Here is a 57,671-nt window from a genome sequence, read left to right as displayed (position 1 = left end):
TAATATACTAATAATCAATATGTAACGTTTTTAATGTAAATTTAACGTTACGTAAATGTTGTGTAAATGTGAATTAAAATATATTTTTACACTAACAACATCACTTAAGTATCCCATGTTATGAAGAAGATTGTTTTAGTATTAGCTGTACTATTTGTTTCTGCAGCTGCTTTTGCACAAGCGAAGCCAGAGATGAAGTTGAATAAAGAAACCAATTTAATTGAAGCAACTTATTTCCATGTCAATGGAGAGGTAAGTCAAAAAGGGACATTCAATTTGGAAAAGAAGCTACATGGTGAATGGATGAGCTTTAATGAAAAGGGCGAAACCATTGCAGTAGGTTCCTATAAGAACGGAGTTAAAACTGGAAAATGGTTGTTCTGGGCCAATGATATTTTAAAAGAAGTGGAATATAGTAACAATGCCATCGCGGCCGTAGTCCAAACGAAAAATACAGAAGGTATTGTGAGTCGAAATTAAAAGTCACCTCAATATAAAAAAGACCCCCTGCTAACTTAGCAGGGGGTCTTTCTTTTTGATAAAGTTTAAAATTATCTTTTTGAGCTTTCCTCCGTATCTGAAGGAATTCTACTTTCTTCTTTCGAAACAGTATCCATGCCAACCACATTATCAAAACTTATTTGAATAGGAGATAAGTCGGTTTCAATTTTGGAAACATTATTTTCTTGAACAACTACTGCCAACTCTTCGGTGTCATAGCCTGGGTAGCTAATGACCAAAGTGTGTTCGCCAGGTTTGACGTTTGAAATTTCAAAATTCCCGTGGAAATTGGTCTGATAGCTGGTGTTAGAACCTTTCAATTGCACGTTAGCAAACAACATTGGTTCGTTGCTCAAGGCTTGGTCGGTTACCGTACCATGAATACTACCTAGATTTTGTGAAAACAGCATTGCTGAGAACAAAAATGTAAAGACGAAAAGTATATTTTTCATTTACCAAACTTTCTTTGTTGCAAAATTAAGTTGCCAGTGTAAACTTATGGTTAATTGTAGCTTAATTGTGGGTAACAAAAAGGTTAAGTTATTGGATGCTACTTCGTTAAATACTAAAAGAAAACCCTACATATAGCAGGGTTTTCAGTGGTATTTAATTGAGGCTTAGTTTCCTGTTGCCCAATCAAATATAGTAAGTTAATTGCGTGTCCAACCTGTATTCCAACTACCGTAATCAGCGCCAGTTCCGTTTCCCATACCGGAGAAGAATGTTGATTCATCAAAAGTAGCTTCCGTATCGTTTTTAAGATTCACGGTCGTATCTTCAAAAGTAATGTCGGTGACAGCTGTCTCGCCATCAAGCACTCCTTGACCTGTTGGGCTATCAACACCATCACTATCTAAATCAAATCCTTCTGCGAAACCTGAAATAAGAACGTTGTTGAAAAGGCCCCTAGTACCGGCTCTAAGTCTTACCGCTTCATTCTCATTTGAAGAACCATTACCGTTGATTGTTAAATTATTGATGGTTGGAGCAGACCAAAACAAAGGGTCTGAATTGTTGCCTATATCCGTGTTGAAACCATCAGCTTCAATGCCTTTATCATGTGCTTGTCTATGTTCAACATAAACATTGGTTAGAGTACCAGTGTATCCTTCAGTCCAATCAATGGAATCATCTTGGGCACCTATTACCGATACGAAGGATGCGTTTACCGTTCCTCCGAAGAACTCGACGCCATCATCTTTTCCTTCAAATGCTTGTATGTATTCGATTGTTGTTCCACTACCAACTCCATAGAATGAAAAACCATTATTTTCAGAAGATGCGTCTGCTGCTCCACCCGAATATTCGATTCGTAAATACTTTAATATTCCTGAATTGTCATCTGTAGCGCTTCCTCCGTAAGCTAAGCCTCCAATTTCTGATGTAGAAGTAGCATCTCCTCCAGAAACAGAATTAATAGGCGCCTTTCCTAGAACAATAAGCCCTCCCCAATCACCGGCATTTGGTGTCGCCGAATCAGAGGTAAAAACGATAGGGTTCGTCGATGTTCCTTCCGCCATGATTTTTCCGCCTTGCATGATCGCCACATACACATCGGCACCTGTTGTTGCACGAATGATCACACCAGGTTCAATAGTAAGTACAAAGCCATCAGGCACGATTAAGGCTGAGGTCATTTTATATTCACTTCCTGTTTCAAGAGTCAAATCTTCACTAAGCGTTCCACCAATGACCAAATCATCTGGATTGGTTGGATTTGTAGGACCACCGTTGGGATTTTCAATGATCACATTTGCCGTGTCGTCAGAAGCACAACCTACCAAAAAGATAGCCAGTGCGAGGAAACCTAAGAGAAACTTGTTTGTTTTCATGAATAAAAATTTAATTGTTCGTTATTATTTGATTAGAATTTATATTTGAATTGAAAGCCTATATTAACTCCTCGCGTAAAGCTGGAAAGCACAACATCAGCACCTTCTACCTCTCGTACGCGCTCTACCTTGGGATTTAAAAGATTCTTAAAACTTGCATTGAGTTCTATATTTTCACTGATTTCATTTTTCAATATAAAATCAAGTGTTGGCACTCCTTTTTCGATAATATTTCCAAGCTGACCCGACCCCAAAGCGTCAATGCGATCAGAGAAATATGAGAAGACCAAATTGGCCACCGGCTTGTAATTTCCAAAAGTGGGGCGATAGCTTAAATCTGCATTGAGCAATAAGGGAGATGCTCCTTGTAATTGATCGGTATCCCTATCAAAAGTGGTCGAATAAATACCAGAACTGGCCTTTAAATCTTGTTTGGTGTAAGTATACGTGGCATTAATGCCAGTAGATAAAACGCTTTGCTCATCTTCGTCAGTTATCAGTGCTTTGCGCACTTCAAATTCCAAACCGAAGACTTGGGCTTGGTCACCTGTTCTGAAAAAACGTTGGGTTCCCGTAGCGTCGTTTGCGACAACCAAGTTTACAGGGTCATTTATAGCCTTGGCAAACGCTGCTATCGACAATAGCTCACTAGGCTTCATAAACCATTCGTATTTGAAATCTAGATTGAAAATCCGTGAAAAAGCCGGATCATTCAATAGATCAGGGTTACCTCCAATTCGTTGTGTAACGTCTTCATATACAAAAGGAGCAACCTCTTTAAATTCAGGGTTAGAAACAGTACTGCTGAATGATAGACGTAGGTTTTGATCTTCGTTCAAAGCATACTTCATATTCAAACTCGGTAAAAAGAAAAATTCACTGGCTGCTCTTTCTCCTGGATCGGTTGCAGGAAGATTAATTACATCATAAACAATATCTTGATCGAATAGTTCTATTCGTAATCCGGGAATAACCGTAAACTTTTCATTGACTTTGTAGGCCGCATCGGTATAAAGGGCATGTACGTTTAGATTACCTTCATAAGTATTCTCAAATCTTCCGGGAAGATTGACATTACCCAATCCGTTTGCTGGGTCAAGGCCATTAAAAACGACGGTATTATAAACAGTCCCTAAATTTTCACTAGCAAAAACTTCATCTAAGGCTCGAACGTCACCCACTACTGTATTGGGTTCGATAAAGTCATATCCGTAGCGAATGTTTTCAAACGTACGCTGTTTACTTCTTCCGTTATACCCAAAATTGAAATCCAGGTTTTCAGAAGCTTGGTACGATAAATTAATGCGAGCATTCAATTCATCATCTTCAATATCTTGAAAATAGCGTTGGTTATCATAAGCAATATTGTTGAAGAAAGATCCATTGGTATTTGGGTCATTGTCCAATTCAAGGTCATAACGTTCAACAGAGATACGCTTACGGTCAGGTTGACGGGCAAATACCTTGTTGTAGCCTGCACCCCAATCCAATTTCAATTTTTCCCCCAAGGTACTTGTGCCAAGCAATTGATTTACAAAAATCATGTCTTGACTGAATTGTACGTTTGATTGGTAAAAACCACGGTCCGTATCAAGAATGGCATCACGGTTGGTGCCTAAACCTTTTGTTCCGAAATAGGATACTTCATCGGTAGCATCATTAATGAAAAGGGAATTCCATTTGACCTTATGTTTATCGTTGATACGATATACAATATTGGCCATGGCCGTCGTGTTTCTAGTATACTCGTATTGCTCTGTATTTGGAAAATTCTTTTTCTCAACGGTTGTGTAGTCCAGAGCAGGACCTTCGCGATATTCGAAATTGTTTCCGAAAGAAGCTGTGGTGAAAATACTCAGGCGCGATGCTTCACCTAAATTCCATGACTTACCGCTTGAAAAACTTCCGGAAACTCCGGTATTTCCCTCTGAAGGAATGGCATCCACTCCATGTGATAAGAGTACCGCATATGGGTTGTTTTGATATCGGTTGTAAAATCCGAAATACCCTGTGCCCTCACTTTTTACAAAAGAGGTTCCTAAGGCATTGGTGTTTACAGTCGTTCCTATATCGATATCAAGAAAAAAGTCCCCAGTATGTTCTTTCGAGGTGATATCAACATTACCGGCAGCAAAATCTCCGTAGAAATTGGCAGCATGTGTTTTACTTACGCCAACATTTTGAATTACATCAGATGAAAACAGATTTAAATCAATGTTCTTTCTTTCAATATTATTTGAAGGAACAGGGAGCGCATTATAGGTGGTGTTCAGATATCTATCGCCCAATCCTCTTACATATACATTACCACCACCTTCTTGTTTGGAAACGCCTGCAATCTTATTCACCGCACCTGCCGCATCACTTATTCCTTTAAATGATAATTCTTGAGCTCCAATACTCTCTTTTACAATATTGGCAGATTTCTGATCTAATAACAATGCAGCTTCAGATTCCTTTTTAGTAGTACCAGTACCTATAAATTCTTCAAGCTCAACTCCTGCGGCAGATGAAAGACCTACATCTACTTTGGTCGACTTTCCGGCTTCCACGATGATTCCGTTTTGAGTGATGGTTCCATATCCCAGGAAGCTATACACAACGGTGTAAGTACCAGGCTCTAGGTCGGTAATTTCATAAAGACCATCAAAATCTGAAGTGGTTCCTTTGGTAGTGCCTTCGATAAGAATGTTGGCAAAAGCTAACGGCTCATTGTTAAAATCTTTGTCCGTAAGTGTACCCACAATACTACCTGTTTCTTGCGCGGTAAGTTGCGCGGTGGCTAGCAAAAGCAAGCCGATTAAAATTTTTTTCATTTTTGTTTAACTATGTTTGATTTTAAATACCGCTGCAAAAGAAGCACGCCATTGTAAAAGTCGGGTTACCCGTATGTTAAAGATGTATTGTAAAAGGGTTATCTAAATGTTACCATATTAAGGGAATGTTAAGTGGTTTTTGATGCGCCTATTGTTTATGGGTAACTTGCAAAATCAGTATCTTGCGAGCTATTAAAACATGACTATGAACTGGGAACAACTTCTCTCTCTAAAACGCTTTGGCGACACCCATAAAAGACTTCGAAAAGAACAAGATGAAACCCGTTTGGGCTTTGAAGTAGACTATGACCGCATCATTTTTTCGGCTGCTTTTCGAAGCCTACAAGACAAGACCCAAGTGATACCCCTTTCTAAAACAGATTTTGTACATACGCGCCTAACACACAGTTTGGAAGTATCGGTTGTTGGAAGAAGTTTAGGGCGAATTGCTGGAAAGAAGCTACTTGAAAAGCATCCCCATTTGCAGGAGGTGCACGGGTATCGCTTCAATGATTTCGGAGCGATTGTTGCCGCAGCCGCTTTGGCCCATGATATTGGAAATCCTCCATTCGGACATAGTGGTGAAAAGGCAATCGGCGAATATTTTGCCACTGGAAATGGGCAGCAGTACAAAGAACATTTGACTGAAAAGGAATGGCAAGATATTATTGATTTTGAAGGCAATGCCAACGGATTCAAATTGCTAACCGAAACCAAAGAAGGTGTTGACGGGGGATTGCGATTGAGCTATGCGACCCTGGGAGCCTTTATGAAATATCCGAAGGAGTCGCTTCCCAAAAAACCAACGAAACATATTGCTGATAAGAAGTTTGGTTTCTTTCAATCGGAAAAGGAAAGTTTTCAGGAAGTTGCAGAAGAGCTTGGTCTGGCGCAAACTAGCCAAGGAAGTGATATTAGCTTTTCAAGACATCCTTTGACTTATTTGGTAGAAGCTGCCGATGATATTTGCTATACCATTATTGATTTTGAAGACGGTATCAATCTGGGATTGATATCCGAAGACTTTGCCTTAGAATACTTAATCAAATTGGTCAAAGATAGTATCAATACGAAGAAATACAATTCCCTCAAATATAAGGAAGACCGATTGAGCTATTTACGGGCGTTAGCTATAAACACTCTCATTCAAGACGCTATTGCAATTTTTATAAAAAATGAAGAAGCTATTCTAGATGGTTCTTTTGATGTTTCCCTGATGGATAAAAGTAAGTATAAGGCGCAAATCACAGATATCATTTCCTTAAGCGTTGAAAAGATTTACCAGTCTCAAGAAGTCATTGAAAAAGAGATTGCCGGCTATAAGATCATTTCCGATATCCTTGATGTGTATATCAAGGCTTTGGTCCGAAAAAAAGAAGGAAAAGCTTCAAACTACGATGGCTTGATGCTAAGCACACTCCCAGAGTTTTATAGGCGCACCGATATTTCAGTCTATCAGATCTTACTGAATTCTTGTTGCTATGTGGCCAGTCTTTCCGACAGTGCTGCGGTACATATTCACAATAAGATTATGGGAAAGCAGCTTTAGCATTTCGCATGCCCTTCGTTTAAAAATCATAGGCAACTCCCACTCCCAGTAATTGCTTAAATTGAATACGTTGAACCCCTTGGTCAATTACGATACCGTTCGCATCTTTTACTTCATCGAATAAAATGTCATCGTCATATATGACATGGGTGCCGATGCTAGCATTGATGTACTTATTTACAATAAGATTGAAATTGAGTTCCCAGTCGAAATCAACATTGCCAAAACTGGAAAGATAATCGGTGTACAAACTTAGTCGATGTCGCATTTCAACGTTTTTAGCCACTGTGGTTTCCCAGGTATTATTGATTAAAAAGCCCAATTCAATAAATTTCTTTTCGCCCTCTTCTAGCACGTTGCCATCGGCATCTAAAACAGCTTTTTGGACTCCGAAAGCACCCTTGTTGGCCAAGTCTTGGTCTAAAACAAAAGTTGACTTGAGCGTTACGGGCGAAATATAGAGATTGAATTTTTTTCCTTCTGGAATATAGGAAGTACCAGTACCAAAGAAGAAATACCCAGGAGCCATAAAACGTGAAATCGGATTTTCACGGTCTGGGTATTTAAATCCTTTGTAAAACTGGGTATTGAAATTTGCCTTTGCTGAATAGTACCAATTACTTATCGTATCTCTTCGATAACTAAATGCAGAACTAAACCGTATGGCATCTTCGGTTTTTCTAGGCTTTTGGTCCTCCTGTACGTTGGCACCATAGCGCAGGTCTAAACTATTGTTCCATTTGACATACCTGAACCGATAATTACGCTCGAATCTACCGTTGATGATTCCTGTAATTGCACTGTTTCCACCGGCATTCCAGTTTACAAAAGCTACTTCACTTACGTTTAGGCCTATTTTGTTGATACGTTCCCAAAACGAAGGGATTCTAAATTTTTTAAAGGGTTTATCAAGCGGCTTTGTATTCTTAAACGAAATTTTAGGGTTGACCAAATTTACGCCTCTAGGGATGTACCGCACTTTGAATATGGGAGAACGAATAACGGTCGTATCCATTTCAGTAGAATCTGCAGGTGAATTTGATGGAATAGGGTCTTGAGCAGAAACCACTTGAACCAAGAACCCCAGAAGAAAAAGAAAAACAAAGTGGCTGAACTTTCTATTTTTCATTCATTAAACTGTTTATTAATTTTTTAACTGATGTTTTATCGATTTGAGCGATTTCATGCAATTCAGGTATGGTACCGTGGGCAATATACGTATCGTCGATACCGAAAACATGAACCGGAGTTTCGAATTGCATTTGATTTGCATACTCTAAGATGGCGCCGCCAAAACCACCCGCTTTGCATCCGTCTTCGATGGTGATAATTTGTTTGTATGTGTTGAACACGGCTTCCAACTGTTTTGTGTCGAGCGGCTTGATAAATCGCATATTGATGTGTCCGATTTCCTTTGGAGCATCTAATTCTTCCAATAGTTCAGATATCATATTACCGATGTGACCGACCGATAACACCACAATTTTTGTGCCTTTTTTTAATTCTTCAGATGTGCCAATTTCGATTTTCTCAAAAGGTGTTTGCCATTCCTTCAGCACCCCGCGACCTCTCGGATAGCGAATCGCAATCGGATGCTCTAGCCCTAGCTGAGCCGTGTACATGATATTGCGCAATTCGATTTCGTTCATAGGTGCAAAAATGATAAGCTTGGGTATACACCGTAAATAAGCAATATCGTAAACCCCGTGATGGGTAGCACCGTCTTGACCCACCAAGCCAGCACGATCGAGACAGAAAACAACAGCTAAATTTTGGAGTGCCACATCATGAATTACTTGATCATAAGCGCGCTGCAAAAAGGTAGAGTAAATGTTGCAAAAGGGAATAAGACCTTCGGCAGCCATTCCCGCAGCCATGGTCACTGCATGTTGTTCGGCAATACCAACGTCAAAAGCCCTATCAGGAATTTCTTGCATCATAAACTTCAGCGAACTGCCTGTTGGCATGGCTGGAGTTATCCCCACTATGTTGTCATTGTTCTTGGCCAGCTCAACAAGGGTATGCCCAAAGACGTCCTGATATTTCGAAGCTTGCTGCAAGGCAGATTTTTGTATAAGCTCACCTGTAGTTTTATCAAACTTGCCAGGTGCGTGATAGATTACCTGGTTCTCTTCTGCTAGTCGCAGCCCTTTTCCTTTGGTGGTAATCACATGCAAAAGTTTTGGTCCTGAAACAGATTTCAATCGCTCTAATTCAGGTAACAAAGCATTTAAATCATGGCCATCTACAGGGCCGGAATAATCAAAATTTAGGCATTCAAAAATGTTTTCATCTTTGGCTGTACCCTTTTTTACGTTGGTCAAATACTTTTTAAGAGCACCTACGCTGGGGTCGATTCCTATAGCATTGTCATTGAGAATTACCAAGACGTTGGCGTCGGTAACACCCATATGATTCAAGCCTTCGAAAGCCATTCCGCTAGCGATTGATGCATCTCCAATTACGGCAATATGTTGTCTGTTGTGTTCCCCTTTCAATTTGGAGGCTATCGCCATTCCTAAAATCGCGGAAATAGAAGTAGAGCTATGACCTGTTCCGAAATCGTCATATTCACTTTCGCTCATTTTTGGGAAACCGCTGATGCCACCTAGTTGTCGGTTTGTATCAAAAATTTCCTTTCTTCCGCTTAGTATTTTATGGCCATATGCTTGGTGACCAACATCCCAAATGAGCTTGTCGTTTGGTGTGTTGAAAATATAATGTAAGGCAACAGTCAATTCAACCACGCCCAAACTTGCGCCCAAATGCCCTTCTTTAGCTGCTACGATATCGATAATGAATTCGCGAAGTTCTTGGGCGAGTTGCGGTAATGCATTCGAATTGAGTTCTCGAAGATGCTTTGGAGATTCGATTTTGTCAAGAATACGTTCAGCCACCTTTGGAAATTAAGGTAACAAAGCTACGTTTTTTCCTTGTTCGTTGTCGTGAAAGCTCTTTTTAAAATCAATATATCACATCATCTGGATCATTTGTTACTCGCTAAAAAAGGATTTTTGTACTCCCAAAATATATTTCCTACTATTGTGGTCTAAATTTTTGAAATGGTCTTACCCTACGACGACACCTATTTTATGAAAAAAGCCTTGCAAGAGGCCGAAGCTGCTTTTGAAAAGGGTGAAGTACCTATAGGGGCGGTTGTTGTTGTTCAAGACCGTATTATAGCGAGAGCCCACAATCTTACAGAACAGCTCAATGATGTAACAGCCCATGCAGAGATGCAAGCGATTACAGCAGCTGCGAATTTTTTAGGCGGAAAATACTTAAAGGATTGTACGCTGTATGTGACCTTGGAACCCTGCCAAATGTGCGCTGGTGCTTTGTATTGGAGTCAAATATCAAAAATTGTTTATGCAGCTGAAGATCCGCAAAGAGGGTGCGGTGCGATGGGTACTAAATTACATCCAAAGACCAAGGTTGTATCGGGCATTCTAGAAAATGAAGCCGCTGATTTATTAAAGAAATTTTTTATCCAAAAAAGAAACCTGAACTAAGAATCTTCTTTAGGTTTTCTAGGGGGTTTGCCTTGCATTTTTCGAACATTCTCATCAGTCAGCATATAATCTTTAAAATCTCTGTGCTTACTTTCTTTGTATAAGAATAGCGGCATTGCAATTAAGAAGAGCCCAACAGTTCCAGAACCAATATATGTATTTGCCAATGCTTCTTGAGTTTCATCTAAGGTAAAGCCGTAGATGATTGCTGCTAAAGATGCCAGCGTTACTAAAGTAATAAAGTGTCTAAGTTTCATGTTAATGATACAATTGAACTATAAAGCCTGCGACCGCCAAAAATGCACAAAGCGGAATAAAGTATTTTGAATCTGCTTTTGCAAATTTGGTTGATTTTATCTTTTTGAAGAGACCCACATATTTGAAATCACCGATAACACGTAATAGGAATATTGCAGGTAAAACCCAACCGGTATATAAGAACAGCCAACTGGCGAGCTCGACCGTAAGAAGGCCCATTCGGGTCACATAAAACAGTGCGAAAGACAAAAGTACTATCCCAACAACTATCGTTGCGATGGTGGGTGGTCTCAAAGCTTTAATACTATCCTCAGCTGTTGGAATTACCGAATCAACACCCCATCTTCCACCAAACGCCCAATAAAAATGCATTGCCGAAAGAAAGCTAAAAATGATTACTAAGGTACTGGCTAGGAGTAGAATCATTTTGTAAAATTAATCAATTCTCGGCGATAGGCCGTCAAGAGTTTAGACTTAGAAACAAAACCATAATACTTCCCATCCTTGATTACGGGCAGATTCCAAGCTCCCGAATTTTTAAATTTTTTCATTACCTGTTGCATGGAATCCTTCTCATAGAAAATATATTCTGGGGCTGAATGCATAAATGTAGAAACGGTGGTTGTTCTGTACAGGGCAGTTTCAAACATAAATTCGCGAATATCATCCAACAAAACGATGCCTACCAAAGCATCATTTTCGTCGATTACTGGAAATAGATTTCGGGTAGATTTTGAAACCGATTCATGTAACATTTCACCTAAGAACATGGTTGGCGTAACGGTCTTGAAATTCTGTTCGATAACATCATCTAACTGCATAAGTGTCAATACGTTTTCATCTTTGTCGTGGGTAAGTAATGCGCCTTGTTCGGCCAGTTCGCGCGTGTAAATCGTGTGATTGATGGCATTTTTGGTGATGAGGTAAGAGATGGCCGCGGTTATCATTAGGGGAACAAAAAGTTCGTAACCTCCAGTGATCTCGGCTATCAAGAAAATGGCGGTTAGCGGGGCGTGAAGCACTCCTGCAATAAGGCCGGCCATGCCGATGAGGGTGAAATTACTTTCTGAGACTGCAAAACCCAGACCTATGTTATTTATGACTTTGGCGACTACGTTCCCCAAAGCGCTTCCCATTACCATTGTAGGGATAAATATTCCCCCAGCCCCGCCTGCTGCAAAAGTGGTGGTCATGGCGATTGCCTTAAAAACGGTAATGCCAAAGAGCAGTGCAATCACCACCCAAATATTACTGAGGTAATTATCAAATGGAGTGGATCCAAGGGCAGATAGATGGTTGCCGTCTAATAAATTGCTGATAAAACTAAAACCCTCTCCATAAAGCGGAGGTATAAAATAGAGCATGATGCCAATGGCTAGCCCCCCCAATAGGAGTTTGTATTTCGGACTCCTCAAGGGTTCGAACAATTTCAGTATCGCGAAGTACATTTTGGTAAAATAGATAGATGCAACAGCAGTACCAACGCCCAATAAAATATAGAAAAAAGTGTCTTTTACTTCAAAGTTATCGGTAAGTCTAAAGTCAAAAAGCACTTCGTTTCCTAGAAAAAAATAGGAGGTAAGCACCCCCGAAATCGAAGCTAATAAAAGGGGAAGCATAGATAGCATTGTAAAATCAATACTAAAAATTTCCACAGCAAAAATTATAGCGGCAATAGGCGATTGAAATATGGAAGCTACTGCCCCGGCCGATGCACAAGCAATCAGCAAAGAACGTGTTTTAGCATTTACATGAAGCACACGACCTAGATTGGAGCTTATAGCAGAACCTGACGAAACTGCGGGTCCTAATAAGCCGACAGACCCTCCAAAACCAACCGTAAGTGGAGCAGTTATTAACGGGGTGTAAATTTTCTTTAAATCAATAATTCCTTTCTTTTTACTCAATGCGAATAAGATAGACGAAACGGCATGTTCCAATTTTTCTTTGTGCACAAATTTTACATAAAGAAAGACTAGGGCAAGACCGATAATAGGGAGTACGAAATACAATTGGTTGCTAGAAAAAACAATACCGCTCTCCAGTGAAGCTTCAATAAAATAGGTGAGGTTTTTTAGTGTAACCGAAGCAAGCCCTGCCAGGAGACCAACCCCAACGGCTAAAACATGGGTAAAGGTTTTGTTGGAGATATTTTTATATCGCCACTTTATGAACTTGGTAAAAAGCTTTTGTAGTCGGGTTGGCATTTAGGCTGTTTGCCTAAAAGTATTAAAAAATTTCGCCGTTAGCAGCATTGTTTTTTAAGCTAAATGTCAAGTTTAAGATTCAATTCCTTCAATTGCTCTACATCAATTGGGGCAGGCGCGTCAATCATCACATCGCGTCCACTATTATTTTTGGGGAAGGCAATAAAATCGCGAATGGTCTCTTGTCCGCCCAGAATGGCAACCAATCGGTCTAATCCGAAAGCGATTCCACCATGCGGAGGCGCTCCGTATTGAAAGGCATCCATCAAAAAGCCAAATTGGGCCTTGGCTTCTTCAGGGGTAAAGCCAAGATGTTTAAACATACTACTCTGTATTTCTTTATCGTGAATACGAATAGAACCACCACCAATTTCGTTTCCATTCAATACCAAGTCATAGGCATTCGCGCGAACGGCTCCTGGATCTGAATCTAATAATTCGAGTTGACCGGGTTTTGGAGAAGTGAAGGGGTGATGCATGGCATGGTAATGTCCGGTTTCTTCATCTAATTCCAACAAAGGAAAATCAATAACCCACAACGGAGCAAACTCCTCAGGGTTTCTTAAACCTAAGCGTTCGGCCAATTCCATTCGCAAGGCACTTAATTGCGCTCTTACTTTAGTAGCATCTCCAGAAAGTATGCAGATTAAATCTCCTGCTTTAGCCCCAGTCGCCTCGGCCCATTTCGCCAAATCTTCTTGGTCATAGAATTTATCTACCGATGATTTAAAACTCCCGTCTTCGTTACAGCGGCAATAGACCATCCCCAAGGCTCCAACCTGTGGTCGCTTAACCCAGTCGGTAAGCTTGTCGATTTCTTTTCTGGTATAGGAATTCCCTCCTGGAACGGCAAGACCAACGACCAATTCGGCCGAATTAAATACATTGAAATCTTTGTGCTGTGCTACCTCGTTCAGCTCGCCAAATTCCATGCCGAAGCGAATATCGGGTTTGTCATTTCCATAGCGTTTCATAGCTTCATCAAAAGTCATTCTAGGGAATGATTCGGTATCTACTCCTTTGATTTCCTTTAATAAGTGTTTGGTCAATCCCTCAAAAGCATTGAGTATATCTTCTTGCTCTACAAAGGCCATTTCACAGTCTATCTGGGTAAATTCAGGCTGCCTGTCTGCCCTTAAATCTTCATCACGAAAACATTTTACGATCTGAAAGTATTTATCCAAGCCACCAACCATAAGCAATTGCTTAAAGGTTTGTGGTGATTGCGGAAGGGCATAAAATTGGCCTTCGTTCATACGACTGGGTACTACAAAATCACGGGCGCCTTCGGGAGTAGATTTAATAAGATAGGGCGTTTCAACTTCAATAAAGCCTTCGTCAGATAAATATTTGCGCACTTCCATGGCAACCTTACTTCTAAAAATAAGACTGTCTTTTACCGGATTTCTACGGATGTCTAGGTACCGATATTTCATACGAATATCTTCGCCTCCATCTGTTTCATCCTCTATGGTAAAGGGAGGAGTTTTTGATTCATTTAAAACAATAACTTCTTCTACCAAAACCTCAACATTGCCGGTAGGTATATTTGGATTCTTTGATGCTCTTTCAATTACTTTACCGTTCACCTGAACCACAAATTCGCGGCCCAAACCTCTAGCTTGTTCCAATAATTCAGATGAGGTACGGTCTTCATCAAAAACAAGCTGTGTAATACCATAACGGTCGCGTAGGTCAACCCAAGCTACAAAACCTTTGTCTCTGGTTTTATGTACCCAGCCTGAAAGGGTAACTTTTTGATTGATATGTGATTCGCGCAATTCCCCGCAGTTATGACTTCTGTACATTTTTGAAACTAAGATTAAGGGGCAAATTTAAGAAGTATTTATCAGTGCACTATTGATTTGATTTAATAATTATATAGGTATTTGAGATATAGAAGGTATTAAAATCGATTTTCGTTGCTGGTAATTGGCTCTTCTGCCAGCAATTTTGCTTTTAATCCCTACCTATAAGGAGGTGAACACCATAAAATTCAGAAGTATGACCAGGCCTATAAAACATATGCATAGATTTCACGTTAAGCAAGAACACCAAATAGGTTCCCAAATTCAATTTGGTTCAGTTTAAAGAAAACCTACTAATGCCATTTACAGCATCACATACGGCAATTATTTTACCATTATTGAAACGAAGGATGTTTTCTGTTTCAGGGTTGATAATGGGTAGTATGGTTCCTGATTTTGAATTCTTTATAAGGCTGGAGGCTCATGTAGTGCACGGCCATTCATTCTGGCCTATGTTTTGGCTGAATATCCCGACTGCTCTATTTTGTATCACGCTGTACCATCTCGTTGTTAGAAATCAACTTATTCTGAACTTGCCTTTCTACTTCAAAAAAAGATTTCAACCCTTTCTAAATTTTGACTGGATTTCATATGTAAGAACCCACTATGTCAAAGTTTTGTATTCTATTCTAGTCGGAAATATGAGCCATTTGCTTTGGGATTCCTTTACGCATTATGATGGATTTGTTGTCACTAAAATTGCATTTTTGAATACGGAGTACTGGCAAATTCCAATGTATCTCATCATGCAATATGGTTTTAGCGTATTGGGAGCCCTTGCCATCTTGAATTTTATTTCTAAAATGCCTAGTCATAGGCTAAAGGGTCAAGTTTTAAGCGGGAAGGTATTTTGGTATTGGTTTGGAATACTGCTAGTTACCGCACTTGTTTATTTTTTAAGATATGACATCGAAGATTACCATAGTTTTGGGGCTAAGATTGTCTTTATATGTGCGGGCTTCTTGTTTGGACTTATACTAATCTCTGCTGCGTATAATGTACTGCGATCAAATAGACCTATGAGGTTTTCAAAACAGTACCAAACAAAAAAGCTCTAACCTATTGGTCAGAGCTCTTCCTATGATTTATTAAGCTGCTTAATTTGAAGTGCCAGTTTTCGGAAGAATATCATACTCCGGATTATCAATCAATATCTCTTCCCCCAAAGATGCCTCGGGTTTTCTCCAAGCTCGCACCCTTGTCTTAATGCGATATGTAATATTAAAAAGCACAGGAACTATAATCAAAGTCAAGAAGGTTGCAACGATTAACCCGAAGATAACCGTCCACGCTAGTGGTCCCCAGAATACTACATTATCCCCTCCAAAATAGATTTTTGGATCAAAATTGGTGAAGAGCGAAAAGAAATCAATATTCAAGCCAATTGCCAACGGAATCAACCCAAGTACAGTAGTAATTGCCGTTAAGATTACGGGCCGCAATCTCGCCTTACCTGCTTTGGTAATCACTTTAGTAACATCTTTCATTGACAGCAAATCTTTATCGTCTAAATCTAATTTTACCTTTTTTCGATCGATTAAAATTTGGGTGTAATCAAGGAGCACAACGCCATTGTTTACGACAATTCCCGCCAGAGATATAATACCCATCATGGTCATCATAATCACAAATGACCACCCCGTAAGCATCAAACCTCCAAATACACCTATAAAGCTCAAGAAAATGGCAATCATAATGATTAAGGGCTTGGAAATACCTCCAAATTGAAAAATCAAGATTAGCATAATCAAAGCCAAGCCACCAAAGAAGGCGCCGACCAAAAAGTTCATTTGTTTATTTTGCTCTTCTATTTCACCTGTGTAATCGACTTTTACCGAGGCTGGAATACCGCTAAAGTTTTCCATTTCTTTTCTTACTTGATCAACTACTTGTGCTGGGTTTCCACCAGCTGTCAAGCCTGAATAGACAGTAACGACACGATTACCGTTTCTGTGTTTTATCGAGCTAAATCCTGAAGAATTTCGCTGCGTAGCAACAGCCGACACAGGAACCTCCTTGATTTGACCTGAAGCTTGATCTCTAAAAATGATATTTTGGTTGAAGAGCGCGTTTTGATCAAAGCGTAGATCTTTGTTAAAACGTACGTTGATGTCGTAGTCTTCACCGTCTAATTTATAAACACCTGCTTTCTCACCAAACAAAGAGCGACGTAGTTGACTACCAACCTGCCCTACCGCAACACCTAACTCACCAGCTTTTTGACGGTCTACCACCACTTGCATTGACGGTTTGCTCTTATTCACATTAATCTTCAACTCCTCTATGAATGGAATATTCTTGCTGTTGATAAAATTTCGAATGTCTTCAGCTGTGCTGATTAATTCATCATAATCTTTGCCCTGTAACTCAATGTTTACGGGGTAACCTGCTGGAGGACCTTCATTTAACTTTTCAACAGAAATAGATACGCCTGGATAAATTCCGGTGAGATCGGCTTGAATAGCACCACGCAGCTCTTCGGTGTCTAGTCCATTACGGTATTTGAATTCACGCATTGAAACGGTAACCTTGCCTCGGTGGGGCATTTCTGAGGCCGAACCACCATCAGTTTGAGGATTTCCAGCCCCTTCACCTACTTGCGAAACCGCGGACTCCACCAAGTAATTATAATCAGCATCTCGTTTGTACTTTTCTCGTGCTACAACTGCATAAACTCTTTTTTCAATGGCTTTGGTAATGCTGTTCGTTTTTTCTATCGATGTACCTTCTGGATACTCAATATATACATAGACTTCATTGGGACTATTCTCAGGAAAGAACTCTATTTTGGTTCTTCCTGAACCAATTGACATACCAAAAAGCATGAAAGTTACTACGAGAAGTAATACGGTCAATCCAAAATACCAATACACATTACCCCCTCGTAAAGCATGCTTTATACGACGCTCATACCAGTTTTCAATGCGTGGCATGACCTTATTTTGAAAGCCTTTGGCCCATCCCTTAATACCATATTTATAGGCCCAGAACATCAATGCAGTGAAAATCATAACTGTTCCTAAACCTCTTGTAGGACCACCTACGAACATAATTAGCAGCCCGATACCACCAAGAACAGCTGTTGTTCGAATTAGGCCTTTACGACTTATTTCTTTATCACCTATTTCCATATACTGTGAAACCAGCATGGAGTTCATGAATAGTGCAACAAACAATGATGAACCTAGTACAACAGAAAGTGTAACAGGGAAGTAAATCATAAACTGGCCGAAAAGTCCTGGCCACAGCCCAAGCGGAACGAATGCGGCAACCGTAGTTACCGTAGAGATTATTATGGGGAAGGCGATTTCACCAATACCTTTTTTAGCTGCCTTTGTTCGTGACATACCTTCACTCATCAATCGATATACATTTTCAACGACAACAATACCATTATCGACTAGCATCCCCAGCCCCATAATCATACCAAATAATACCATTGTATTGAGGGTAAAACTGAGACCTTCAACAATGACACCTAAAGTGTTTAGTACAAAGAAAGAGATGAACATAGACATTGGAATCGCGAAACCAACAAAAAGTGCGTTTCGAAAGCCAAGGAAGAACATCAAAACGGTTACTACCAAGATAATCCCGAAAATAATACTGTTTACCAAATCATCGACTTGGTTCAAGGTGCGATCAGAAGAATCATTCGCTATGGAAATATTCAAATCGGCAGGATAGTAGTTGGCCTGCGCTTTCTTTACAAGTTCCCTAATTTGTTGGGTCGCTTCGATGGTATTGGTGCCCGAGCGCTTTTTGATATCAAGCATCACAACACTTTCGCCGAATTCTCTGGCGAATGTGGTTTTTTCTTCTTCATCAAAAGTAACCGTGGCAATATCCTTAAGGTACACGGCACCATTCTCCGATTTAACAACAAATTCATTCAGTTCTTGAGGGTCTTGAATCTCTCCTAAAACACGAATAGTTCTGCGTTGTTCACTGGTTTTAATATTTCCGGCAGACATGGTCATATTGCCATTACCTATGGCTCCAATCACATCTTGGAAACTTACTTTTGCCGCCATCATTTTATAGACGTCGACGGCGACTTCAACTTCTTTCTTTTGGGCTCCCCGAATATCCACCTCTTTGATTTGCGGGAGATTTTCAATTTCGTCTTCGAGGTACTCGGCATACTCCTTCAATCTTTCAACAGGATAATCTCCTGTAAAATTGACGTTCATTATAGGAAACGATTCTGCCAAGTTCAGATCAAAAATATTCGGTTCTACCTTAGCACCGTTAAATGTTGGCCAGTCTTCACTAGCTTTTTCGACATCTACTTCATCCTTGACTTTTTGTTTGGCCAGTTCTACCGTAATATTCTCGTCAAATTCAACCGTAATAATTGAGTAATCCTCCTGGGAGGTAGAGCTCGTTTCAACTACGTTGCTAACGTTTTTCAATCGATCTTCCAAAGGGTCGGTAATCAAACGCTCGATATCTTCGGCGGTATTGCCAGGATAGGGTGTGCTTACATAAACCTTGGTTTCTACAATTTCTGGATAATCTTCACGCGGCATGGTTTGATAGGCCTGAAAACCTACCCACAAAAGGATAGCGATCATCACAAAAATCACGGAAGGGTTGTCAATAGCCCACGAAGCTATTTTGAATTCCTTGTCAGCGTTTTTCTTTTGTCTACTCATCGCTTTCAGTATTTAAGATTTGAACATTTTGGCCTTCCTTTACTGTTCTTGCCCCTTCTTTAATCAAAAGATCACCATCGTTAATTCCAGAAAGCGCTTCCACCAAACTTCCTTGTGTTTTTCCGGTTTTAATGATGCGTCTTCTAGCTATCGCTTTGTCTCCGTTAGGTTCTACAGCAACATAAACATATTGCTCTCCATCGGCATTTTCTGAAATAATACCTTGGGGAACTAGAATGGCGCTATCACTACTATAATCGTTTAAGCTCACTCGGGCTGTAAGGTTGGGCTTGATGTTTCCTTTTTTATTAGGAACTGGAATCTCAACACTAAATGCGCGATTACTCGGATTTATAAAATTACCTGTCTGACGAATTTCAGAAATAATCGTATCTCCCAGAATGGGAAAATATACTTTGGCCTCGTTGCCTTTAGAAACGCCCCCAAGGTTGTTTTCAGGTACGTCAACTGTAATGTACATATCTGACAGGTTTACGATACGGAATACTTCGGCCCCTGGGCCTGGCGCAACAACCGTACCTTGGTCTTTGATGACATCATCTATAATACCTGAGAAAGGTGCTCTTATGGTCGACTTACCCAACTGGCTTTGCGCTTGTTTCACAGCGTTTTCGGTTGCTTCATAGCTTGATTTTGCTTGTAAGTACTGAATCTCAGAACCGATCTTCTGCTCCCATAAACGCTTTTGTCGCTCATAGGTGGTTTTGGCTAATTCAGCTTGGGTTTTCAACTGAGATACTTGGCTGCTCATACCCCCATCATCAATAGATGCAAGAAGTTGCCCTTTGCTTACGCGCTGGCCTTCTTTCACATAAACCCGTTGTAAAGTACCCGCCATTTCAGGATAGATCAACACATTTTGTCTTGTTTTCACATCACCCTGTAATTCTAAGAAATGATCAAATTTTTCACCTTTAGCGGTCAACGTAGTTACTAAGGGTAATTTTTCTTCGCCTGACTTTACAGCAATAGCAGAGTCTAGCATTTGCAGGTCCTTTTCAATCGCTCTTTGTACCTCTGAAATTTCGGTCTTTTTCGCTCGAAGGGTTTCTAAGTCACCTTGTGCAATCAAATCGCTAACGGAAGTTTCACCGCTATTGCCACAAGCTGCAAGTAAGATTGTTGCAGTAAGAGTATAAACTAGCTTTTTCATATTAATATATTAAGATTGATGTTTGTTTTTAGGATTTGTTATTCAAAATAGTCTCCAATTCTGTTTTTTTATTGATCACTTCGACCATGCTTTGCAAATAATTCTGTTGCGCATCGTATAATTGCGTTTGTGCTTGTCGGAGTTCGAAACTGCTTGCTAAACCTTCTGCATACTTGATCTGATTCTTATTTTCAATGCGTTCTGCAAGGTTGAGGTTTTCTTTTGCGGTTTCATATTGCTCTATAGCCAAAATGTAGTTGCTTTTTGAACTTTCAAGTTGCAAGCGAATTTGCTCTTCTGCTTCACTGAGCTGCGTTTTTGCTTTCTCCAAGGCGATTTTGGCTCTCGCTGTTCCTGCACTTCGTTTTCCTGAACTGAAAATAGGAATGCTCAAATCAAAACCTAATACCGAGGAGTCAAACCATTGCTGATCGCCACTGAAAAAGTCAAAACCATCGGCAAATGCTGATGTACCATAATTGACAAATGAATTCAAGGTTGGTAAAGCTCTACTTTTTGCCAGCTTCCACTCGTAATAGCGTTGTTGATTTAGGTTGGTAGCCAATTTAAAATCCACATTGTTTTCGATGTTGAATTCTGATTCCAAAAGACCAAAATCGATTTGCTTTTGGGCCAAATCATCAAGGTTTTCTTCCAATTCGGTCGGTGCATCGATGGCAATGCCCATAACCAAATTCAACATTTGAAGTGTGATATCTTTTAATCGTACAGCGTTTTTCAATTGATTGTCAACCGAAGAAAGTGTAATTTGCAGTTGTTCAACACTCTCCTCATCTCCCAATCCATTTTCGTAGATTTTAGTCGTTTCGAATAGGTTCTTTTCTAGGTTCGCTTTATTCTTTTCGAATATAGAAACACTTTCTACGGCAAGGAGCACATTGCCATATGCTTCGGTAACCGCCTTTAACACCTCCAAATCTGTTTTCTCTTTGTTATTCTGGCTGTAGCTCAAAAAAGCCTTTGTAGCTTGAACCCCAACGATATATGAACCATCGAAAATTTGCTGTCGCAAAGTAGCTGTGGCATTGGCCTGCTGAGGTTGACCAAATACAATAGGAACAAAAGTACCGGGTTCACCACCGGCGAATTCAGCGGGGATCAAAGAAACGGGTTGTTTTAACTGATTTTGATAACTAACCGCACCGGTAATCTGAGGTAGTCCGGTTGCAATCGTTTCCCATTTCTGTTTTTTGGCATCGATCAGGTCACGGTCAGCATTAATAGCACTGTAGTTATTCTTTAGTGCAAAATCGATGGCTTCTTGTAAGGTAAAACTATTGGTGTTGGTTACCTCTTCTTGTGAAAATCCAATACTTATGGTGCACAAAGTAAGGAGGCTTATAAAGTAGTTACGCATGCTATTCTTGATTTGAATTGATGATTTTGTTTAATATTTTACGTCCTTTTGGTGTAACGATTCCCCTTAGATGATATTCTAGATAATCATCCATTAAGGTGGTTACTGGAAATTTATCTGTTGGGAAAAACTGAATATCCTTAATGCTGTTTACTCCTGAGAAATAAATTCTCGAAACAAATTCGATGTTTAAGTTTTCTCTGTAAATCCCAAGTGATATACCCTTTTTAATGTTTTCGACAACACATTCTTGCATCGTTTGAAATTGCATATTTCGCAGGGTGTCATGAATTTTCGGATAGTATTTCTGTAATTGATACTGCGGAGAAGATTTTTCGTCTTTCAAGTGAAGCATTACGAACTTTTTAATTTCATAAAGCTCTTCTATCGGATTTTTTTCTAAACTACAAATATGGTCTATACCTCCTGAAATTATTTGAAAAAGATGCATGGAGCAATCTTCTACTAAACTGGTTTTATTGGCGTAGTGGGCATAAATCGTTTTTTTAGAGATACCCATTTTATTGGCAATATCGTCCATAGTTACACTCTTGAAGCCAAAGTTCAAGAACATATCGGTCGCCTTTTCTAAAATCTTTTGTTTCATAATTGGGCGACAAATATAGCTCAGGAAACTTTAAAAACATTTAAAGTTTCCAAAGTTTTACATTTTTTTAACATTGCATATGACTAGTATCATTGACTTTCGTTTTGTTGGCGTTCCACATAGTCGTTAAATGCTTTTTCTCCCTCCTCTTTCCAGAACTTATCATAGGAGTCCCATTTCGAAAAATCGTTTTTGCAAGAATCGTTCATCCGCTCCTTAAAATGTTTGCGACCCTTTTTTGAATGCTTCCCAGAGCCTTTCCCTTCTAAATTGCCAAACAATAGCTTGGCCATCACCAGAATACCAACTGCTTTCCAGTAACTAAGACTAGGTAGTCCGAAAACGTCTGGCATTAGCCAATTCCATAAAAGCATAAATCCATAGCCAAATAGCAGCAGAAATAGGATTGCCGCAATGATCATAAATACTACCTTGAAGAACCCCTTAAAGAAGGTTTCCACTTTACTTTTTACTCGATGTTCTACATAATCTTTCATACGTATAGTTTTAATTTGAAAATTCTTTTTTTGTTTCTAGTTCTTTATGTAAAATTGCGATTGCTCGATGCCGTCTTGACATCAGTGTTCCCTCAGGAATGCCGGTTTCCGAAGACAGCTCCCGATAAGTAAACCCTTCAAAATCAATAGCTCTGATAATATTCCGATAATCAGGTTTTAAATTAATAATCGCTTTTTTTAACTCGCTTTTCATAGCCTCGGAATAGGAATTATCAGATTTGCCATAGAAGAGCACCGTAAACTCAATTAAACGATTTTCCATCTCGTTCTCAACATTGATTTCTTTGCGTTTTGAGCGCATCAAGTCAACAATCTTATTGCGAATGGAATTGTAGACAAAACCAGCAATATTGTCGATAGGTGAGGAGTTTTCAGGGCGAGACAAAATTTTGAGCGCGACGTCTTGAATGATATCCTCGGCATCTCGATCTGCCGTATCATCGATTCGTGATTTTGTATACGCTTTTAGAGAATGATATTCATCCTGAAAAAAAGCTTTAAGGTTATTTCGGTTTTGAAGGTCCGAAGTCATTCGAGACAGTTTTTTGATCGCTATTCATTTATAAAGACGAAGCTTTTCAAAGCTATTGCATTTTTTTGGCGTTTTTTTTCGATTTACGGGCTCCGCTATCTAAAAGACGGATACTAGTTTGTTAATTTGGACGTATTTTTGAAGAAAATCTGCTGCATGCATACCATCGAACAGTATCGAAATGTGTTCATTTCGTATATGGAGTCTAAAATAGCCACCAAAGAACCCGTTAATCTTTACGAACCGATTACGTATATTTTGGGTTTAGGAGGAAAACGTTTGCGTCCTTTACTGGTTCTAATGGCTACTGATGTATTTGGTTCAGACCACAAAAAAGCTTTGGATGCTGCTTTGGCGATAGAAGTATTTCATAATTTTTCTTTGGTACACGATGATATTATGGATGATGCGCCCTTGCGGAGAGGAAAAGAAACCGTACATGAAAAATGGGACATCAATACTGGCATCCTCTCCGGAGACGCTATGTTGATCAATGCGTATCAGCTTTTTGAGGATTATGAAGGAGCGGCTTTTCGCGATTTGATTGAGCTATTCAGTAAAACTGCCATCGAAGTTTGTGAAGGTCAACAGTTCGATGTTGATTTTGAAACACGTGATGATGTCACCCTAGCGGAATACCTGAAAATGATTGAATATAAGACGGCGGTTTTGGTCGCCACTGCTTTAAAAATGGGGGGTATCATTGCCAATGCGTCGGTACAAGACCAGAATGCTATTTATGAATTTGGACGAAATCTGGGTATTGCCTTTCAATTGCAAGATGATTATTTAGATGCTTTCGGAGACCCGAATACCTTTGGGAAACAAGTAGGAGGAGATATCATCGAGAACAAAAAAACATTTCTATATCTAAAAGCGTTGGAAATTGGAATACCGCTTCATAAAAAAGAGCTTTCAGATTTGTATTCGATACGCCCCAAAGACGCTTCAGACAAAATAAAAACCATCAAGACCATTTTTGTTGAAAGTGGATCTGCTGCACTAACCCAGAAGGAAATTGAAAGCTACACGAAAAAGGCGTTTACTGTTCTTGACCAACTAAAAATATCAGATGATAAAAAAGATTTGTTGCGTCACTTTGGAGAAAACCTAATGCGTAGGAAAGTCTAGTTTATGACCGTGCTTTATTACTATTTCTCTCTAAAGCAACCACTTCGCCTTTTCAGCATCTGTTAGATACCACTTTAAAGAAGGCCTTCCATGAAAATCATTTTTGTGCTCCTTTTTGTCTTGTGTATAGTATCGTGTGATTCGAAGTCTTCTGATGATAACTCTTTCGGTACTTGTGACGCCGATGGCGTATTCACTGATATTCAGCTTGCCGAAAATCAACTTTTAGGAATTTGGAAATGGACCAAAAGCACCTGTGGTTTTTGTAGTAATCCGGGGGTTTATGAAGCAGACAAAGAGGTTTTCGCTAGTTTTAAATCTGATGGATCATTTTCTGTCAGCGAAGATTCAAAAACCATAGAGGAAGGCATCTGGACAGTTAGAGAATCTGAGAATGGAAGTTTCATCTCTGTTGACCCAAAAAGTACACTCTATCTTGGCGGATCTATTCGCGTATGTGATCGTGAATTTATTTCAGATTCACGTCCATGGGACGGACCTGCCTATTTATTCGTGAAAATGGACTAGCCATTTATAGAGTGGCTGATCGTTATAATTAACAAGGCTAAATGTATTGAAATGAAAAAGACTATTTTTTATGTTATTTTCTTCACCCTCGTCATATGCTGCACAAAAGATGATGAGAAAGTTAAAGAACTGGCACTAAGTTCAGAACCGCCCGAAATTCCGCAAACCGTAAAGTTTGACTTAAATAGCGATGGCATTGATGATATCAGCTTTGAATTTGGTCCAGATGATGTAGTAACCGATGGTACAGTGGGGTATTATGGTTCTGTTTATCCATTGAACGGTGCTATGTTGCTGTTGGAAACCCTAACTGATGGTGCATATGCCTTGGAAACTCAATTGAATGATTCCTTGAGAAAAGAGGAGACCGCATCACTCACTTGGTATCCTTCCAATTGGATTTTCATGTTCATCGACGATTCTCCCGAAGGGCTATGGCCCAACGACTGGTCTTTAAGTAGTACAAATAAATCCAACCCTTACTATCTCGGACTACAAGTCAAACAAAGTGACACTTTTTTACTAGGTTGGCTAAAACTTGAAATTGATACGAAAACGGGCGTGATTGAAATTATCGACCATGAGATTACTTCAGACGATTTTATAGTAGTTGACCGTTAAGCTTTGAAAGGAATCCGAAAATAATTCTGGTTTAAAACAATCTTCCTAAAAGTGCTTTGATAAAGGGCTTTTTCGGACACCCCCAAATGTATTTTAGGTCTTCCCAGAAAGTGGTCTGTTCATCTAGAAACTTAAAAATGAGTTTTGGATGCCTATTTTTGAAGAGGGTTTCAAAGATGTTGTGGCCATTGGCGTTGTCCTTATACAGCACATCTAAAAACAACAGATCATAAAACCAAAACCGATTTTTGAAGTTTAATTTATGTAGCGGTTTTCCAGTTTTTATGTATTCCAGTAAAACTGGAATTTTTCGTGCCGTGCTGGCAAAGGTATAGCCAGTACTGGGTTTGGCCCACCCTCCTGCAGTACCAATGTATCTAATATTAGCTGCGTGATGTTCTTGAAATTCATAGCAGGTCATGGGGATGCTTCCCATTTCAGTTTCTACGATTTCGTAATCTAAACAGTCCAAATCTCTTTCTAGGTAATCTTTGATCGCATTTTCGTATGCTTCTTTGGGGAGTACATCTTTGGAAAATAAGGTGTATTCTAAAAGCGCTTCGTTCTCTGAGGTGGGTAGCACATACATAAAACGAGTGTTGCCTTTTTGTTCAATGGAGAAGTCCATATAGGTGGCTTGGTCCGCATCAAAAACAGGTTTTTCAGTTTTTACAAACCATCCTAAAAAATGCTGTTGCAACACCGGATATTTTTTTTGGTGTGTTACCATTTCATAATGGAAGATGCTATTAAAAACTTTACAACCCATATAGGTTTCCTTTGATGTAGAAACCTTTACCATATCTCCGACCTCCTCGACATCGATAACCTCCGCTTGTTTAAAAATGATAGCTGGATGAATTTCAATTCGCTTTAAGAGCGACTCGTAGAAATCAAGGCCACGCACCATTTTGTAGGTATACGGATGAATCGCATAGCGCTTAGAGAATTTCTTCCCCGCGAAATAGATGTGATTCCATGATTTGTGAACAATAGCATCGAATTGTCCATTGCCTTTTTCCCAAAAGCACCAAGTACGGTCATTGGATTGTTTTAAATCCTTATCTAATAGTAAAATGGACTTCCCAGAGAAAAAATCATCGGTGATCATGGCATCTGCCAACATAAGTCCTGCAGCACCGGCACCTACAATTATATAATCGAAATTAGATGTGTTTGACAAAGAGATTTTGAATATGTGCTAAAATTACGGATTTCATCGCTTTAATCACCGCATTCATGTCGGTTTACGCTATTCGTAATATGGCCCAGAATATTGGCGAATAGCCAAGCCCGAAATCTAGTTCAGTCGATACCGTAGTCCGAAGAACCCACGAATACCTTGATTCGGCCCGTAAACATACGAGGGGTCAAACGTTAGAGCATTTGGGTTTTCAGCCGTAGCAACTGCATCACCATTGGCATCGAAAACAACATTGGTATCAAATGGGTCATTAGCCCGGGCAATGATAAAGGGGTTGTCCCGATTAGGCGTCCAATTCAGCAGATTTTTTATGCCTCCATAAAACTCAAAATTATCAAGTCCTTTATAGGTGAATTGTATGTTTTGAATACTCCAAACCGGTGAGAAATCACTTCTTGGGTCGTTTTCCCCTAAAGTGGGTAAGCGCATAGGGCCATAGAGGTTTCCTGTATAATCTACCCTAAGGTTAAGGCCTCTAAAGTTGTATCCTAGGTTCCAAGTGCCCGTATAACTTTCTGTTAAGATTTGACGGTTTGAAACCCCATTTTCGGTCTGGCGCACGTCTTGAAAAGTGGCTCCGACCAAAAATTTAAAACCCGATGGGAAAACAACATCTAGGTTTGCACTTATTCCTTGTGAAACTGACTTGCCGTTTAGATTATCATAAATAATTTGATTGGGATTGCTGTCATAATCGGGTAATATAGCATTGCTGAAATTGGTATAGAACAAGGAAGCGTCAATACTTGCAAATGTGCCATTATCGGCATAAATCTTTTTTAGATAATTGAGATTCACGTTGAAAGAGCGTTCGGGTTCTAGTTCTTCAGTTACGATGACATCTCTTGCTCCGGTAAGTGCTGCATGATCTTCGGTAAAAAGATTGACCACACGGAAACCAGTGCCCGCGTTGAATCGAAGAATATCATTATCGGTCATCTTCCAGCGATATGCCGTTCGGGGTGTATAAATAGAACCGTGCCTGCCATCATAATCATAACGAAGGCCCACTAACAGTGAATGCTTTTTTGCCAAGCGAATTTCATCTTGTACGAATACACTCGGAATGGTCACTTCATCTGCCGAAACGGTGGCGGTGGTATTGTCATTGTAATAGTTATACCGCAATGCACCACCCACCAAAAGGTCATGGCTGCCCACTTTTCTATCCCAGGTTAATTGAGCAAATCCAATGCGCTGATCGGCCAAATACGCCACATTACCATACACCGAATTCTGACTGTGGTCATTATAAGAGAATGAGAACAATAGTTTTTCCTTTACAGGAAGCTGGTATTTGCCCAAAACCTCCCAACGCCTGGTATAAATACTTTCTCCATAAATTTCATCACCTCCTCTGAATTCAGGTGTCCATTGTAACTCACCGCCCCATCTATCCTCATAAAAGAAGCGACCTGCCAATGAAAAAATACGATTACTTTCTCTTTGGAAATTCCATTTTTGAAAAATCGAGATACGGTCTTGAAGTGTTAGATCGGTAAAATTATCACCATTGTTATCAACTAATTCATCAAAGTTAAAATAGTTGATGCCTACCAATAAGTCAGTCTTCTTGCCCATATCTATTTTCGCTCCTACATCTAGATTGTACTCTCCCCAACCGGTTAGAAAGGCATCGGCAGCGAAATCGGGAGCCTCTAGAGCATTTTTAGTGATGATGTTTATCAGGCCACCAACCGCCTCGCTTCCATATAAGCTCGAGGCCGGCCCTTTGACAATTTCTATTTGCTCGATCAGAGAATTGGGTATTCCTGATAATCCATAAACTGTTCCCAAACCACTAACAATTGGCATACCGTCAATCAAAACCAAGGTATAGGGGCCTTCCAAACCGTTGATGTGGATGTCACCGGTATTACACACATTACAATTGATTTGAGGACGGACACCATTTACATTTTGCAAAGCTTCAAAAATGCTTGCTGTCGGATTCTTTTTCAAAAAGGTCGGACTATAGACTTCCACCGGCACAGGACTCTCAGAACGACTTACCGCTTTTAAAGTTCCTGTAACCACCATTTCTTCTAGTTGCTCGGAGGCGGCTGTTAATCGAATCGGAACGTTTAATTTCTCGTTTGCCCCTACAGCAATGTTTTTTGAAAAGTTGCGGTATCCCAATGCCGTTGCCTTAAGTTTATATGTTCCCGGAGGAATATTTTTCAAGGTATATCTGCCATTTTCATCAGAGGAAGTACCTAATTTTGTGCCTTCGAGATATACATTGGTAAAGGCGATAACAGCTAGGTCGTCTGAAACAATCCCTTGAATTTCTCCTTTTTGGGCATTTGCAGAAAGAACGCAAAAGTACAGGAGGACTGAAATAATATATATGGTATTTTTCCTTCTCAAATTATATTTTTAAAATCGCACAAAATAATATTTAGACAAAACTAAAAATTTGTTTTTACATATAAAAATGTATTTTTGTTGACAATACAACTTTATGACACTTTCGGAAGAGGATTATATCAAGGCGATTTATCACTTAGGCAAAGGAGAGAATACCAGAGTTTCTACGAACGCTGTGGCGGAAAAGATGGAAACCAAACCCTCTTCGGTAACCGATATGGTTAAGAAACTTTCAGATAAAGGAGTGGCCAACTACAAACCGTACAAAGGGGTGAGTCTAACGGAGTACGGACAGAAGATAGCCCTTTCTTTAGTGCGTAAACACCGTCTTTGGGAAGTTTTTCTTTTGGAAAAGCTTGATTTTTCTTGGGATGAGGTGCACGATGTAGCGGAACAGCTCGAACATATCAAAAGTGATAAGTTAATAGACCAACTCGACAAACATCTTGGTTTTCCCCAAGTAGATCCTCATGGTGATCCTATTCCTTCGAAAAAAGGAGAATTCAAAAAGGCTATTAAAAAGCTGTTGAGTGAAGTACCTACAGGCACAAGTGGTATTTGTGTAGGTGTAAAAGACTCTTCTCCACCATTTTTAAAGTTTTTAGACAAAAACAAAATTGCCTTGGGTGATACCATTTTGGTGCTTGACAAAGAGGAATTCGACGGTTCTCTCGACATCAAGATCAAGGAAAATACCATTCATATTTCTAATCTGATAGCAACGAACCTGTATCTTAAAATAACAGAATAAGCATGCAACAAGTAATTGATTATTTTGAGTCTATAGATCCCATACTGGCGGCTTTTTACGCTACGCTTTTTACTTGGGGATTGACCGCTGCCGGTGCAGCCCTGGTCTTTTTTTTCAAAAACCCTAAGCGTTCGGTTATGGACGGCATGCTAGGGTTTACTGGAGGCGTTATGGTTGCTGCAAGTTTTTGGAGCCTTTTGGCCCCAGGAATTGAGATGAGCCCTGGCGAAGGATTTGTAAAAGTTATACCTGCGGCCGTTGGGTTTTTATTGGGTGCGTTTTTTCTTTTTGGGCTAGATAAAGTCTTACCTCATTTGCATATTAACTTCAAGGAAGGTGAAGCTGAGGGTATCAAGACACCTTGGCACAAAACCACCTTGTTGACCTTGGCAATTACATTACACAATATTCCGGAAGGTTTGGCGGTAGGCGTTCTTTTCGGCGGAGTGGCCGCAGGTTTCGACGGTGCAACCATAGGGGGTGCAGTAGCCCTAGCTTTGGGTATTGGGTTGCAGAATTTTCCAGAAGGTTTTGCCGTTTCTATGCCGCTAAGACGGCAGGGGCTTACGCGAAGAAGAAGCTTTATGTATGGCCAGGCTTCGGCCATGGTAGAGCCAATCGCTGCAGTTATTGGAGCCTGGGCGGTAATAACTTTTCAACCGATTCTACCTTATGCACTTTCCTTCGCAGCTGGGGCTATGATTTTTGTAGTGGTAGAAGAGGTGATTCCTGAAACACAGCAAGACAAGCATTCTGATATTGCTGTAATGGGCTTCATTGGTGGATTTATCGTAATGATGGCCTTAGACGTCGGTCTAGGCTAAGATCCAACCAAGGAGGTTTAGGGCGTTGCTTACTTAAACATTCACACCGAATAAATAGCCGACCAATGCGGTAAGGCCCATAGCGACCGTTCCCCAAAAGGTTATTCTTAGTACGGCTTTACCGATGCTCGAACCTCCTGCTTTAGCGGCCATTGCACCTAATAGGACAAGAAATACAATGGCAAAACCATAGAGGTAATATTCTAAATTTTCCAGAGGTAAAACAAGAGCAACAAATAAGGGTAAGGCACCACCAATTGTAAATGCCGCCCCTGATGCCAAAGCCGCCTGTATCGGATTTGCCTGACTAATTTCATTAATACCTAATTCATCTCTTACATGGGCGCCCAAAACATCGTGTTCGGTCAATTCTTGGGCTACCCGTTGTGCGGTTTCTTTTTTTAGACCCCTTTCTTCATAAATTTGAGCCAAACGCTGCAATTCAATTTCGGGCATTTCTTCCAATTCTTGTTTTTCGCGTTCGATATCGGCCTTTTCAACATCTGTTTGAGAACTCACCGAAACATATTCTCCTGCCGCCATCGACAAAGCACCAGCAACCAAACCGGCTACGGTAGCCAACACTACAGGCTCTTTCACAGTACTTGCAGCAGCAACGCCTATGGCAATACTTGCCGTAGATAAGATGCCATCGTTCGCCCCGAGAACCGCTGCTCTCAACCAGTTACTTCGATGTATGTAATGGTTGTCTAAATAGTCATCCAATCCCTCTTTATTTTCAGCCATACTTTACGATTTGATTATTCAATTTACTCCCCCAAGACGTCAAAAGCCCCTTTGGTCAAAAAGGTATCTGCGTCTGAGAATGCAATAACATTAATAATTTCTGTATACCCATCTGAGCTGCTTCCGATTTGCACTTCCACTTTTTCAAAGGTATATGCGGTATCCAGGGTTGCAGTTGTTCGAAGCACATAGTATTTTCCTTCTTGTTCAACAACGGCTGAGGCAACTATGGCTTTCGAGGAGGTGTTTTCCGTAACGATCTCCGCATTCACATACATGCCTGTTAAAAAGTTATTCTGGCCCTCTTCATGCAAATGTCCATGTACTTTAATGGTTCGGTTTTCCTCAATAGAAGTACCAATTAAGTAGACTTCTGCTTCGAAAGTCTCCTCCGAAGCTTCTGGAATGCGAAACCGTATCGGTTGTCCTTTTTTGATTTTCATGATATCTTTTTCAAAAACCGAAAGTTCTAGATGAATATGGTCGTTGTCTATGATTTCTAAAATGGCGGTGGCGGGTGATACGTAAGTGCCTTTGGTCACGTTCATTTTAGTGATGCTTCCGTTAATGGGTGCAAAAATGGTGGCGATGCTACTTATATTACCTTGTTCCACTTGAACCGGCGAGATGTTGAGCATTGTTAATTGTTTTTTGAGCCCTTCGTATTGGGCATTGGCCGTTTTGAAATCGCTCTCTGCTTTTAGAAAACTTTTTTGGGAGGTAATGTTTTCTTCCCTTAAGGTTTTTTGGCGGTCGTACTCTGATTTTAGGTAGACAAGCTGTTGTTGGACCTCCATGTAATCTTGTTGAAGGCGAACAAATTCAGGGTTTTCAATAGTAGCAAGCATTTGCCCCTTTTTTACCGAATCGCCGATTAGCAAGGGTGTTTTTTTGATGTATCCACCCATCATCGCACTGACTACCGCTCGATTTTCGGGTGGCACGTCAATCATACCGTTGGTTGGTATGCTTATGGGAAAGGATTTTTCTTGGAGCCTCCCCAAAGCCATTCGGCTATTTTCGAATTGTTCTTTAGTAATGGTAATGCTACCATCGGAGGTTTCCGCTTCAGCAATAGAATTTTCGGTATTTTTTCTCTCACCACAGCTGTAAATAATAATGAAAATAAGGCCAATGCATATGGTTAAAAGTCTATTCATAGTATTATGTTTTTTTTCTAAGGTGTTATCAAAACCATTTTCGTGGGTTATTAAATTCCTATTTAAATCAGGCAAGAAGTGAAGTAAACGGTTGCTTATGAACTCCGATTTAACAGATGGCTTCGTTGCTCGCAATGATGTTCTTAAATTACTCATTGGTTTAAAGGCTTAAATAGTTCAACTGAATTACGGTTTGGTTATACCGATTTAAATTATCCAATCTTTCAAGTTGAATGTCGTTCGCATTCTCTATACTTTGGATATATTGGAAAAAATCGATTTCCCCATTTCTAAAACTGAGACTGGCTGTTTTCAAGAGTTCTTCAGATAATTCGCTACCCTCTGCTTCGTAATAGTCCAAAGCCTTGGCATATTTTTCGTATTGTGCTTTCAGCTCTATATAACGGGCATTCAATCGGAATTCAAATTCCTTGGATTGTTCGACTGCAATTTCTTCTGCAATTTTCGAGGCTCTAATACGAGCTGTATTTCCACCGAACAACAGTGGAATTTTGAGCCCCGCTTGATAGCCATTTAAACTACCTTCTATGGCGCTATTGGTACCTCGAAAATAGTTCAGACTTATACCAGGAAGTAGATACTGTGTCTCTTGTTGTCTTTTGGCAATTGCTAAATCAATAGTGTTTTTGGAATACGTCATTTCGGCCGTACCAGCAATATTTACACTCCTTAAGGCAATTTTTTGCACTGGAACTATTGTAATTTTAATACCGTTCGGTTTCTGAGTAATGGCTGTTAACTCGTTATAGGCTATTGCCGCATCTTGCTGCGCTTGTTCTAGTGTAATTTGTAGCTGTCGCTGCTTGGAGGAAGCTGTAATTTTTTCCAAGTAATTTGTTTCCCCAAGTTCGAAACGGCGTTTGGCCATATGGGCAAAATTCTGGTAAAGACTATCAAGGCGTTGATAGATGGTTTCCTTTGCCTTGGCATATAGGTACTGATAATACGCAGAAGTCACCTCTCGCTTCAGCGCCTTTTCTCGAATTTCATAGCTACTTAAACTAAGCGCATAATTTGCCTTGCTCACTTTCTTTTTGGCAAAATATATGGTGGGAAATAAGAAATCTTGTTGAACACCAAGCACATTGAGAGGTAAATTTCCGACCGATAAATTGTTTTGATCATAGCTGTAATACAGCCGTGTTTTGTCAAAATCGAAAGCATTGCCAATTAACACTTCCGATTGCTCCATACCGAGGTTGGCAGCTTTCAGGCCCGCATTGTTCTCAATGGCAAGGGCGATGAGTTCTTGTAAGTCTCCGCTATTCTCCTGCGCATTTCCCACTGTTGAAAAAACGAGTGCGATCAGCACCAAAATGATGTTCGCATTCTTATTTGACAAAGTTTTCCAAGGCCCATTTTTTCTCCGTTCTAATAGCGAATAAAGCACGGGGAGCACTACCAGGGTTAAAAGGGTTGCTGTGATTAGACCACCGATAACCACGGTAGCCAAAGGGCGCTGTACTTCAGCCCCAGCACTGGTAGAAAGAGCCATTGGCAAAAAGCCCAAGGCAGCTGCAGAAGCCGTCAATAGCACGGCACGTAAACGGTCTTTGGTGCCCTGTTTGATTAAGGTTTCCATATGGTCGAAATGTTGTTTTTTGAGTTCCTTAAAATGTTCTATCAATACGATACCATTCAGTACCGCAATGCCAAAGAGCGCAATAAAGCCTACACCTGCCGATATACTAAAGGGCATGTCTCTTATCCATAGAAGCAAAACACCGCCCACAGCAGCTAGCGGAATCGCTGTAAATATCAATAAGGCTTCCTTGACCGATTTAAAGGCGAAATAGAGCAACACAAAAATGAGTAGCAAAGCAATTGGCACGGCAACCAACAATCGAGACTTTGCACTTTGTAGGTTTTCGAACTGGCCGCCATAGCTAATGGTATAACCCACAGGGAGTTCTATATTTTCACTAACCAGTTTTTGCACATCATCTACCACCGATTGCAAATCGCGATCGCGTACATTGATACCTACTACAATTCTTCTTCTGGTATCATCTCGAGCAATTTTGGCTGCCCCTTTTTGATAACTGATTTCAGCTAATTCGCTAAGGGGAATCTTACCGCCTAAAGGGATGTCTACAAACAAGTTTTTAAGATTAACAATGTCTTTTCTATTTTCGGAATTCAAACGGACGACCAAATCGAAACGCTTTTCACCTTCGAAGACATTGCCCACGGTACGCCCTGCAAATCCCATAGAAACCATATCGTTGAGATCTTGAATGTTGAGTCCGTAACGGGCAATTTTTGCTCGCTTGTATTTCACATTCATTTGTGGAAGCCCGACAATCTTCTCTACAGAGATATCTGCAGCACCTTCCACCCCTTCTATAAGGGTCTTGATTTCATTACCCTTTTTGCTGAGGACTTCGAGGTTCTCTCCAAAAATTTTGATGGCAATGTCGGCGCGAACTCCGGTAATCAACTCATTAAAGCGCATTTCGATGGGTTGCGTGAATTCAACCTCCATACCGGGTATAATTGCTAATGCCGCTTTGAACTTATTCGCCAATTCATCCTTACTGTCGGCAGAAACCCACTCATGTTTAGGTTTTAAAGTAATAATAACATCGCTCTCTTCCATTGACATCGGGTCAGTTGGTACTTCAGCTGCTCCAATGCGGGTAACTACCTGTTCAACCTCTGGAAATTTTTCCAACAGAATTTGCTCTATTTGAGTCGTAGTTTCTACCGTTTTACTCAAGGAAGTTCCTGTTTTGAGTACAGGTTGTATTACAAAATCTCCTTCATCTAATGTAGGTACGAATTCGCCCCCCATTCTAGAAAATAGTACAGCAGTAATTATCAATAGAAGGGTCGACGAGGTTAGGACCAGTTTTTTGCTTCGTAAGGCCCAATCGATAATCGGTTCGTAACGAGAATTCAACCATCGCATTAACCGAACAGAAATATTTCGGTCAGAGGGCGGTGAGGGTCTTATGAATAACGAAGCAACTACAGGTACATAAGTAAAACAAAACACCATTGCACCTATTAGAGCAAAACTAAAGGTCAGAGCCATGGGTCTGAACATTCTACCTTCGATACCGCTTAAAGATAGAATTGGAATAAAAACGATGAGGATAATCAACTGCCCAAAAATGGCTGAATTCATCATTTTCGATGAACTCTTGAAGGTAATCACGTCTTTTTTAGCTTGTAATTCAGCTGCTCCTAAAGAAGACAATTCAGTACTTTTTGCTGTAATCTGAAAAGCAATGAATTCGACGATTATCACTGCTCCGTCAATGATGATTCCGAAATCGATGGCTCCCAGGCTCATGAGATTGGCATCTACTCCAAAAATGTACATAAGTGAAAGTGCAAATAGTAAGCACAATGGAATGACCGAGCCAACAACGAGCCCTGACCTATAATTGCCGAGCAAAAGAACAACTACAAAAATGACAATTAGAAAGCCTAAAATAAGGTTTTCAGCAACCGTAAAGGTCGTCTTAGCAATGAGTTCGCTTCGGTCTAAGAAGGGGTTGATATAAACACCTTCAGGTAATGACTTTGAAATTGTCGCCACACGTTCGTTTACCGCATCGATAACTTCTTTAGAATTGGCATCTTTGAGCATCATTACTTGTCCGAGAACTTTTTCGCCTTCACCATTTCCACTAATCGCGCCAAAACGGGTGGCGCTGCCATAACCTACTTCCGCTACGTCTCGAATGTAAACAGGAATACCTTCTTTACGCGTGACAACAATGTTTTTGATGTCTTCAAGGTTTTCCACTAAACCTTCTCCGCGAATAAAATAAGCCTGATTTGCTTTTTCGATATAGCCTCCTCCTGCGACGTTATTGTTCTTTTCCAGTGCCATAAAAACCTGTTGAGCGGTAATGTTCATGGCATGGAGTTTCTCTGTTTTAATGGCTACTTCATATTGCTTTAGAAAGCCACCCCAGGTGTTTACCTCTACCACTCCGGGTATACCTGAAAGTTGCCGTTTTACAATCCAATCTTGAATGGTACGCAAATCGGTTGCACTATAGCGATCTCGGTACGCAGGTTTGACATCAAGAATATACTGGTAGATTTCACCCAAACCCGTAGTAATTGGGCCCATTTCGGGAGTTCCGAAACCATCTGGAATTTTTTCTGACGCAGATTTGATTTTCTCGGTAATCAGCTGCCGCGGCAAATAAGTTCCGAGGTCGTCATCAAAAACTATGGTAACTACCGAAAGTCCAAACTTGGTAATGGATCGAATCTCTTGTACTCCTGGCAAATTGGCCATTTCCAATTCTACAGGATAGGTAATGAATTGTTCCATGTCTTGGGTAGAGAGGTTGCGCGATGTAGTGATGACCTGCACTTGGTTGTTGGTGATATCAGGTACCGCGCCAATAGGAATCTGGGTCAGCGAATACAAACCGAAGCCAACAATGAAAAGTGTAAACAAGAATATGATAAACTTGTTACGTATACTGAAACTGATAATGTTTGAAAGCATAATCCATAGAAATACTTATTACAGAAAACACGACTCGCAAAAGCGACGTGCAATTAAGGAAATTCAAGATGGGGTTATGCCTGCCTAGGAGGCTGAAGGAGTTCCTCTTGTGTTAAGGAGTGATAAGAAGCCTGATAAAAAAAATTGGAATCGAGGCCTAGTGCGAGGTCAATTTCAAGAGGATAATCGGGTGTTTGGTTCAATACAAAAGCCGAAAGTAAGGCGGTTTGACATTGGTGTTGAAAAGGGAGTTGCTCGTGCTCTTCTTTTTCTTCCTGATGATTTTGGCTGTGTTCCGCCTTCAATTCACCATAGTGTTTCGAAATAAACACTAGAAAGTTGTCTCCATATTCCTCTGCATGGAATTGGGCATGTTCGAATAGCTCGTCGAGCTCTACAATATCCTTAAAATGAATATTGAAACTCTGAACCAAAATGAGCAAAGAAACCGTTATGGAAGTAATTTTAAACATCTTACCTATGCTTAAAGATAAGAATTTTGTAGATGTGACTTGAAATATTCCACTTTGTAGATGAAATAAACCTCTTGGACTAATTTAAGTGTTCAACTGACTAATTTTTGCTTTCTTACTGCCCTCTCCCCAAGAGATTCTTAACGTATCACCTACTTATTTACGAAACAAATAGATAAATAAGTGGTTGTGATTGGCACTAATAAACAGCTGAATTTCTTTTTAATTTCATTTTTGTTCTTAGGAATGAAAGTTATAGCAGCATGCCATGTCACAGAAGTAGAATTGATAGCTCTAGAGACCAAAGTTTCAGACAGCATAAACTCCAAAAAGAAACCAAGGCAAGCTGAGAAAATTAAGAGTGAAAAAGTGACCTTGAATAAGAGAAATGTTGCCATTTATACCAATTTGCGAAAAGATGTTTCAGAAGCTGCATATTGGGAAAAAGGCAATTCGGTCAGTACAAATAGCTATACTATAAATGAGGTGTTTGAACCCAGTTCATTATCCAATGTTGTAAGCTTGAATATCTACGACAAGAACCTGAACACACATAGTTTTTCGGGTACGCAAAGTTTTATGTACGGCCTCAACTTTACTTCTGAGAACAACGTCAATACCAAACGAGAGTTAGTAGGTTTTGAATATCGTTTTAAAAGAGCAGATACTTTGAAGTTCGGTTATTCTGCAAGAGCCAGATTAGAACGCGATAACAGTGGCCAGACGTATTACCAGCTCGGAATTGGAGCAAAGTTAAAGGGCGAGAAAGGGTTCAATTTGTTGCGCTTGGATTATTTTCCTGTCCGCAGCGGTCCCGGACATATTTTGGAAATTTATAGAACCCAGTTGGCTAACTACAATGAATTTCAATTGACAAAATTTATAAAACAGATCGCGTCGGTAGAGGCAAATTATTATACTGACCGACAAGCCGACTTCATTTTTTCGACTCGCACAGAATATGTACTTGCCGAATCTAGAATGTTTAGGGTCGCTCCAATTTTAGAAGGTGCATATGGCTTGGGAAGTACAAATCGCCGTGATGCTTACCCCTACTGGATGGCAGCTAAGCGAGTTTATGGTGGTGGTGGACTTGCCCTTCGTATCGGATCAGAAACAGGTGCATTTCAAATGATTGCTGATGCCGCAGTCTTCGGAGAAGTTAATCAACTTGGCTTTGAGCGCTACACCGGTAATTTGTTGTATCGCATTAAAAACTTTTCGACTTTAAACGCTGGTTTTGAAGTATATACTATTGACAATTTCTACTCTAATGTTTTTCAATTCGGAATGGTTTATAGCTTTAAATAAGGTAATGCTACCTTCTCGCAGACAAGGCTAAATCACTCTTTCATCAATTCATACCCCTGATTGATTCCCTTTTCGATGGCTGGCACACCTCTATCCATCCAAACTGGCTTTGGGGCACCTTTCAAGTAGTAATCAAAGAATTGTGCCATTCTGATATTAAAATCTATTCTATTTTGCAGTTTTAGCGGCCAGTGTGGTTCGCCATTATAATTCAAAAACCAAGAAGGCTTGCCCAGTCTTCTTAGGCTCACGAAGAATTCAATGCCTTGATACCAGGGTACATGTCCATCTGCATCATTGTGCATTACCAATAATGGGGTGTTGATTTTGTCGATATTGAAGATGGGTGAATTTTCGATGTAGCGGCTTGGATATTCCCATGGTGTGCCTCCAATTCTACTCTGAGTATGTTCGTATTGAAATTGGCGACTTAAGCCGGTCCACCAGCGTATACCTCCATAGGCACTAATCATATTGGGTACAGGTGCTCCAGCCTCCGCGGCTTTGAAAATATCGGTTCTTGTAACGAGGTAAGCAATTTGATACCCACCCCAGCTATGGCCTTGAACGCCAATGTTGTCTTTGTCGATAAACCCTTTTTCGATTAATGATGTTACCCCTGGAATCACACAATTGTAGGCACTTTCTCCAGGATACCCCACACGATACGCCACATCAGGATTAAAAATCACATACCCTCTACTGGTATAGAAACTGTAGTTGATAGAAGATCTTTCCGCTCTAGGAATTCGATGTCTATGGATTCCGTCGGAACTACGCTCATAAAAATTAACGAGTAACGGATACTTTTTATTTGGGTCAAAATTGTCAGGTTTTACTAAGAGTCCGCTTAGTTCTTTTCCATCTAAAGACGACCAATTCATCAATTCAATGCTTCCCCAGTGGTAGTTCTTTTGTTGTGGATTTGCATTGCTTAAAACCGAAACCTTTTTGAAATCAGCATCTGCAGTTCTTATATCAGGAAATTCTTGAAACGACTCGCGACTAAAAATTATTTGTCTACTACGTTTTGCTTTTCTTGCGTTGGCAAAACGATAGGGTCCTGAAATCAATGGAGTAATTTTTTTGTTCTTTAACTGAAAATATACGAAACCAGAATTTTTGGTGGTCTCGTTAAAAGTGTTCAACAACCATTTTGATTTAGGGTCTAAAAATCGTTCCTCATCATCCAATTTGACATAGCCGTATCTAGTTTTAGTTTCCCGTCCTTGCGTTAGCCGAATTCCTTCGCCAGTTTTTGGATTGAATTGCCATAAATCGTAGCGGTCATAGAGTATGATTGATTTATCATCTTCGGTAAATCCTGCAAAACCATATGGGTACGGGTGGTCTGGGTAATCGTGCAACTCGCTATAGAAGACTTTGTTTTTAGTAAGGCTTGTGCGCTTCCCAGAACTGGTATCATAGGTCACCCAAGTGGTATCTTTACGACTATAACCAAATGCATATGTGGCCTTCGGACTCAGGAGCAAACCTTCTGATTTTTTAATCTCTGTTTGTGCTTTTCCAGTTAAGGTGTTTATAATTCGGTAGTCATAGTCGTTATAGCCCTTCCATTGACTTTCCAATTCGTAAGGCTTCTTTGTATTTACCATCGCGTAGATAGCATTACCCTCATCACCCAACTGACTATCCGGATAGGCTGCCGTTGCCAATTGCACCAAATTTTTGTTTTTTAATTGTATTGCCGTCTGATAGGAACGAACAGTGTCATTCTTCAACTGTAACTCCTGTACGGTATATAGTTGAGGTTCGTCATACGTCCATACTTCTACGTTGATGATTTCTTCGTCGGTGAGTGTTGTGTCTTTTATTACAGGAGGCTTGCGTAAACCAAAGAACAATTTTGATTCATCCTCAGAAAAACTCACTTTACCATGAGAGGAAACCAAATACCCTTTAGGAGCAGTTTCCGAATCGACCAGTTTTTCTGCCTTTGTCGCGCCATCCTTCCAATAATAAAGTTCGTTTGGTCTTAGCTGAATTTTGGTGGTGTCGGTGTCAACGACAAACCCGAGATGATGCCCAGATGCGCTAAAAGTTAACTGCCCAAATTTTGCTTTTTTTATACTATAAATATTGGATGTTTCTTTGGTTTTCAAGTTCATTACAACTACACCTGAGTTACTTTCCTTATCGGCTCCTGTTGTAGCATACGCGAAAAACTCCCCTTTTTTGGCAAAGGTAAAATGGGTCACGAATTTTAGCGTATCTTCTTTTTGACTCTCCAGATTTCGTAAGACCACATGGTAGCCGTTTTTCTTTCCAACTTTCTTAGGAGTCTCTTTCTTCTCTTTTTTTTCTTGAACAGAATCCTTGTTTTTTTCCTTGACATCTTCAAGAGAATAGGCAACATAACCAGACCATTCGTCAGGAAGTTTATAGGTTTTCACATTGGCGATTTTTACCAAATTCTTCGTTTCGAGATGGAGTATTGCTAATGTATCTTTTGGCAAGTCTTTCTTTTTGAACTTTCTGCTTTTCATCTCCCTCACACTGTCTTTCCAAGCTTTAATGATGAAAAGTACATTTCGCGAATCGTAGGTAAACATCCCCTTTTCACCACGGTCATATGCAAATACAGGTTTTCCGGAAACATCTTTTACTTTTAGAAAATTATCTTTTTCACCTTGCTCCAGAGAATACACAACATAGGCGCCGTTGGGTGATATTTGCCTCCCTTGAATAGTATTCCACAACGCATAATCGGAATGGTCAAGTACTTTTTTTTGACCTAAAACGGAAAGTGAAAAAAGAAAAATAGATAAGGTGACAAAAATTCTCATATCGTTGGTATAGTTTGTGCTCTTAAATATAGAATATTAATAAATCGTTATGGCAGATTTATAAGCTAAATGCAACAATAGTTATGACAAAGCCTGCGTTATGATTACGGAGTGAAATCCTATCTTTACCCGAGATATCTTTATGGCAACAAAAAAAAGACATTGGCTTTGGAATATTTTGGCAGTACTTACGGTCATTATCTGTTTGATGGCCTTTGCAGCCCACTACAAGAACTGGACACGAATTGAAGCTGATAAAATGACTATCCTATCAGGAATTTACTACCATGATGTTGCTTACAAAGACTTGGACCATGTGGAGTGGGTAGATAAAATTCCTCCTATGGTTCGATTGAATGGCTTTTCGGCCTTTGAAAAAGGCAAAGGTGTCTATCAAGAGTTTAAGGACACGCTTACGGATAGGAAGGTATATGTTTTTGTGGATAATTTCGAGAATCAAAAAATTCATTTAATAAATAAAGACTCTTCACAACTTTTTTTGAATTTGAAAGATTCACTAGAGACCGTCGAAATGTTCGACTTTTTCAAAGGTAAGGTGGATTTTCAGGGCAAAAACTAAGAAGGAAATTAAGAAATATGCGTCTGACCAATATTCTATTTTTCTTCTTTTTGATCGGTTTGCCGTTTATGGTCGCTTCACAAAATACGCTGACCATCAAGGTGGAGGGTGTAGCTTCTTCCAATGGCTATATCGCCGTTGGAGTATATTCCGATGAGGATAGTTTTTTAAAGGATGGTGGGGCTTTTACCGGAGTTTTTGCACAAGCGGAAAAAGGTACTACACGTATTGAGCTTCCCGATTTACCCAATGATAAGTATGCAGTTTGTGTTTTCCATGATGAAAACGGAAACAAGGAAATGGACACCAATTTTATTGGTATTCCCAAAGAGCCCCTTGGCTTTTCAATTGGGAGATTAAAAACCTTTGGCCCCCCTAATTTTGAAGAGTGCTCTTTCGAAATGACATCAGATTTTGAAATTAAAATCCCAATCAAATAGTAAGATTCTAAGGTTTTGTTAATCCTTTGTTTTTAAATGTCTCAAGTTGTATTTTGAGACTCTAATCAATAAAAACAACAATCATGGAAACTAAAGAAATCGCAGAAAAATTGGTAGCGTGGTGTAACGCTGGAGAATTTGAAAAACCGTACCAACATCTGTATAGCCCAAATATAGTAAGTATCGAAAATGATGGAAAAGGCGAAGGCGGCTATGCCGAGGGCTTCGACGGAATTGAGAAAAAAGGGGAATGGTGGAAAGAAAATTTCGAAATGCACAGCAGTACCGTTTCAGAACCTATAGTTGCCGATAATTGGTTTTCGGTACGCTTCGAAATGGATACTACGCATAAGCCTTCAGGCTATCGATCTACAATGTCTGAGATTGGCGTTTATCAGGTAAAAGACGGAAAAATTGTAAAGGAGCAGTTCTTCTATGATGAGGAGAAACAATAATTATTGATAGGTCGTAATTTTTATCACACCATTTCCGGCTCTTGATCCATAAAAGGATGCGTCTGCTGCAGATAGCGCCTCAATTTTTTTTACGTTTACACTTTCTACAATACTGTTTACAGAACTAAAGGAGTTCCCAATAATGTAGTCATTTAAAATGTAGAGGGGTTGCCCTATGGAAGACAAAGAATTACTACCCTTTGAAAAAAGGGGTATTCCACCTCGTATGGTCATTCCGGGTAATTTGCGAATGCGATTTAGTAGCGATATGGCTTGCCTGTTTTTTTCATCGAGTTTGGTCTCCAAAGGCGTTTCATTTGTGGAAGCTTTTGCACTAGATTTGCAAGCGGTAAAAAGCAAAATCGTTCCCAAAAGTAAAACAGCGAGTATACGTTTCATAGTTGCAATAGTTTGATCGTTGCGGAAAGATAGCCAGAATTGTAATAGCTTCTGTATGTTTTTGTAGGGAATTAAACTTATGTTAAATTTATTTTGAAACGAATGGTTCAAATTATATTTGCACCTTAATAATTGAGTTATGCCAAGAATTGAAGAATTCGATAGGGAGAATGTGTTGCTAAAAGCAATGCATGTTTTTTGGGAAAAAGGGTATAACGGAACGTCTATACAAGATCTGGTAGCAGTTACTGGTCTGAATCGTTCAAGTATATATAATTCTTTTGGTTCCAAGTTGGAATTGTATCAAGAAACACTAAAGCGATATCATAAAAGCGGTAATGCACAGTTTCAGAAAGCTTTGATGAAGGCTAGAAATCCTTTGGAAGCGATTCGCTTGATCTTTGAGGGCTTTTTACCGGAAATCATGAATGATAATGAAGACAAGGGGTGTTTCGCTATGAACTGTAAGGCCGAAATGGGTAACCAAGATCAAGACATTAGAAGATGGCTGTTAGATCAGCAGGAAAATACATTGGCTGTTTTTCAACAATTAGTTGCCGACGGTCAGGAACAAGGCACCATCAATAAGGAACAGGACAGTAAAACCTATGCCTATCACATTTTCAATGCTTTTCAAGGCTTTCGAATGACTGGAATCTTAGTAAAGGATAGAAAAGTGCTTCAGCCGATAATCGACAATGCAATTAAAGTAATAATCTAAATATTTTTTTAATCTTTTTTGAAACGAACGTTTCAAAATATAACATAAACACAATGAATAAATTTCAAGACAAGGTAGTATTGGTTTCTGGGGGAAATTCTGGAATCGGATTGGAAGCTGTAAAAGGTTTTTTGAAAGAAGGTGCCAAGGTGGTCTTTTCAGGAAGGCGCCAGGAAGCGCTAGATGAGGCGACAGCAGTACTTTCGGGTAACTTCAAAGCCGTTTTAGCCGATCAATCAAAACCAGCAGATAACCAAAAGTTGATCGAAGATGCAGTGCATGCTTATGGTAAGATCGATGTATTATTTGCAAACGCCGGTGTGGCCTTTTTCGCCCCGGCTGATCAAATCGATGAAGATCATTTTGATTCGCAATTCAATATCAATATTAAGGGGCCAATGTTTTTGGTAAAACACGCTATTCCCCATTTGAACGATGGCGGATCTATTATTTTCAACACCTCAATTGTTCATCAAAAAGGATTTGATGGGGCTGCGGTTTACAGCGCTACGAAAGGAGCCTTACGTGCTTACAATAAAGTGCTTACCACAGAATTAGCACCAAGAAATATACGGGTTAACTCTATAGCTCCCGGACCTATTGGAACGCCAATATATGGAAAGATGGGAATGACCGAAGAGGTTGTTAACGAGATGGGGGAAGGTTTTGCTTCTATGGTGCCTCTAAAACGTTTTGGAGAGCCCAAGGAAATTACAGATGCAGTATTGTTTTTGGCATCCGATGAGGCCAGCTATGTAAATGGAGTCGAATTATCGGTCGATGGAGGTTTAAGTCAAGTATAGTTCAATTCATAAGAAAGCCTGCCAGGAAACCGGTAGGCTTTTTTAATTCAATAGGATGCGACTACAAAATAATAGTGAGTAAGAAATAGTTAATCAAATCAACAAAATATAGTAAATACTGTTAAAAATTGCCTTAAAAGCTAATAAAATTCGAATTTAATCGTTTGATTACCTGAGGATTTGATGATTTTCTTGTTGAGGAAATCTGACCATTCTGCCAACCAAATTTAATCAAAATTCACTACCCCTATGAAAGCATTTCCTTGCTTCGTTTTGTTATGGCTTTTGCTGAGCTTACATGTTTCCAACGCACAAAATAGCGTTGCGATTGATGGACGCTTACAACCCATATTGAATGATTTCTTCGAGGAGTGCAAAAAGTACGACATCGACTATCACGACAAACTATTTCAATTGACCAATATCGATATTTCCAATGATTTGCCTTTAGAAGAGAACAATACGGTTTTAGGTATGGTAACGCGAGACGCAGACGGTAATGTGGAAAACATCTTGATCAATTGGGCGGCGATGTTTGATCCTGAAATGCTCAAGGTGGTGGCTTTTCATGAATTTGCACATCACTTTTTAGATTACAAACATAGCTGTCAAGATTGTAATGAAATTATGGCGGTAACGAATACAAGTTACTTTGATATCGCGCGCGATTGGGAAAACCAAGTGCAAAACCTATTTACGACTTCACCGATATACCTGGCCAAAGAAGCGATAACACCCGTTGCGACGAACGCTCTAAATTAAATCGTTTCTCAATTCTTAAAAAATTTGTGTAATAGCTATCTTCGAACCTAAATTTGAAATATGGTTCTTCTAGCTCATTTTATAGGTGCTCTTTATGGGGTATTGGCTGTGATTTTCGGAGCCTTTGGTGCGCATGCACTTAAAAAATCTTTTTCCGAAGATCAATTGAAAAGTTTTGAAACGGGGGTAAAGTATCAAATGTATCATGCCATTGTTCTCTTGATACTTGGGTTCAATTTGAATCTTGAAACTTCCCTTGAAGCATATATGATTTACTGCTTTATCATCGGCACTTTTCTTTTTTCTTTTAGCATTTATGCCTTGACTCTTGGTGCATCTAAAGGAAGAAAATTCAAATTTCTTGGGCTGATAACGCCATTGGGCGGCTTGCTTTTGGTTAGCGGATGGAGTTTACTCCTGTATTCGATAATACAAAACATTGTTTGATTCTTTTGCTTATAGTACGAAGCGATAGGTGGCCTTTACCAAGAAGATATTCTGGGGTTTCTCATCGTTAAAAATATTATCGCCTAGATCATTGAAAAGTCCGTTTTGCGGGTTACCTGATTGAGATACGTCTTGTGACCATACCAAAAATATTTCCGAACCAGGAATGTATTCCCACCGAACAACGAGATTTGACCGAAATTGAACAAATGAAAAATCAGGGTTATCAAAAGTGAAATCCGCAACATTATCTAGATTTCTGTCAATAGCGTATGTTCCATCAGTAAAGGAAATCTGGCTTTCAGGATATAGGGAGATACGTTCATCAAAGGTTGCCGCCATAGGGTTGACGACTTCCTTAAAATCGGAATACCTTCCCCTTGAAATAAATGGTTGCCCCCAATATTGAATCGTCAAGTTCGGATTGATCGTATAGTTCAAGCGTAAAGACATGCTTAGGGTTCTTTGATCAACCGTGCCCGTGAGATAGGTGGTTTCTCCATTTACATCAATGTTGTCGATGTATTGCAGCTTGTCCATATTTATTCCGTACTCCGGATTTGCCGAGATGCTAAGCGCATTTATGGGTTGATAGGTAATGCCAAAATCAATATTGTATGAATTGTACGAATTGTCTGTTCCTTTTTCCCCTCTATGAAAAACATTAAAACGAACCTTTTTTCTTCGATCCGTATTGTAGCCGTTAAAGAAACTTATTTCTGCCGCCTGACGAAGTCTCGGGCCACCACGCAAAGCAAAGTTGGAGTATTGTTTTGGTGCGTAGGTAAAACCGACATTGGTGAACCAGTTGTTATCCCAGTTTTGCCAGCTATTGGTGTTGAAGCGAAGACTATTGTGATTGCCTCCAAAATCCCAAACACTCCAGTGGTTGTAATTGATACCTACCCTGCGAAAGGTTTCTGTAGGTTTTAAGGTTTGATAACCGATCCAGGTGTAATGCCGAATATCGTCTGCTTGTCGTTGGAATCCGATATCATTCAACTCTAGCTCTGGAGACCTCCAAGTGGCCCCTGTTTCGAATTTCCAATAGCCATTGCCGGCTTTACCCAGCTGCAGATTGCCTCCGGTGCCTGTCAATGAGGTGCGAGTTTCATCAACCGAAACATGATCTGCACCCACCCTTTGAAACAAATGGGTTATTGATTCTTGGGTATTGCTAATAGCTTCATTACTTCCGTTAACACGACTAAAAATCATATTGCCACCCACATACCAATCACGTTCATGCCATTGGTGTTTAAAGTCGACACCTCCGGTGAAGGCTGAGTGGTGCAAAAAGTTGAGTTCGGGTGTTAATTGGTCTCTATTGGTTGCTGTAAAGATTCCTCCGACAAAGGTATTTCGATCATTAAAATCTTTTTGAACCCGTCCAACGAAATAGTTGGTCAAAGGCTCTACCACTTCTTTTCTACGCTCCCCGTTGTTGTCAATGGTCGCATACTTCTTAGCAGTTACGCTTTCCAATACCCCTATAGACCATCCGTCTTTTGTTTTACCACTAAATTTTGCTGCACCCAATATTGCTGTGTTTTCAGGCTGGTCTACATATTCTTCATCTTCGGTATCTGGAAATCCCTGTGGGCTTCTTCCAATCCTTCGTGAATAAAACACATTATCAAACCCAAAGGTGTTGCCTGCTTCTGATTGACTAACGCGGTAGTCGAAAATATTTTTGTTCTCTACAAAGAAAGGACGTTGCTCTCTAAAGAAAATTTGAAATCCGTCAAGCGCGATCGCCGAAGGATCGGCTTCTACTTGCCCAAAATCAGGATTAATGGTCAAATCAAGAGTCAGGTCATTGGTAATTCCAATTTTGGCGTCAAGCCCTCCTGTGATTTGATTGTCTCTACCATCACGAAATGGATTTCCGGCTTCGGCCTCAAATGTTTCTAGTTTAGCCACAGTGTAGGGCTGAATTTCCAATTGTTTTTGGGGTTCTATATTTACCAATCCGTTAAGCAAACCAAATTCACTTACAAAACCAGGGGTATCTTGTTTGATGCGCTGCCAAGCGTAGCGCTCTGCACCTCTAAAGTATTGTCTATCTACCTGAATACCCCAAACCTGTTCCTGGGCTTTACCAAATTTCAATTGGCTGAAAGGTATTTTCATTTCTGCCGTCCAGCCTTCCTCGTCAAGATTGGTTTTGGTATACCATATCGGATTCCAACTTTCATCTTCGTTGTTGCCATTTTCTGAACTAAAAAAATCTGCTTTTACTCCAGCAGCCGTAGTAATAAAACCGAAAGCACTTCGCTTATCGTGATAACTATCAATGAAAATACCTACCCAATCACCTTGAAACCCGTCTCGTCGTGACAGTCGCATTTCAACCTTATCTGGGTCACTATCATAGGCGCGTATGCCTACGTATAGGAACTTTTGATCATAAACAATCTTAAACTTAGTTCGGTGATCGGGCAGGGTATTTTCGTCAGGTCTTCGTTCGATAAAGTCACCTTCCCACTCGACAATTTCCCAGCCTGGGTCATCGAGCAATCCGTCTATTTCTGGGGATGCTACCTCATTAAGAAATTTAGTGGTATAGGTTCTTTGAACAACAACATCGGTGGAATCTTGTGCAAAAAATACTGTTTGTGCAAAGAGTATTGCACAAACAGTAAACAAGTTGGTCTTCATGTTTTCGATTTATGATTGATGTGACTTAAAGACTCATAAAAAATTGGGTAGTTACAGTATGATTTGATTTTAATCTTTTTTTAACAAATTGTAACTCTTATTTGCTATTATCGTGATATGCCAAGCTTTTTTAATTGTTCTTTTCCATATTCGTTTTCAGGATGAAGTGCTATTGATTTCTGGTAGTTTTGGATGGCCAATTTTTTTTGGCCAATAGCCATGTAGGCTTCCCCTAAACTGTCATAAACATTCCAAGAATCTGGAAATGCTTGTACATTAAGTTTAAAAATGGCAATGGCTTCTTGTGGCTTCTCGAGTTGTAATAATAAGTAGCCAACAGCATTCATTTCATCTTCATTATAAATATAATTTTCATCGGCTTTGATAAGGGTATAGTACTTTTTTGCTGCCGGAATACCATCTTTTAATAAGGTCATAAGTACTGCCAGCGGTAAGGTTCTTTCAGCCTTCGGAAAGTTGGTCTGTCCAAACTCGTAAAACGCCATAGCAGCTTCATATTCTTTATCCCTTAGCCGTGCATAAGTGCCGTTGGTTAAGATATTTCCATCGATGTTCATTTGTAGTTTGGGAAAATTTTGCTTGTACAATCCCAAAACTGCTTCTGCGTCTTCAACCCTACCATCGCCTAAAAAGGTGCTTACGACATTTTTTAGTTCATTTGAATCTAAAGGCTCATAGGTTGAACTGTTGCCCATTTTTTCATACCACGAAAGCCCTTTATCCTTTCCTTCGTCAATAATGATATCTTGTAGCGCATAGGCCAGTGATTTTTTCAGAGTGAAAAGTTTTCCGCCCTTTATAATGGTCTTTTTAGAGAGCAGATGCTTCTGGTCTTCGAACGGGTTTTGATCAAAAAGTATCATATCCGCTTTCTTACCTATTTCGATGCTGCCGTAATCATCAGTTAACTGCATTGATTCATAACCGTTTAGGGTTGCTATTTGTAGAACGTCTACCATGGGAATACCTGCTTCATGTAATAGCATAAGCTCATGTAGCATAGCCTTTCCGCCATAGCGACAATCGGTACCTACACGAATCTTAACTCCTTTTTCATGGGCCTTTTTTACATAAAGCATCATGGCATCATAGGCGTCGTACAGTTGTTTTTGCTGCGCATCAGTATAAGAGACCATTGGGGTTCTTCGAATCGGAAAATACTCAAAAGAGGTAAAGAAATTGGTTTTTCGGGCTGATGAAGCCAGTACGTTCAAAGCCGTGCTAATAGAAGCTCTATTAGCGGCCATGCGGTCAAACAGTGCCATCAGTTGTGCTTCGAATTCTGGGTTTTCTTTGATATAACTGAAAAAGAAGACCATATGAGCCGAGAATTCATCTATGCTGGGAGACATTTGAATGCCGTACGCTTTATTCATAGTCTTCCAATGTTCATCGTAGTTTAAAATGCTTGGTGTTACCGTAAAGAAATGCTCGAAGTTTTGAATGCCCAATTCCATGGCCTCATCAATGGTAACTACATTGTTATCGGTATGGGTGTTGATCGTAATATCGAATTTTTGAGCTTCGTCAGCCATCGCCTCAAAATCGGGTTTCTTCAACTTTCGATACAGCTTCATATGCTTCAAACCTTTTTCGGCGTATTCACGAACTTTCCTCCTTCCGTCTTCTGGGTTCATGACTTCAATATGATGCTGTGGTTGCCGGTAGTTCGCATCGGAAACCATTGATCCACCGCAGATAAAAAGATTTGGGTATTGTGGAGAAGGTTTTTTTTGCCAATTTAGAGTGACATCCATCCACGCTTCAGGTTGACCCATGTCGATGATGGTGGTAACGCCATAGGCCAAATACATTTGAGTCATAAGGCCACGGGCCAGATCATAGTCACTTTCGGCAATATATTCTGGGGCAAAATCACTACTGCTGGTATAATTCTGCATCAAATGCGTATGGGTGTCTATGAACCCAGGAGTTACGAGCCTTTCTTTACCATCAATCACCGTTTTAGCGGAAAACTCTTCAGAGAAATCGATAACAGCTGCGATGGTATCTGCTTTGATCAAAATGGTCTTGTTTTCCAGTACCGTCTTGTTCTTGCTGTCGAAAAGGCTTACATTTTTTATAGCTAGGTCGTATTCTGTTTTAGAACAACTAACGAAGTTCAAAACAAGGCATAGGAATGCCGTTAAAAATAGTACGTACTTTTTCATTTGTTTTATTTATAGCGTAGTAAATCGGTCATATGCAATTCGCCAATAGTCATATCGATTGGTCTCGAAGTAACCGTTAAAACGCATTGCATAAGACACTTTTGACCCTGCCTGAAGTCGCGAGGGCGCTTGGCATTAGATAGCTGCTATTTAGCTTTTACAGCCTTAGGTACATGTTTCCATTAATCGTATTCAATTTTAAGCGATTGGAAGCATTGCCTAATGAACCACTTATTTTTTGACCTACATGACGATCGGTAGCATTGAATTTGAGTTTTTCGTCTGCATAAATATCTCCATGAATGGTTTCAGCAACCATTTTGACATTGCTCATTTTTAAGTCTATTTCGCCATTGATCGTACTTAGGTCGAGCTCGCCTGAGTACTTAGCGATCTCAATATCTCCATTAATAAGGTCCGCTTCGAATTCCCCTTCAATAACCTCAGATTTTAAGTCACCATTAATACTGCTTATTTTGAAGCGTGCATTTTTCGGCACATAAAGGGTATAATTGAATTCTGTTAAATCACCAGTGTTGTAACAGTATCTTTTCCTGTTCGGATTGTTTTTGATGCAGTCTTTGCGATATGCTTCGAAAACGGGTTCTGCTTTTGACTCAATACTGATTAGACTTGAATTTTCATTAAATTTTATTTTGTGTAAATCTTGAAATTTTGGGTCATCAGTATAAATACTTGCTTTTAGATACACTGTATTTTTATCCCAGGTTTTTACTTCGATAAGTGAAGCGAATTTTACTTCAACATCAATGAATTGATTTTTATAATCGATGTTCTTTTCTATAATTTTTTGTGCGTTCGTAGTAAGGCTGATGAGGCCTAATAAAAGGATACTAGTTAATTTTTTCATGACTGTTCGTTTTTTACGCTGAATTGGTTTCAGTGTCTGATTATGATTTTGTATAAAGTTGATTATTCTTTTCTTAGATAAATATTTCCATTGGTTGTTTTTAGTTGCAACTGTACGCCACCTCCGTTTATGGTCTGCTTGATTTTTTGGGTAGAAATTGACTTTAACCCGTTCTTTTCTGGAAATTTGAGTTCGAAATTGGTGTAAATTTCTCCGTTTACAGAACCTAATGAAAGGTTCGCCGGGGTATTACCAGGCAATTTAATATCAAGTGCACCATTGGTAGAATAGACCGTTATGGGTGAATCTTGATTGATATCTACAAAAGAAATATCAATTCCACCGTTCAGCGAATTGGCGGTAACCGGCCCACTTACATCTTCAATTTTTATTCCGCCGTTCAGTCTGGCGTTGGCTTCGATTTCTCCTTTAAAACCATAGATTCTTATATCACTTTGACTGGTTCCGTTGGTGGTAACGGCAATATTCTGATTGGCTGGCAAGTAAATTTCAGCACTCCCATTATTCCATTTTCTTAGGTTTCTTACGATGAGGTCATTTCCTTCCTTAACTACATAAAACCCCACGTCGGTATTATCAGACCCACCTGCTCCTACTAACTTTAGTCCTTTAGCTCGCTCAGGTATTTTAGACGAGCTTTTTCCTTTAATCCGTAGCTGTTTTTCACCATGCGTCTTAACGATAATGTCGGCTTTTGATTCTACTTTGACCCACTCAATTCCATCTAGTGATTGGGTGTAATCTTCTTGGGCTGTAAGCACCGAACAAAGTAGAAAGGCTAAAAAAGTTATTTTGATTGTTTTCATCTTTTACGTTTTTTTCTGATTTAATTTAATGATTGATGTTTCCACTGCGCTGAGCACAGGCGTTTAAATAATATTTGGTAATACTGACTCGAGTTCATCTTTTACATAGGGTTGGGTATCATCTTGCTCCAAAAGGTATTGCATAGATGCGGCCGCCTTCTTTTCCTGTATTTTACCCAACACTTGAATGATGGTGATTTGAATTCCGGGGTCTTTCTCTGTTTTCAATGCTTTGATAAAGCTGTTTTTTACCGTTTCCGAGCTTGTATATTCGCTCAATACTTCAACAGCCGTTCTACGTACATTCGTATTTTCATCGTTGAGCATACGATCAGCTAGTGCATTTACTATAGCCTCATCGGGTTCAGAGAACTCCTCTATAAAGTTGACACCTTGTATGCGCTTACTGGCCGACTTATTTCCCATCAATGATAACATGGCGGTTTGTTTAAACGCTTGGCTTTCATCAGTAAGTTGTGCAATCTCTTTGCCTGATATTTGCTCTTGTTGCTGTTTTCCGAAATAATAAGTACCAACCAATAAGACAATACTTGCTGCAATTTTTAAGAAGGTATTCGTCCAGTTGTTTTTTCTTTGGATGGATGTGCTGTCTATGGAAACCACTTTTGCAGTATGTTGCTTTTCAAGTTCGATTTGCTCAAAGAAGTTAGTTCTCAATTTGTCGGATGTATCCAACTCTTTTTCCCTGTCAAAAGCCTCAAAGAGTTTTTTCAACTCCTCCAATTCTTGAGAACATGATTCACAGCCCTTAAGATGTGCAGCTACATTTTTCTTTTGTGTTTCGTTCAAAAGATCATCCAGATACGCTGGTAGTAGTTCAATAACATGATTCTTTTCCATTTCTATGAATTTTGAAAATAAATGGTCTTTAGTTTTTTTAATGCGCGACTGACTTTCGTTTTTACCGCTCCAGGAGTACTTCCTACAATTTCAGCTAGTTCTTCGTATTTTATCTCTTGAAAACGGTTTAAAATCACCAATTCCCTATCTGAGGTATCTAATTGACCTATGGCCAAGTGCAGATCGGAATAATCTTTTTGCTCTTCTTCCTCTGCAACAAGTTTATAGTCCATAGCGTCTATATCATCAGTATGATTTGCAGCCCTCCTAAAATGCGTATTCATGCTATTTCTGGCTATGGTAAATAACCATGACACAAACTTGCCATTATTATAAGAGGTTCTGTACTTCATTAATTTGTAAAAGACTTCTTGTGTTATATCCTCACTCAACATTCGATCACCACACATTTTATGCAAAAAATTAAATACATGTTTATGGTGTCTTTCAAATAGAATCTTAAGCATGTCTAAGTTTCCGTTTGCCACTTTTGCCATTAAGATTTCGTCGGTCAACTTTTCCAAAAAGCGCTTTTTTAGTTGGTCTTCATTTGTATATAGTCTGGAAATTACAAAAGGTTACACCAAGGCGTAAAAAAAATCACAACTAAAGTAGCTAGCTGTGATTTTCATAGCCTTATGTCGAAATAATACTTTGAAGGCTACAATTCCGATGTTTACTTGAAATGTGTTGTATCGAACGCCTTGCGTTACCTAAATGGGTTCGATACTTTTTTCGCGCTGAAATGAAGAATTAACGCGAACTTGCAATTCTAACTTGATGATACTTCGCCAATTACATTATGGTACATAGATCAGTTAGTCTTCGGCTTCTCCAATCGAAGTAAATTCTTTGATAGCTTGGTTGGGTTCAATGATGTTGTAGCCTTTCCAAAATTCGGGGTCATAATTGGGCATATACTTTGGCAGTACCGTATTGTGCTCTTTAAAAGAATCGTATTGGGAAGTATTAATAGGGGTTTCATCAAAAACAACCAGTTCATATCGATTGCGGTTGCCAAAAGCGGCATCGACCTTCATGGAGAGTTCGTTTTGCTTTCTACGCCCTTTGACGTTCTTATTCTTTTCGATAATTTTCAAGGGTCTTCTGAATCCGGCTTGAATGCCCTTGGTAATATCGTAGTAGCTTAAATGGTATTTCTGATCCTCTCCCTTAGTAAAGATAATTTTTCCAACGGCTAAATATTCTTTAAGTGAAACACCTAACAAACTAAAATCACGTAAGGGCTTTACATTTTCAAAGTCCATGCGGATTAGAGCAAAATCATCTGAATTGATATATAGCTTTCCTCGGTAATCCTCCGACCTTTTGGGAGTGAAACTGATAACATAGACCGCGGCATCACCCAAGTAGGTAAAGTCGTCTAGGGCGAGTTCGTATCGTCCGGGTTTGAAGAGTACGTTATAGTCCGTATCTTCGAAGACAGGAAGGTTCTCATACAGGTTACCCATGGTTTGCCTTTTGTACTTGGCAAAGAATTTTTTACGCTCCTCCTTATTCTTTTTTTCTTTCTCAAGCTGCTCGTTTAAGGCAGCCACATCTGTAGAGTCAACCTCAGACTCAAACATTTCATCCGCGTCTACCTTGGTTCCAAAGAGCCCTGATTTAATTTTAAAGTATGAATCGGTCTTTACATTCTCCTTCATGATTTTGTTGAACTTTTCTTCAAGTACTTCAAAGTCAAGTTCCATACTTTTATCATATAGCTCCGATGCTTTGATAAGATTTAATTTTTGTTCATCGCCATCGCTACCTCCATAAAGATCACCAAGTGATTCATTGTAAACCGTATTGTTCTTAGGAACTTGATCTATTAGGTTATCGAGGAATTGTTTGTTGAAGGCTTCTATAGTAGACTTCTTTAAGGTATAATCTGTTTTTAGCAATTGACTACTATAGGTTTCTCTAAGAAAAACACGTTTTTTGGCAAGGCCCAAATTATAATTCTTGTTTATACTATCTTCAACTATTTCTAGAATTTCTTCTGGAGTGTAGTTTTTATTCGTAACAATTACGGGGTTCAAATCGATTGCCTTGGCCGCTAGAACAATCTGCTTTTCGGTAAACTGATTTAAAGGTCTGCCGATAGATGCATAACCAATACACGAGATAAATAGCGAATCAGTTGGCTGAATGTTGCTGTCTAGTTGAAAGGCAAAGCGCCCCTCCTCATTGGTAATAACCCCTCTGTTTTTAAGTTGTACAGTTACATACGGAATCGGTTTTTTCGACGCAGAATCGACTATCACAGAAGTCAAGGTTTGTGCCTGTACAAAAGAAGCAAAGAAGGCGAAGGAAAGGATGAAAAATTGAGGGGTAATTTTCAACATATACGTAATAATGGTGGGTTAAGAAGAACAAAAAAAGCAATAGCAGATGAACAAAGCATCTCTTTTTTGATTTTCTTAATACGGATTTATCCTTTTTTTAACTTTGTTCTATTGAGAAGACGAATCTTAAGGAAGTATTGTTACTAAGAAGGGAAACTATTTTACAGATTGCTACAATGGAGCAGTTTAGTGGCAGCCACAATCATCTTGTCCACAGGCCTTGGTACTAGACTTTTTGGAAACGAAAAGAGCCTTAGGCAAAAAGAATTTCTTCACAATATAGCCGACAGCGATCGCCAACGTAAGGTAGACCAATACAAGTTGAAGAATTTCCATAGTTATTTTAGAATTTGATAAGCGATTAAAGCAACAATATAGGCAAAAAGACTCATAAATACCAATTGTGCTGCAGGCCATTTCCAGCTATTTGTTTCGCGTTTTACAATCGCAAGTGTACTCATGCATTGCATGGCAAAAGCATAGAAAAGAAGCAGTGAAATACCCGACGCCAAATTGAACAAAGGTTTTTTTGTTTGCAGATTTACTTCTGCTGCCATTCGGTGTTTGATGGTATCTTCCTCGTCACTTCCAACGCTGTATATGGTTGCGAGGGTTCCGACGAAAACCTCACGTGCGGCGAAAGAAGTGAGTACGGCGATTCCGATTTTCCAATCATACCCTAAAGGTCGTACTATGGGTTCAATCGCCTTACCGGCATACCCAATGTACGAATGTTCCAATTTGTGACTTGCGATTTCCTGTTCCACTATTCTATTATAGAGCTCGCTGTTTGGAGCTGTTAATTCTTTTCGAATAGCGGCCATAGCCATAGCGTCTTCCTTCTGTAGTGCTTCGTCATTCAGAGAAAACTGATGTTCCTCAACTTTTTGGTCGATATAGGTTTCACTAAAGGCAGAAAATCCATCAGCTTGAATACGATCTTTAACAATTTGCTCTGCATTTTTAAAGTCATTCGAAAATCCGTTTGAACCTAAAAACCAAAGAATAATTGAAATAGCCAAGATTATTTTTCCTGCACCAAAAACAAAACTTTTTGTTTTTTCCAATACGGTATAGGCTACATTCTTAAAAAGGGGAAGTTTATAAGTGGGCATTTCGACCACAAAGAAAGAACGGCTTTTTATTTTTAGAATCTTATTTAGTACCATGGCCGACAGTATGGCGGCACCAAAACCAATCAAATACAGCAACATAAGTGTAAGGGCCTGATAGCTAAGGCCGATAAAACGGCCATCTGGTATCACCAATGCAATGATAATCAAGTACACAGGAAGCCTGGCTGAGCAAGTGGTAAAGGGCGTGACCAAAATGGTAATCAGGCGTTCTTTCCAGTTTTCAATGGTTCTTGTGGCCATTACGGCGGGAATAGCACAAGCCGTTCCTGAAATTAGCGGAACAACACTTTTGCCACTAAGTCCGAAAGGTCGCATCAAGCGGTCCATCAAGAAAACAACACGACTCATGTAACCACTTTCTTCAAGAAGAGCAATAAAAAGAAAGAGAAA

The 57,671-nt window shown here is 39.7% G+C and carries 48 protein-coding genes (1 of these 48 running past the window's edge); 17 read left to right on the top strand and 31 right to left on the bottom strand.

Going from position 1 to position 57,671, the window contains the following annotated elements; genetic code table 11:
* Nucleotides 1-120: 120 nt before the first annotated feature.
* A complete protein-coding gene (locus tag ABJN95_RS03595; RefSeq protein ID WP_348368629.1) occupies nt 121-480 on the top strand; it encodes a nicotinic acid mononucleotide adenyltransferase in 360 nt (119 codons plus the stop codon).
* A gap of 71 nt (nt 481-551) precedes the next feature.
* Here ABJN95_RS03595 and ABJN95_RS03590 read toward each other — a convergent pair whose 3' ends face one another.
* The 3 genes from ABJN95_RS03590 to ABJN95_RS03580 all read right to left on the bottom strand — a co-directional run bounded on the left by ABJN95_RS03590 (nt 552) and on the right by ABJN95_RS03580 (nt 5,149).
* The gene (locus ABJN95_RS03590; RefSeq protein WP_348368628.1) at nt 552-953 is read right to left on the bottom strand and encodes a carboxypeptidase-like regulatory domain-containing protein; all 402 of its coding nucleotides are present in this window, start codon (nt 951-953) and stop codon (nt 552-554) included.
* A gap of 198 nt (nt 954-1,151) precedes the next feature.
* The gene (locus ABJN95_RS03585; protein ID WP_348368627.1) at nt 1,152-2,333 is read right to left on the bottom strand and encodes a multidrug transporter; all 1,182 of its coding nucleotides are present in this window, start codon (nt 2,331-2,333) and stop codon (nt 1,152-1,154) included.
* 32 nt (nt 2,334-2,365) lie between these two features.
* The gene (locus ABJN95_RS03580; protein WP_348368626.1) at nt 2,366-5,149 is read right to left on the bottom strand and encodes a TonB-dependent receptor; all 2,784 of its coding nucleotides are present in this window, start codon (nt 5,147-5,149) and stop codon (nt 2,366-2,368) included.
* A gap of 205 nt (nt 5,150-5,354) precedes the next feature.
* On the opposite strand from ABJN95_RS03580, the gene ABJN95_RS03575 reads away from it, so the two are divergent.
* Entirely contained in the window at nt 5,355-6,698 is a 1,344-nt protein-coding gene (locus tag ABJN95_RS03575) for a deoxyguanosinetriphosphate triphosphohydrolase (RefSeq protein WP_348368625.1), read from the top strand.
* A 19-nt stretch (nt 6,699-6,717) separates the two neighbouring features.
* Here ABJN95_RS03575 and ABJN95_RS03570 read toward each other — a convergent pair whose 3' ends face one another.
* A complete protein-coding gene (locus ABJN95_RS03570) occupies nt 6,718-7,827 on the bottom strand; it encodes a DUF3078 domain-containing protein (RefSeq protein ID WP_348368624.1) in 1,110 nt (369 codons plus the stop codon).
* Nucleotides 7,817-9,595 (bottom strand): 1-deoxy-D-xylulose-5-phosphate synthase, encoded by a 1,779-nt coding sequence (locus ABJN95_RS03565; protein WP_348368623.1) that lies wholly within the window; start codon nt 9,593-9,595, stop codon nt 7,817-7,819. Before ABJN95_RS03565 ends, ABJN95_RS03570 begins: the two co-directional genes overlap by 11 nt.
* A gap of 165 nt (nt 9,596-9,760) precedes the next feature.
* Here ABJN95_RS03565 and ABJN95_RS03560 point away from each other — a divergent pair, with 165 nt between their 5' ends.
* Nucleotides 9,761-10,210 carry a nucleoside deaminase gene (locus ABJN95_RS03560; RefSeq protein ID WP_348368622.1) on the top strand — a complete coding sequence of 150 codons (450 nt, stop codon included), beginning with the start codon at nt 9,761-9,763 and terminating at the stop codon, nt 10,208-10,210.
* Here ABJN95_RS03560 and ABJN95_RS03555 read toward each other — a convergent pair.
* From ABJN95_RS03555 to aspS, 4 genes are read right to left on the bottom strand one after another with little or no spacing between them, the layout of a single operon-like run.
* Complete coding sequence (locus ABJN95_RS03555; protein ID WP_348368621.1) at nt 10,207-10,467, bottom strand: hypothetical protein; 261 nt, start codon at nt 10,465-10,467, stop codon at nt 10,207-10,209. The two genes, ABJN95_RS03560 and ABJN95_RS03555, sit on opposite strands and share 4 nt — an antisense overlap.
* A gap of 1 nt (nt 10,468) precedes the next feature.
* Nucleotides 10,469-10,894, bottom strand: coding sequence for a DUF3995 domain-containing protein (locus tag ABJN95_RS03550; protein WP_348368620.1), 426 nt, complete (start codon nt 10,892-10,894; stop codon nt 10,469-10,471).
* On the bottom strand, nt 10,891-12,675 hold the full coding sequence (locus tag ABJN95_RS03545) for a chloride channel protein (protein WP_348368619.1): 1,785 nt from the start codon (nt 12,673-12,675) through the stop codon (nt 10,891-10,893). Before ABJN95_RS03545 ends, ABJN95_RS03550 begins: the two co-directional genes overlap by 4 nt.
* A gap of 59 nt (nt 12,676-12,734) precedes the next feature.
* Nucleotides 12,735-14,483, bottom strand: a complete 1,749-nt coding sequence (gene aspS / locus ABJN95_RS03540; protein ID WP_348368618.1) for an aspartate--tRNA ligase — start codon at nt 14,481-14,483, stop codon at nt 12,735-12,737.
* 296 nt (nt 14,484-14,779) lie between these two features.
* Between aspS and ABJN95_RS03535 the strand changes: the two genes are divergently transcribed.
* Nucleotides 14,780-15,541, top strand: a complete 762-nt coding sequence (locus tag ABJN95_RS03535; protein ID WP_348368617.1) for a DUF4184 family protein — start codon at nt 14,780-14,782, stop codon at nt 15,539-15,541.
* A 39-nt stretch (nt 15,542-15,580) separates the two neighbouring features.
* Here ABJN95_RS03535 and ABJN95_RS03530 read toward each other — a convergent pair whose 3' ends face one another.
* From ABJN95_RS03530 to ABJN95_RS03505, 6 genes are all read right to left on the bottom strand, one after another.
* On the bottom strand, nt 15,581-19,141 hold the full coding sequence (locus ABJN95_RS03530) for an efflux RND transporter permease subunit (protein WP_348368616.1): 3,561 nt from the start codon (nt 19,139-19,141) through the stop codon (nt 15,581-15,583).
* Entirely contained in the window at nt 19,134-20,315 is a 1,182-nt protein-coding gene (locus ABJN95_RS03525) for an efflux RND transporter periplasmic adaptor subunit (RefSeq protein ID WP_348368615.1), read from the bottom strand. The genes ABJN95_RS03530 and ABJN95_RS03525 overlap by 8 nt, the downstream gene beginning before the upstream one ends.
* A 28-nt stretch (nt 20,316-20,343) precedes the next feature.
* Nucleotides 20,344-21,693, bottom strand: coding sequence for a TolC family protein (locus tag ABJN95_RS03520; RefSeq protein ID WP_348368614.1), 1,350 nt, complete (start codon nt 21,691-21,693; stop codon nt 20,344-20,346).
* A gap of 1 nt (nt 21,694) precedes the next feature.
* Nucleotides 21,695-22,300 (bottom strand): TetR/AcrR family transcriptional regulator, encoded by a 606-nt coding sequence (locus tag ABJN95_RS03515; RefSeq protein WP_348368613.1) that lies wholly within the window; start codon nt 22,298-22,300, stop codon nt 21,695-21,697.
* A gap of 89 nt (nt 22,301-22,389) precedes the next feature.
* On the bottom strand, nt 22,390-22,797 hold the full coding sequence (locus ABJN95_RS03510) for a hypothetical protein (RefSeq protein WP_348368612.1): 408 nt from the start codon (nt 22,795-22,797) through the stop codon (nt 22,390-22,392).
* A gap of 10 nt (nt 22,798-22,807) precedes the next feature.
* Nucleotides 22,808-23,350, bottom strand: coding sequence for an RNA polymerase sigma factor (locus tag ABJN95_RS03505; protein ID WP_348368611.1), 543 nt, complete (start codon nt 23,348-23,350; stop codon nt 22,808-22,810).
* Nucleotides 23,351-23,506: 156 nt separating this feature from the next.
* On the opposite strand from ABJN95_RS03505, the gene ABJN95_RS03500 reads away from it, so the two are divergent.
* From ABJN95_RS03500 to ABJN95_RS03490, 3 genes are all read left to right on the top strand, one after another.
* Nucleotides 23,507-24,481, top strand: a complete 975-nt coding sequence (locus tag ABJN95_RS03500) for a polyprenyl synthetase family protein (protein ID WP_348368610.1) — start codon at nt 23,507-23,509, stop codon at nt 24,479-24,481.
* A gap of 90 nt (nt 24,482-24,571) precedes the next feature.
* Nucleotides 24,572-25,009 carry a hypothetical protein gene (locus ABJN95_RS03495; protein WP_348368609.1) on the top strand — a complete coding sequence of 146 codons (438 nt, stop codon included), beginning with the start codon at nt 24,572-24,574 and terminating at the stop codon, nt 25,007-25,009.
* Nucleotides 25,010-25,060: 51 nt separating this feature from the next.
* Complete coding sequence (locus ABJN95_RS03490; protein ID WP_348368608.1) at nt 25,061-25,630, top strand: hypothetical protein; 570 nt, start codon at nt 25,061-25,063, stop codon at nt 25,628-25,630.
* A 31-nt stretch (nt 25,631-25,661) separates the two neighbouring features.
* Here ABJN95_RS03490 and ABJN95_RS03485 read toward each other — a convergent pair whose 3' ends face one another.
* Nucleotides 25,662-26,813 (bottom strand): lycopene cyclase family protein, encoded by a 1,152-nt coding sequence (locus tag ABJN95_RS03485; RefSeq protein ID WP_348368607.1) that lies wholly within the window; start codon nt 26,811-26,813, stop codon nt 25,662-25,664.
* A 117-nt stretch (nt 26,814-26,930) separates the two neighbouring features.
* Entirely contained in the window at nt 26,931-29,204 is a 2,274-nt protein-coding gene (locus tag ABJN95_RS03480) for a TonB-dependent receptor (RefSeq protein WP_348368606.1), read from the bottom strand.
* A 94-nt stretch (nt 29,205-29,298) separates the two neighbouring features.
* Here ABJN95_RS03480 and ABJN95_RS03475 point away from each other — a divergent pair, with 94 nt between their 5' ends.
* Together ABJN95_RS03475 and ABJN95_RS03470 are read left to right on the top strand one after the other, a co-directional pair.
* Nucleotides 29,299-29,955: a metal-dependent transcriptional regulator gene (locus ABJN95_RS03475; RefSeq protein ID WP_348368605.1), complete on the top strand. Its 657-nt coding sequence runs from the start codon at nt 29,299-29,301 to the stop codon at nt 29,953-29,955.
* A 2-nt stretch (nt 29,956-29,957) separates the two neighbouring features.
* The gene (locus ABJN95_RS03470) at nt 29,958-30,779 is read left to right on the top strand and encodes a ZIP family metal transporter (RefSeq protein WP_348368604.1); all 822 of its coding nucleotides are present in this window, start codon (nt 29,958-29,960) and stop codon (nt 30,777-30,779) included.
* Between the two features lie 33 nt (nt 30,780-30,812).
* On the opposite strand, the gene ABJN95_RS03465 is transcribed toward ABJN95_RS03470, so the two are convergent.
* The 4 genes from ABJN95_RS03465 to ABJN95_RS03450 form a co-directional block, all read right to left on the bottom strand.
* Nucleotides 30,813-31,526: a VIT family protein gene (locus ABJN95_RS03465; RefSeq protein ID WP_348368603.1), complete on the bottom strand. Its 714-nt coding sequence runs from the start codon at nt 31,524-31,526 to the stop codon at nt 30,813-30,815.
* Between the two features lie 23 nt (nt 31,527-31,549).
* Nucleotides 31,550-32,686 carry an efflux RND transporter periplasmic adaptor subunit gene (locus tag ABJN95_RS03460; RefSeq protein WP_348368602.1) on the bottom strand — a complete coding sequence of 379 codons (1,137 nt, stop codon included), beginning with the start codon at nt 32,684-32,686 and terminating at the stop codon, nt 31,550-31,552.
* Between the two features lie 160 nt (nt 32,687-32,846).
* A complete protein-coding gene (locus tag ABJN95_RS03455; protein ID WP_348368601.1) occupies nt 32,847-37,184 on the bottom strand; it encodes a CusA/CzcA family heavy metal efflux RND transporter in 4,338 nt (1,445 codons plus the stop codon).
* Nucleotides 37,185-37,258: 74 nt separating this feature from the next.
* On the bottom strand, nt 37,259-37,657 hold the full coding sequence (locus ABJN95_RS03450) for a hypothetical protein (RefSeq protein ID WP_348368600.1): 399 nt from the start codon (nt 37,655-37,657) through the stop codon (nt 37,259-37,261).
* Between the two features lie 246 nt (nt 37,658-37,903).
* On the opposite strand from ABJN95_RS03450, the gene ABJN95_RS03445 reads away from it, so the two are divergent.
* Nucleotides 37,904-38,968: a hypothetical protein gene (locus ABJN95_RS03445; RefSeq protein WP_348368599.1), complete on the top strand. Its 1,065-nt coding sequence runs from the start codon at nt 37,904-37,906 to the stop codon at nt 38,966-38,968.
* 32 nt (nt 38,969-39,000) lie between these two features.
* Here the strand turns inward: ABJN95_RS03445 and ABJN95_RS03440 are convergent, their stop codons facing one another.
* Nucleotides 39,001-41,775, bottom strand: coding sequence for a prolyl oligopeptidase family serine peptidase (locus tag ABJN95_RS03440; RefSeq protein WP_348368598.1), 2,775 nt, complete (start codon nt 41,773-41,775; stop codon nt 39,001-39,003).
* Nucleotides 41,776-41,917: 142 nt separating this feature from the next.
* Between ABJN95_RS03440 and ABJN95_RS03435 the strand changes: the two genes are divergently transcribed.
* From ABJN95_RS03435 to ABJN95_RS03425, 3 genes are all read left to right on the top strand, one after another.
* A complete protein-coding gene (locus tag ABJN95_RS03435) occupies nt 41,918-42,355 on the top strand; it encodes a hypothetical protein (protein WP_348368597.1) in 438 nt (145 codons plus the stop codon).
* A 17-nt stretch (nt 42,356-42,372) separates the two neighbouring features.
* Nucleotides 42,373-42,795 carry a DUF2141 domain-containing protein gene (locus ABJN95_RS03430; protein ID WP_348368596.1) on the top strand — a complete coding sequence of 141 codons (423 nt, stop codon included), beginning with the start codon at nt 42,373-42,375 and terminating at the stop codon, nt 42,793-42,795.
* A gap of 83 nt (nt 42,796-42,878) precedes the next feature.
* On the top strand, nt 42,879-43,250 hold the full coding sequence (locus tag ABJN95_RS03425; protein WP_348368595.1) for a nuclear transport factor 2 family protein: 372 nt from the start codon (nt 42,879-42,881) through the stop codon (nt 43,248-43,250).
* On the opposite strand, the gene ABJN95_RS03420 is transcribed toward ABJN95_RS03425, so the two are convergent.
* A complete protein-coding gene (locus ABJN95_RS03420; RefSeq protein ID WP_348368594.1) occupies nt 43,251-43,649 on the bottom strand; it encodes a hypothetical protein in 399 nt (132 codons plus the stop codon).
* Nucleotides 43,650-43,788: 139 nt separating this feature from the next.
* Between ABJN95_RS03420 and ABJN95_RS03415 the strand changes: the two genes are divergently transcribed.
* The 4 genes from ABJN95_RS03415 to ABJN95_RS03400 all read left to right on the top strand — a co-directional run bounded on the left by ABJN95_RS03415 (nt 43,789) and on the right by ABJN95_RS03400 (nt 46,382).
* Nucleotides 43,789-44,370 carry a TetR/AcrR family transcriptional regulator gene (locus ABJN95_RS03415; RefSeq protein ID WP_348368593.1) on the top strand — a complete coding sequence of 194 codons (582 nt, stop codon included), beginning with the start codon at nt 43,789-43,791 and terminating at the stop codon, nt 44,368-44,370.
* Nucleotides 44,371-44,423: 53 nt separating this feature from the next.
* A complete protein-coding gene (locus ABJN95_RS03410; RefSeq protein WP_348368592.1) occupies nt 44,424-45,173 on the top strand; it encodes an SDR family oxidoreductase in 750 nt (249 codons plus the stop codon).
* A gap of 249 nt (nt 45,174-45,422) precedes the next feature.
* The gene (locus tag ABJN95_RS03405; RefSeq protein WP_348368591.1) at nt 45,423-45,935 is read left to right on the top strand and encodes a hypothetical protein; all 513 of its coding nucleotides are present in this window, start codon (nt 45,423-45,425) and stop codon (nt 45,933-45,935) included.
* 60 nt (nt 45,936-45,995) lie between these two features.
* Nucleotides 45,996-46,382 carry a DUF423 domain-containing protein gene (locus ABJN95_RS03400; RefSeq protein ID WP_348368590.1) on the top strand — a complete coding sequence of 129 codons (387 nt, stop codon included), beginning with the start codon at nt 45,996-45,998 and terminating at the stop codon, nt 46,380-46,382.
* Nucleotides 46,383-46,391: 9 nt separating this feature from the next.
* Here the strand turns inward: ABJN95_RS03400 and ABJN95_RS03395 are convergent, their stop codons facing one another.
* From ABJN95_RS03395 to feoB, 8 genes are all read right to left on the bottom strand, one after another.
* On the bottom strand, nt 46,392-49,043 hold the full coding sequence (locus tag ABJN95_RS03395) for a DUF5916 domain-containing protein (protein ID WP_348368589.1): 2,652 nt from the start codon (nt 49,041-49,043) through the stop codon (nt 46,392-46,394).
* 107 nt (nt 49,044-49,150) lie between these two features.
* On the bottom strand, nt 49,151-51,235 hold the full coding sequence (locus tag ABJN95_RS03390; protein WP_348368588.1) for an amidohydrolase family protein: 2,085 nt from the start codon (nt 51,233-51,235) through the stop codon (nt 49,151-49,153).
* Nucleotides 51,236-51,392: 157 nt separating this feature from the next.
* The gene (locus ABJN95_RS03385) at nt 51,393-52,106 is read right to left on the bottom strand and encodes a hypothetical protein (protein ID WP_348368587.1); all 714 of its coding nucleotides are present in this window, start codon (nt 52,104-52,106) and stop codon (nt 51,393-51,395) included.
* A gap of 62 nt (nt 52,107-52,168) precedes the next feature.
* A complete protein-coding gene (locus ABJN95_RS03380) occupies nt 52,169-52,933 on the bottom strand; it encodes a DUF4097 family beta strand repeat-containing protein (RefSeq protein WP_348368586.1) in 765 nt (254 codons plus the stop codon).
* 63 nt (nt 52,934-52,996) lie between these two features.
* Nucleotides 52,997-53,794: a HEAT repeat domain-containing protein gene (locus ABJN95_RS03375; protein ID WP_348368585.1), complete on the bottom strand. Its 798-nt coding sequence runs from the start codon at nt 53,792-53,794 to the stop codon at nt 52,997-52,999.
* Between the two features lie 2 nt (nt 53,795-53,796).
* Complete coding sequence (locus tag ABJN95_RS03370) at nt 53,797-54,318, bottom strand: sigma-70 family RNA polymerase sigma factor (RefSeq protein ID WP_348368584.1); 522 nt, start codon at nt 54,316-54,318, stop codon at nt 53,797-53,799.
* A gap of 294 nt (nt 54,319-54,612) precedes the next feature.
* On the bottom strand, nt 54,613-56,145 hold the full coding sequence (locus ABJN95_RS03365) for a carboxypeptidase-like regulatory domain-containing protein (RefSeq protein WP_348368583.1): 1,533 nt from the start codon (nt 56,143-56,145) through the stop codon (nt 54,613-54,615).
* Between the two features lie 338 nt (nt 56,146-56,483).
* Nucleotides 56,484-57,671, bottom strand: partial view of a ferrous iron transport protein B gene (gene feoB, locus ABJN95_RS03360; RefSeq protein WP_348368582.1) — the 3' portion only. It continues 1,050 nt past the right edge of the window; only the last 1,188 of its 2,238 coding nucleotides appear in the window; its start codon lies off the right edge, out of view; the stop codon is at nt 56,484-56,486.

This window comes from Maribacter sp. (assembly GCF_039974175.1).
Lineage (GTDB): Bacteria > Bacteroidota > Bacteroidia > Flavobacteriales > Flavobacteriaceae > Maribacter_C.
Note: the sequence above shows the minus strand (reverse complement) of the source record. Positions and strands in the feature narration are given on the sequence as shown.

Coding starts and splice junctions, on each gene's coding strand:
- ABJN95_RS03495 (WP_348368609.1), top strand. CDS start 24,572: ATGAAAATCATTTTTGTGCTCCTTTTTGTCTTGTGTATAGTATCGTGT.
- ABJN95_RS03470 (WP_348368604.1), top strand. CDS start 29,958: ATGCAACAAGTAATTGATTATTTTGAGTCTATAGATCCCATACTGGCG.
- ABJN95_RS03525 (WP_348368615.1), bottom strand. CDS start 20,315: ATGAAAAAGCTAGTTTATACTCTTACTGCAACAATCTTACTTGCAGCT.
- ABJN95_RS03520 (WP_348368614.1), bottom strand. CDS start 21,693: ATGCGTAACTACTTTATAAGCCTCCTTACTTTGTGCACCATAAGTATT.
- ABJN95_RS03465 (WP_348368603.1), bottom strand. CDS start 31,526: ATGGCTGAAAATAAAGAGGGATTGGATGACTATTTAGACAACCATTAC.
- ABJN95_RS03490 (WP_348368608.1), top strand. CDS start 25,061: ATGAAAAAGACTATTTTTTATGTTATTTTCTTCACCCTCGTCATATGC.
- ABJN95_RS03380 (WP_348368586.1), bottom strand. CDS start 52,933: ATGAAAACAATCAAAATAACTTTTTTAGCCTTTCTACTTTGTTCGGTG.
- ABJN95_RS03440 (WP_348368598.1), bottom strand. CDS start 41,775: ATGAGAATTTTTGTCACCTTATCTATTTTTCTTTTTTCACTTTCCGTT.
- ABJN95_RS03425 (WP_348368595.1), top strand. CDS start 42,879: ATGGAAACTAAAGAAATCGCAGAAAAATTGGTAGCGTGGTGTAACGCT.
- aspS (WP_348368618.1), bottom strand. CDS start 14,483: ATGTACAGAAGTCATAACTGCGGGGAATTGCGCGAATCACATATCAAT.
- ABJN95_RS03515 (WP_348368613.1), bottom strand. CDS start 22,300: ATGAAACAAAAGATTTTAGAAAAGGCGACCGATATGTTCTTGAACTTT.
- ABJN95_RS03535 (WP_348368617.1), top strand. CDS start 14,780: ATGCCATTTACAGCATCACATACGGCAATTATTTTACCATTATTGAAA.
- ABJN95_RS03585 (WP_348368627.1), bottom strand. CDS start 2,333: ATGAAAACAAACAAGTTTCTCTTAGGTTTCCTCGCACTGGCTATCTTT.
- ABJN95_RS03560 (WP_348368622.1), top strand. CDS start 9,761: ATGGTCTTACCCTACGACGACACCTATTTTATGAAAAAAGCCTTGCAA.
- ABJN95_RS03460 (WP_348368602.1), bottom strand. CDS start 32,686: ATGAATAGACTTTTAACCATATGCATTGGCCTTATTTTCATTATTATT.
- ABJN95_RS03555 (WP_348368621.1), bottom strand. CDS start 10,467: ATGAAACTTAGACACTTTATTACTTTAGTAACGCTGGCATCTTTAGCA.
- ABJN95_RS03590 (WP_348368628.1), bottom strand. CDS start 953: ATGAAAAATATACTTTTCGTCTTTACATTTTTGTTCTCAGCAATGCTG.
- ABJN95_RS03390 (WP_348368588.1), bottom strand. CDS start 51,235: ATGAAAAAGTACGTACTATTTTTAACGGCATTCCTATGCCTTGTTTTG.
- ABJN95_RS03545 (WP_348368619.1), bottom strand. CDS start 12,675: ATGCCAACCCGACTACAAAAGCTTTTTACCAAGTTCATAAAGTGGCGA.
- ABJN95_RS03575 (WP_348368625.1), top strand. CDS start 5,355: ATGAACTGGGAACAACTTCTCTCTCTAAAACGCTTTGGCGACACCCAT.
- ABJN95_RS03365 (WP_348368583.1), bottom strand. CDS start 56,145: ATGTTGAAAATTACCCCTCAATTTTTCATCCTTTCCTTCGCCTTCTTT.
- ABJN95_RS03410 (WP_348368592.1), top strand. CDS start 44,424: ATGAATAAATTTCAAGACAAGGTAGTATTGGTTTCTGGGGGAAATTCT.
- ABJN95_RS03405 (WP_348368591.1), top strand. CDS start 45,423: ATGAAAGCATTTCCTTGCTTCGTTTTGTTATGGCTTTTGCTGAGCTTA.
- ABJN95_RS03385 (WP_348368587.1), bottom strand. CDS start 52,106: ATGAAAAAATTAACTAGTATCCTTTTATTAGGCCTCATCAGCCTTACT.
- ABJN95_RS03505 (WP_348368611.1), bottom strand. CDS start 23,350: ATGACTTCGGACCTTCAAAACCGAAATAACCTTAAAGCTTTTTTTCAG.
- ABJN95_RS03450 (WP_348368600.1), bottom strand. CDS start 37,657: ATGTTTAAAATTACTTCCATAACGGTTTCTTTGCTCATTTTGGTTCAG.
- ABJN95_RS03570 (WP_348368624.1), bottom strand. CDS start 7,827: ATGAAAAATAGAAAGTTCAGCCACTTTGTTTTTCTTTTTCTTCTGGGG.
- ABJN95_RS03430 (WP_348368596.1), top strand. CDS start 42,373: ATGCGTCTGACCAATATTCTATTTTTCTTCTTTTTGATCGGTTTGCCG.
- ABJN95_RS03420 (WP_348368594.1), bottom strand. CDS start 43,649: ATGAAACGTATACTCGCTGTTTTACTTTTGGGAACGATTTTGCTTTTT.
- ABJN95_RS03435 (WP_348368597.1), top strand. CDS start 41,918: ATGGCAACAAAAAAAAGACATTGGCTTTGGAATATTTTGGCAGTACTT.
- ABJN95_RS03580 (WP_348368626.1), bottom strand. CDS start 5,149: ATGAAAAAAATTTTAATCGGCTTGCTTTTGCTAGCCACCGCGCAACTT.
- ABJN95_RS03595 (WP_348368629.1), top strand. CDS start 121: ATGAAGAAGATTGTTTTAGTATTAGCTGTACTATTTGTTTCTGCAGCT.
- ABJN95_RS03455 (WP_348368601.1), bottom strand. CDS start 37,184: ATGCTTTCAAACATTATCAGTTTCAGTATACGTAACAAGTTTATCATA.
- ABJN95_RS03445 (WP_348368599.1), top strand. CDS start 37,904: ATGAAAGTTATAGCAGCATGCCATGTCACAGAAGTAGAATTGATAGCT.
- ABJN95_RS03550 (WP_348368620.1), bottom strand. CDS start 10,894: ATGATTCTACTCCTAGCCAGTACCTTAGTAATCATTTTTAGCTTTCTT.
- ABJN95_RS03500 (WP_348368610.1), top strand. CDS start 23,507: ATGCATACCATCGAACAGTATCGAAATGTGTTCATTTCGTATATGGAG.
- ABJN95_RS03475 (WP_348368605.1), top strand. CDS start 29,299: ATGACACTTTCGGAAGAGGATTATATCAAGGCGATTTATCACTTAGGC.
- ABJN95_RS03510 (WP_348368612.1), bottom strand. CDS start 22,797: ATGAAAGATTATGTAGAACATCGAGTAAAAAGTAAAGTGGAAACCTTC.
- ABJN95_RS03395 (WP_348368589.1), bottom strand. CDS start 49,043: ATGAAGACCAACTTGTTTACTGTTTGTGCAATACTCTTTGCACAAACA.
- ABJN95_RS03415 (WP_348368593.1), top strand. CDS start 43,789: ATGCCAAGAATTGAAGAATTCGATAGGGAGAATGTGTTGCTAAAAGCA.
- ABJN95_RS03530 (WP_348368616.1), bottom strand. CDS start 19,141: ATGAGTAGACAAAAGAAAAACGCTGACAAGGAATTCAAAATAGCTTCG.
- ABJN95_RS03375 (WP_348368585.1), bottom strand. CDS start 53,794: ATGGAAAAGAATCATGTTATTGAACTACTACCAGCGTATCTGGATGAT.
- ABJN95_RS03400 (WP_348368590.1), top strand. CDS start 45,996: ATGGTTCTTCTAGCTCATTTTATAGGTGCTCTTTATGGGGTATTGGCT.